Source organism: Streptomyces sp. B8-7 (assembly GCF_058833805.1).
On sequence record NZ_JBYRRL010000002.1, the window covers coordinates 802,923 to 860,593 of the forward strand.

A 57,671-nucleotide genomic window follows, 5' to 3' on the forward strand; every position below is an offset into this window, starting at 1 on the left:
CGGACGGTTCGGGTGGAGCGACCGTAGTACCGGTCACGGCCCTGTGCGCAGAGTGTGTGCGCAAGGTGTTCATTCCGTGACCGAGCCCCGAGTCCGCGAGCCCCGAGTCCGCGAGCCCCGAGTCCGCGAGCCCCGAGTCCCCGAGCCCCGAGTCCCCGAGCCCGGCCCGGGTTCTGGGCCCCGAGCCGTCCGCCGCGCCCCGCCCCCTCTGCGGCGGGGCGGCCGGCGTACGCTCGCCGCATGCCTCACGTTCTCGTCCTCGGCGGCACCACCGAGGCCCGGTGGCTGGCCGGCGAGTTGGCGGTGCGGCCCGGGGTGCGGGTCACCACCTCGCTCGCCGGGCGGGTGTCCCGGCCCGGCGCGTTGGCCGGGGAGGTGCGGTCCGGGGGGTTCGGGGGTGCGCGGGGGCTCGCCGACTGGCTGCGGCGGGAAGGCGTCGACACCCTGGTCGACGCCACGCACCCCTTCGCGGCGGCGATCACGGCGAACGCGGCCGAGGCCTCCGCCCTCACCGGTGTCCCGCTCGTGGTGCTCAGACGGCCCGGCTGGCAGGCCGGACCCGAAGACCGCTGGCACTGGGCCCGGTCCCTGGACGAGGCCGCCGGACTGCTGCCCGGCCTCGGGAGGCGGGTGCTGCTGACCACCGGACGCCTCGGCCTGGCCGCCTTCGCCGGACGGACCGGACTGGAGTTCGTCGTCCGGTCCGTGGAGCCGCCCGCGCCACCGGTCCCGGCGCACACCGAAGTACTGCTGGCCCGGGGGCCGTTCACCGAGGCGGCCGAGCGGGAACTGCTGGTCGGGCGCCGCATCGACGTCCTCGTCACCAAGGACAGCGGGGGAGCGGCGACCTCCGCCAAGCTCGCCGCCGCACGCGGACTCGGTCTGCCCGTCGTCGTCGTACGCCGTCCGGAGCTGCCCCGTGGCGTGGTCGCCATGTCCGACCCGGAGGCCGTGCTGCGCCGAGTGGGGTGTGTCTGACACCGGCTGAGGCCGCAGCACCGCAGGGCCGCAGCACCGCAGCACCGCAGGGCCGCAGCACCGCAGGGCCGCAGGGCCGCAGAACCGGCGACCGCTGGGCCGCCGGGTCCGCGCCCCGGGCATGCCGTTTCCGGTGAGGCGCCGTCCCCGGCGGTGGCGCGGGCCGTCCGTTGCCGGGCGGCGCCCGCCCGCCCCCGGACGGGTCGCTCACGCCCGGTCGCCGGTGCGGCTCACGTCCGCCCCGGCCTGCGGCGCAGCAGGTAGGTGTCCATGATCCAGCCCTTGCGCTCCCGGGCCCGCTCCCGCGCCCGCTCGATCCGGGGCGCCGCCTCGCCGATCGGCCCGGCGTCGAGAAGTTCGTCCGGAGTGCCGAGATACGCCCCCCAGTAGATGTCGATGTCCTGGTCGGCGTACTGCCGGAACACCTGCTGCGAGTCCAGCATCACCACCACGTCGTCGACGCCCTCGGGGAACCCCTCCGCCAGACGCCGCCCGGTGGTGATCTGCACCGGCCGGGCCACCCGGTTCAGCACCGTGCGATGCCGTGCCATCAGTGCGGACACACTGCTGATGCCCGGTACGACGTCGTGCTCGAAGACCACCGCGCCCCGCTCCAGCACCTCCTCCAGCACACCCAGGGTGCTGTCGTAGAGCGCCGGGTCGCCCCACACCAGGAACGCACCGGTCTCCCCTTCGCGCAGTTCGCCGGCGATCAGCCGCTCGTAGAGGGCGGCGCGTGCCGTGCGCCAGTCGCCGACGGCCGGTGCGTACGCCGTCCCGTCCGCCCGGCGGTCACGGTCCGGGTCGCGCGCCTGGACCACCCGGTACCCGCCCTCCGGCAGATGCGTCCGCAGCATCTCCCGGCGCAGATCCGTGAGATCCGCCTTGGCCTCGCCCTTGTCCAGGACGAAGAACACGTCCGTGTCCCGCATCGCCCGGACCGCCTGCAACGTCAGCTGGTCGGGATCGCCCGCGCCGATCCCGATGACATGAATCCTTCGCACCCCCCGAGTCTGCCGGACACCGGCACCACGCCCGCGACCGAGGTCGGGATCGGTGCCCGGCGCGACCCCGGGGCCCTCACCACCGGCTCCGCGGCCGTGCTCCGGGCCGGCTCGGTCGGCACCCCCGCCCGGCGCGCGACGGACGAGACCGCCCTGGTCCGGCGGGGAACTCACCGGGAGGCACCGGCCGGTCCTCCGGGGGCGCACGCCCTTTCACCGGCGCGAGTGGAGCGCGTCGGCCGTGCGGGCATGGCTGTGCCGCCGGCCGGTCCCGGACCGGACCGCGTCCACCAGGTGCGGGTGGTCGTCGGGCAGATCGCGGTGCTCGTGCTCGACCGGGCCCGGCTCCCGCTTCGGCCACAGCCGCACAGCCGCGACGACGGAGGCGGAGGCGACCACGCCCAGCACCACCGCGGCGGTCTGGAGGCCCGCTGCCGCGCCGAGCCGGCCGGCCAGCGGGTACGTCAGGAGCCAGCAGCCGTGCGACAGGGAGAACTGCGCCGCGAACAGGGCCGTACGTCCCTCGGGCGCCGCCGCCCGGCGCAGCAGCCTCCCGGTCGGTGTCAGCACCGTCGAACAGGCACCCCCGAGCACCGTCCACATCAGCAGCAGCGCCGGCCAGCGCCAGGTACCGCCGTCGGCTGCGGCCAGGCCGCCGAGCCCCGCGAGGACGAGCGGGAGCAGCATGGCTCCGCGCAGCATCACCGTGCGCTCCGGCACCCGGTCCAGTGCCCGGGGCAGCAGCAGGGCGACCGCCATCGACCCGCCGCCGTAGGCGCCGAGCGCGAGCGGCACGTCGGCCGCGCCGCGCTCCAGCGTGTCACGTACGTACACCACGGTGTTGACGGTGACCATGGCCCCCGCCGCGGCCACCGCGAGGTCGAGGGCGAGCAGGGCGCGCAGCTGCGGGAGGGCCAGGAAGCGGCGGACGCCGGCGGTGGCCCTGGCCCGGAGGCCGTCACCGCCACCGTCACCGTCTCCGCGTGGCCCGGGGGCGGAAGGCTTGGGCAGGACCGCCGAGACGACCAGCGCCCCGGAGGCCAGGAAGCCGGCCACCGTGCCCAGGAACAGCCAGCTGTAGGTCGTCACCGACAGCAGGGCGGCGGCGAGTGCCGGACTGAACAGGCTCTCCAGGTCGTAGGCGAGGCGGGACAGCGACAGCGCCCGCGTGTAGTCCCGCTCGGCGGGCAGCACCTCGGGCACGAGTGCCTGGAACGTCGGCGTGAACGCGGCCGACGCCGACTGGAGCAGGAGGATCAGGACGTACACCTGCCACACCTGGTCGACGAAGGGCAGCAGCAGCGCCACACCGGCGCGCACCAGGTCCGCGCCGACCATCAGAGCCCGGCGCGGCAGACGGTCGGCGACCGCGCCGATCACCGGAGCGATCGTCACGTACGCCAGCATCTTGACGGCCAGTGCAGTACCCAGCACCGAACCCGCCCGGGCGCCCGCGAGGTCGTAGGCCAGCAGGCCGAGCGCCACCGTGGCCAGGCCGGTGCCGAGCAGAGCGACGACCTGGGCGATGAAGAGGCGGCGGTAGGGGCCGTTGCGCAGGACGGAGAGCATGCGGCGATCCCTCCGGACGGCACGGAGGCGGACGTGGCTACCCTCCCACTGTATCCATGAGTGCGCATCTGTGCACATGTTGAGGCCGCCACTCCCTTGCGGCGGCGGGGGAGTGTGCCGGGTGCCGCGGCGGGGCGAACGCCGCACGCCGCCAGGCAGGCGGGACTTTCGCAACACGCCCTAGGCTGAGCACATGCCTGCTCGCGAGTCCCTGCCACCTGCGGCCGGTGCGCATCTGCGCCCTCCGGACAGCGCGCGTCTCGCCGAGGCGACCGAGGTCTTCGCGATGCTGTCCGACGCGACCCGGCTGCACCTGCTGTGGCTGATCGCGCAGGAGGAGTCGGACGTCGGCTCCCTCGCCGAGCGGTGCGCGGCGTCCCGGACGGCGGTCAGCCAGCACCTGGCGAAACTGCGTCTCGCGGGCCTGGTCGAGACCCGCCGCGAGGGCCGGCACATCTTCTACAGCCTGCGCGACGGGCACCTGCGCCGACTGGTGATGGAGGCCCTGAGCCACGCGGACCACCGCGTCAGCGGCCGGGCCCCGCACGACTGACGGGCCGACGCCCGGGCGGCCGTGGGGGCCGCATCCGTCGCCGGACGGGCGGGCGGGGTGCGGCGCAGCCTCGTTGCCGGGGGCCGGGGGCCGGGGCCGGGAGAGCGGGCGGAGCCCTCCTGAAGTCCCCCGGCGATCGGAGTTCGCAACGTGGCGGCGTGCGCGCCCCGGCCGCGTGGCGTGCGGCGGTGTCCGGGCGTCAGCAGGTCGCGCCCGGCTTCACCGGCCTGAGGTCGATGAGGTAGCCGTCCACGGCACGGTCCACGCAGCCGCTGCCCCGCCCGTACGCCGTGTGTCCGAGTCCCTCGAAGGTCAGCAGCATGCCCCCGGGCAGCTGGCGGGCCAGGCTCCGGGCCTCGTGGTACGGCGTGGACGGGTCGCCGGTGGTGCCCACCACGAGCACCGGAGGCAGCCCGTCCGCGCTCACCCGGTGCGGGCCGGGCCCGCTCTGCGGCCAGCCCCTGCAGCCGAGCGCGGCGACCACGCTCTCGGACCCGAAGTCGCCCTCGGCGCGGTGCGCCCGGTCGAGGGCCTTCCAGTACTCCCGGGGGTCCTCGGGGTGAGGGATGTCGACGCAGTCGACCGCGGTGATCGCCACATCCGCGTTGTCGGGGTGGCTCTCCTCCTCCTGTTCCTCCTGTTCCCCCTGTTCCCCCTGCTCCTCCTGGCTCCCTGGCTCCTGCTGTTCCGCCTGCTGCTCCTCCTCGCCGCCGGTGTCCTCGTCCTCCCCGGCGTCCTCCTCGCCGGCGGCGATCCCCGCGAGCCTCGTCCCGTCACCGTCGGCGGCCTCGCCCAGACCGCGGGACAGGGCCTCCCACTGCTCCTCCGGGGTGTACATCGACGTGACGACGGCGCTGTGCAGGGTCGCCGCGTCCAGGCCCCAGGCGGCGTCGTCGACCGGCAGCGGCTCCGCCTCGGTCCGCGCGTAGAGATCCGCGAGCAGCTCGCGGATGCCTTCGGGGGTGCCGGCGGGGCAGACGTCCCCCGCCACCTCGGCGCAGTACTCGGCGTAGTCGTCGACCGCCTCGCGGAATCCGGCGGCCTGGCTGACCGCCCGCTCGGCCCAGTCCAGCGACGGGTCGACGGCCCCGTCCAGCACCATCGCGCGCACCCGCCGGGGGAACAGCTCGCCGTAGCTGGTGCCCAGCGACGTCCCGTAGGACCATCCGAGGTAGCTCAGCCTGTCGTCGCCGAGCGCGGCGCGCAGCACGTCCATGTCGCGGGCCGCGTCGGCCGTGCCGACATGCGGCAGGATCGGGCCGCTGTGCCTCTTGCAGGCCGCGACCATGCTCTCGGCCTCGGCCAGGGCGGCGCGGCGCTGCTCCGCCGTCGCGGGGTGCAGCGGCTGCGGCGCGGCGTCGTCGGCCGCCGCGCCGGTCTCTGCGCCGGTCTCTGCGCCGGTCTCTGCATCGGTCTCTGCATCGGTCTCTGCGCCGGTCTCCGTGCCGGTCTCGTCCTCCGGTCCGCAGTCCACGGCGGGCTCGCTGCCCGCCACACCGCGCGGGTCGAACCCGACGATGTCGAAGCGGGTCCGTATGCGTTCGGTGAACGTCTCCGCCCCGCCGTCCGCGAGCAGGGCGACCCCGGACTCTCCGGGACCGCCCGGATTGAAGACCAGCGAACCGATGCGACGGGCCCTGTCGGTCGCGGTGACCCGTATGAGGGGGAGAGTGAAGGTCTTGCCGTTGCCGGGCGCCGAGTAGTCCATGGGGACCTTCAGCGTGGAGCACTCCTCCTCTCCGCAGGGCTTCCACCGCAGCTTCTGGCGGTAGAAGGTGCTCAGGTCGGCGCGGGCGGCGGGATCGTCGGCGGCGGCCGTGCCGGGGGTGTCCGGCGTACAGCCGCTCAGCGAACCCGCGGCGAGGGCCGCCGACACGGCCAGAACGACGGCGCGGCGGCGCCGCTGGGGATGAGTGAACAAGGGTGACTGCTCCGGAGTCCGAGGTGAGCATCGCCGCGGCAGGTCAGCGGCGTGGACATGGTACGAAGCGGAATCCCGCCCGGACATCGTCCTGAAGTAGAGACCGCTGCCCCTCTTCTCGACCGGAGGAATGACAACCCATCGCACCGCCGGACCGTCCGGGGGTGCCGCCGGCCCCTCCGGGCCGCGCGGCTTCGGGCGGTGAACTCATCGGCGCCACCGTCCCGCCGGACGAAGGGCCCCGCCTCCGCCCCGGACGGGAGCACCCGGCGCGAGGTCGTGCACGGGGACGCCCGCCCCGGTGCGAGGACCGGGGCGGGCGGGGTGTCGGAGCGGCCGCGGGTCAGCGGCCCAGCGCACGGGCTATGCGGGTGATGCCTTCCGTGAGGGTCGCCGCGTCGGGGCTGAGGCTGACGCGGAAACAGCGGGTGCGGTGGGGGGTGTCGTGGCCGCCGGGGAAGAAGTGGCGGCCCGGAACGATGAAGACCCTGTCCTGCTTGAGGCGTTCGTAGAGGACCGTGTCGTCGAAGCGCTCGTCGTCGATCCAGAACCAGCAGAACATCCCGCCGTCGCCGGAGTGCAGGCGCCAGGGCACCGATTCCGGCATGACCTCCTCGAAGAGCTTCTCCGCCAGGCGGCGCCGCTCCTGGTAGAAGGGGGAGACGGTGTCGCCGACGAGCCGGTCCAGGCGGCCGGAGGCGAGGGCGCGCGCGACGACCGACTGCTGCAACTGCGGTGCGTGCAGGACGGAGTTGGCCAGGAACGAGACCATCGGGGTGATCCAGCGCTCCGGCCCGACGGCGAAGGCGATGCGCTCGCCCGGCAGGCCCGCCTTGGACAGGGTGAAGCAGTTGACCACGTGTTCGTCCAGCGGCGGCGGAGTGAGGGTCGGCGCGATCCGGGGGAACGGCTCCCCGTAGGCGTGGTCGAGCAGCAGCGGCACGTCCCGCCGGCGGGCGAGGCCGGTCAGGGCGTCGAGTTCGGCGGCGCCGACCGCGCGCCCGGTGGGATTGCCGGGGCTCGACAGCAGCAGCATGCCGATGTCCCGCCGCTGCTCCAGCGCGTCGAAGTCGAGGGCGTAGCCGAACCGGTGGGTGCCCTCCGGGACCGGCGTGGCGGGGATGCCCACCACTCCGTCCGGGTGCAGGCACAGGCCCTGGTACCCGGTGTAGTCCGGGGCCATGGGCAGCACCACCTTCGTGCCCTCGGCGGGCCCGGTGCCTCCCCCGGGGCCCGCGAACAGGGCGGCGGCGGTGAAGCAGAGCATCTGGCTGCCCGGTCCGACCGCGACGTTGCGCGCGGTGAGCGACCAGCCGTACCGCGTGTTGAAGTAGCCGGTGATCGCCTCGATGAGGGCGGCCGACCCGCGCGACGGACCGTACTGGCAGCCGGCCGAGGCGAAGTCCTCGGCCAGCGCCTCCTCGGTCAGGCTCCGCCACTCGGCGATCGCCCCGGGGATCGCGGCCGGGTTGCCGATGCCCAGGTTGAGCCAGTTTGCGGGGCCGGACGCGGTGCTGACGGCGATGTCCTCCATGATGCTGCGGAGGCCCGAGAGCGTGGCCATCTTGCTGCCGATGAGGGACAGCGCCATGTGGTGTTCCCTTCTGGGGAGGGGGCGGAAGGCTCGGCCGGTCCGCTCAGGCGGTGGGCCCAGTGGCCGCGGGGCGGTCCGCGGCGGCACGGCCGGGGGCTGCCAGGGTGCGGCCGACCCAGACCCCGAGCAGTGCCTGGACCAGGGCGATCAGCAGGGCGATGGCCACGACGGCGCCGGCCAGCGGCGGGAGGCCGGCCAGGGCGGCCGTCGTCCGGGCGACCTCCCCCACCGGAGCCCCGCCCAGGGCCTGCACGGCCAGCGGCAGCGCCCAGCCGAGGACCGCCGCGAGGGACGCGGTGAGGTAGCCGCGGGAGGGGCGCGGGGCCCTGCGCGGGAACCGGCCGGCCGTGCCGGCCACGGCGCCGACGAGGAAGGGGATGAACCAGAGGCCGGCGAGGGTGCCCAGGGCGGTGGCGGCGGTCCCGCCGCCCACCGTCACCGCGGCGGCCACCGCCCGGCGCGGGGCCCGGGGGCCGGAGCCGGCCGTCGTGCCGGTGCGGGGGTCCGCACCGGGGCCGCCGTCCGCGTCCGTTGCCCCGTCCGTGTCCCCGGCCGAGGACGTCTCCGTGGTCCCGTCCGTCTTCCTGGCCGAGGACGTCTCCGTGGTCCCGTTCGTGTCCCCGGCCGAGGACGTCTCCGTGGTCCCGTTCGTGGCCCCGTTCCTGACCTTGGCCGAGGACGCGTCCGGGGTCCCGTCCGTGGCCGCAGCCGCAGCCGGGGTCGGTGCCGGGGTCGGTGCCGGGTCCGGGGTCGGGTCCCCGGTGGCGCCGCCGTCCGCACCGTTGGCCAGGTCCGGCTCGGGGCCCGGGGCCTGCGTACTCGTGTCCGTCGTCTTCGGCATGCGGGTCACCCTTCGCTTCGCAAGGTCCAGCGGATGTCGCCCTCGCCCTGCTCGTCGGCGGTGCGCAGCGGGCGGAGCGAGCCCTTCCACCAGTCCGGGGCCAGGTTCTTGTACCAGGGGGAGGCGGGGTTGTCGCTCTGGCCGCCGGGGTAGACCGCGCGGGCGTCCGCCGTGCCCGCCGGGCTCCAGCCGACGACCATCCGCAGACTGGGCCCGTAGTCGGAACGCAGGCCGTTCTCCGCCACGTTCACGGTCCAGGGGCTGCCGCCCGCCGGGTACGGGCCGTCACCCAGGGAGGGGGCGCCGGTCAGCGAGGGCACCACCCGCTCGTGGATGCGGCCCCACTCCCACTCGGCGGGCTTCCCGCCGAGCCGGCCGTCCAGGTACGCGACCGCTCCGGTGAAGGCGGCGCGCATCGCGTCGGGCGCGGTGCGCGACGGGCCGTCGGGGGCGGTGAACGCCGGGTTGTCCGGGTCGGTGAAGGTCCACTTCTCCAGGATCTGCATCAGCGGGACCGGGGTGCGCAGCAGGTCCAGGCCGGCCGGGTCGACGTCCACCGGCACCTCGGCCGAGTCCCACCAGGGCTTGAACACCTCCTCCACGTAGCCGCCGTAGAAGGCGAACCAGATGGCGGCGGCCGGGGATTCGGCGTCCATCGAGGCGTTCCAGCCGGCCAGCAGCGTGCGGGCGTCCTCCTGCTGCCGCGTCAGCTTCGCGCCCTCCAGGGCCTGGAGCAGCTTGGGCACCATGCGCTGGGCGAGCTCGTCGGTGACGTCGTTCTGCAGGTCCTGGAACCCTTCCACGGTGTGCTGCCGGCCGGGCCGGGACAGTTCGGCGAGGATGCGGTTGGTGCGGTAACCGGTGTCGAAGTTCGACGCCGGGCCGATGTAGTACGGGTAGTCCGGTCCGACCGGCCGCTGGTTGGCGGTGACCAGGAGCCCGGACGGCGGGTTGTACACCTGTGGCACCGCGTCGAACGGGATGGCGCCGACGACGTCCGACTCACCGGTGCCGGGGAGCGGTCCGCGTGCGTCGCCGGAGGCGATCTGCGGGTAGGAACCCGGGGCGATCACCCCGATGTTGCCCTTCCGGTCGGCGTAGGCGAAGTTCTGGGCCGGGGCCTGCCAGCTGCGCAGCGCGGCGCGGAAGCCGTCCCAGTCCTCGGCGGCGTTCAGGTCGAGCAGCGCGGTGAGGTTCTGCGAGGGACGGTTGCCCATCCACTCGACCGACGTGGTCCGGCCCTTCTTCGTCAGCAGCGGACCGTGCACGGTGAGCTCGACCTCGATCGGCACGGGGGCGCCGCCGCGGACCGGAACGGTGTACTTCACCTTCTGCACGGGATGCCAGGCGCCCTTCCAGAAGTAGGCGTCCGGGTGCCCGGGATCGGTCTTCTCCCGGTAGAAGAACGTGGACTGGTTCTGCACGGCCGTGATGGACCAGGAGATGTCGGCGTTGCGCCCGATGAGCACGGCCGGCATGCCGGGCAGGCTGGAGCCGGTGACGTCGTACCCGGGGGACTTGAGCGAGACCTGGTACCAGTACGAGGGGAGCGACAGCTTCAGGTGCGGGTCGCCGGCGAGGAGCGCGCCGCCGTCGGCCGCCTTGCCGTTCGCCACCCAGGCGTTGCTGTTGGGGTAGAGGTGGCGGGTGGTCTCGGGGAGCCTGGCCATGCTCCGCAGGATGGCGGTGGCCGCCTCCGCGGTCGCCCCGCTCTCTCCCCTCGCCCCGCTCGCCCCGGTCTCCGCGGTCGCTGCGGCCGGCGTCGCGGAACCCGGCCTGGCGGAGCCGGAGTCGGCCCGGTCCGAGGTCGCGGAGGCGGCCGGGCCGCGGCTCGCCGGGGAGCCGGGGGTGGCGGCGGGTGCCGGGGCGGCGGCGCCGTCGCCGGCGACGCCCGGGCGGCCCGCGACCGTGGCCGCGTTGGCGTTGGGGCTGTGCAGGGGAGCGACACCGAGGTTCCGGTAGGGGCCCGGGGCGTACGGGTGCTGCTCGTTGGCGGGCAGCACCGGGAACCACTGCGACGCCCGCTCGGCACCCAGCGAACCGCTCAGCAGCGCGTAGGTCAGCGGACGGGTGTCGAAGCTCAGCGTCTGGGTGAGCACGCCCTGGACGACCAGGCTGTCCACCGGGGTCCAGCGTTCCGGCCGTACGCCGGTCAGCCCGTAGACGGTCGGCCACCGGCCGTTGCGCTCCAGCTCGGCCAGCCGCGCGTTGACGCCCGCCGCATAGGCGGTGAGCGCCTTGGCGGCCCTGCCGTCGCGGGGGGTGGCCTTCCAGGTGGCCTCGGCGGTGCGGTGGATGCCCAGGGACAGCTCGAAGACGTCCGAGTCGATGCCGGAGGGGCCGTTGAGCTCCGCCAGCCTGCCCTTGCCCAGGCGACGCTGCACGTCCATCTGGACCAGGCGGAACCGGGCTGCGAGGTAGCCCTGGGCGGTGAACAGGTCCTCGTCCGAGGACGCCCGGACCGAGGCCACGCCGTCCGCCGTGAAGGACACGTCCACCGGGCGGTCCAGTCCGGGGATGCGGATCTGCTCGTCGTGGGGAAGGCGGGCGTCCTCGGCCGACGGCCACACCCCGCCGCCGGGCATCAGGGCCCTGCCGAGGGCGGGCACCGGGCCGAAGCCGGCGCCGAACACGAACATGGTCACGCCGGCGGTGCAGACGGCGCCCAGCACTCCCGCCGCCCGGCGGATCCTGGCTCTCATCACTCTCCTGTCGCCCATGGTCAGCGCCGTGCTCTGTTGCGGACCTTGATCCGCGTGTACTCGAGAAGCCCCCAGTGCCCGTACTCGACGCCCAGTCCGGAGGACCGGACCCCGCCGAAGGGCACGTCGTGCCGCAGGTCCCCGTGGGTGTTGATCCACACGGTGCCGCTGTCGAGGAGCGGGGCGAGTTCCTCGGCCGCGTCCGGCGGGCCCCAGAGCGAGGCGCCGAGGCCGTAGCGGGTGGCGTTGGCCCGGCGGACGGCCTCGGCCGGATCGTCGTAGGCGATCACCGGGATGACGGGACCGAACTGCTCCTCCACCTCCAGCTCGCAGCCCTCGGGCAGACCGGTCACCACGGTCGGGGCGTAGAAGTGGCCCGGGCCCGCCAGCGGGGCGCCGCCGGTCACGACCCGGGCGCCCCGGGCGACGGCGTCCTCGACCAGGCGGCCGACCCGCTCCAGCTGGCTCCGGCTGACGAGCGGCCCGAACTCGGCCTCCGGGTCGCTGCCGGGGCGCACGACGGCGGCCTCGGCCAGTGCGGCCAGCGCCCCGGTGAGCTCCTCGGCGCGGTCCCGCGGGACGTAGATCCGCTTGACCGCGGCACAGAACTGGCCGCTGTTGGCGAGGGCGGCGTGGAACAGCGCGGGGGCGAGCGCGGTGACGTCGGCACCCGGAAGCACGATCGCCGCGTCGTTGCCGCCCAGTTCGAGGACGACGGGCAGCAGCCGGTCGGCGGCCTGCCGGGCGATCGCCCGGCCGGTCTCCACCGAGCCGGTGAAGGAGATCATGTCCACCGAGGGGTGTTCGGTGAGGGCCCGGCCGAGCGCGTGGTCGCCGGAGACGACGTTGAACACGCCGGGCGGCAGGCAGCCGCGCAGCACCTCACCCATCCGCAGCGTGGACAGCGGGGTCTCCGGCGAGGGCTTGACCACCACCGTGTTGCCGGCGAGCAGCGCCGGGGCGAACTTGCAGACCGACAGGATGACGGGGAAGTTGGACGGGGCGATCGCCGCCACGACCCCGTGCGGGACCCGCTCCACCGTGATGCGGGCGCCGTCCCCGGCGGTCAGTTCCTCGGCCGCCGGCTCCAGCTCGGCCGTGTGGCCGAACCAGTCGGCCGACAGCCGTACTTCGGCCCGGGCGGCGGCGAGCGGCTTGCCCTGTTCCCGGCTGAGCAGCGCGGCCACCTCCTCCAGGTGCGCGCCGAGCGCCTCGCCGCAGGCGCGCAGCGCCGCGCGGCGGTCGTCGGCCGGAAGCCGGGCCCAGTCCGCGGCGGCGGCCGCGGCCGCGGCGACGGCGGCGTCGAGCTGCTCGGGGGAGCACGCGGGCGACCGGGCGAAGGCCTCGCCGGTGGCCGGGTCCTCCACCGGCAGCTCGAAGGCGCCGGGTACCGCCGCGCCGCCGATGGTCAGGGACGGCGTCATGCCCGGGCCTCGGCTTCCGGGGCCGGCCCGGCGAGCTGCGTGCGCAGGCTCAGCGGGCGCATGTCCGTCCAGACCTCCTCGACGTGGGCGAGGCAGGTCTCCTTGTCGCCCTGGACCCCCGCGTCCCGCCAGCCCGCCGGGACCTCCCGGTCCACGGGCCACACCGAATACTGCTCCTCGTGGTTCACCACGACCCGGAACTTCTCGGCCGGAGCCGGGATGTCATTCATTGCACTTGCCACTTGGATTCCCTTTTTCTTTTCCTGATGGAATTGCTAGAGTGTCGCCGGAATGCCGCACCAGCGGCATGTTCAATAACGCCTGGAAAAGGTTGCTCAGTGATGGATGAAATCCAGATTCCCAAGGTCCGGTGGCCGGAGCGGGTGCCGGCCGGCGACTGGCTGAAGGGCGCGTCCGCCGTGGTGGTCATCGGGGTCGACGTGGACGCCGAATCGCCCGTGCTGGCCCGCGGGGAGCACTACATCGACCACCTCACCACCATGTCCCACCAGGCCTACGGCCCGCGGGTCGGGGTGCCGCGGATCCTGGACCTGCTGGACCGGTACCAGCTGCCGGCGACCTTCTTCGTGCCCGGCGTGTCCGCCGAGCGGTGGCCTTCGGTGATGGAATCGGTGGCGGAAAGGGGGCATGAGACGGCGCTGCACGGATTTACCCACCGGCACCCCGTGCACCTTTCCGAGGAGGAGCAGCGCGAGGAGATCGAGCGCAGTCTGAAGACCTTTTCCCGATTCGGTGTGCAGCCCACCGGGTACCGGGCGCCGAACTGGGAGACGACCCGGTACACGCTCGATCTCCTGGGAGAATTCGGACTGCGTTACGACTCCTCGCTGATGGACGACGACCGCCCCTACGCGGTGCGCAGCGGCTCCGGCGCGACGATCGCGGAGCTGCCCGTGCAGTGGCTGCTGGACGACTGGGAGCAGTACGCCTTCCTGCCCGAGCCGAACATCGGCCAGCTGATCGAGGCACCGTCCAAGGTGGTGGACCTGTGGACCGCCGAGCTGGAGGCCATGCGCGGCTTCGGCTCGCTGTGCATGCTGACCGTGCACCCCTTCCTCACCGGACGCCCGTCGCGGCTGCACGCCCTGGAGCAGTTCATCCGGTTCGCGCTCTCCCGGGGCGACGTGCGGTTCGCCCGCGCGGACGAGGTGGCCGAGCTGGTCCTCGCCGGGCCGACCGGTCAGGCGTAGCCGCAGCCGCCGTGGCGGGCGGGTCAACTCCTCGTCCCGGCAAGGCTGGTGGCGGTCCGCGGGGCGAGGAGTTCGGCCACGCAGGCCGTCACCAGCGCGGCGAGGCTGGAGACCGAGCGCTCCTCGGGCAGCCCGGCGGCCTCGTAGGCGAGAGGGAGTTCGGTGCACGCGGTGAGCACCGGGAGGTCGTGCCGCTGCCACAGTCCGCGCACCGCGGAGGCCAGCACGGCGGCGCCCTCGTCCAGGCGGTTGGCCTTCACCAGGACGCCGGACCGGTGGATCTCGGCCTGCAGCGGCTCGTCCGGGACCAGCAGCCGGTAGCCCAGTTCGGCGGCCCGCCGCTGGTAGATGCCGCTGTGCACGGTTCCGGTGGTGGCCGCCAGCCAGCCGCCCGCCGGGCTGGTGCGCATGGCGGCCCGCAGCGTGGCGTCGGCGATGTGGACGACCGGCACGGGCAGCAGGCCGCCCGGGAGCCGGTCGATGAAGGCGTGCGCGGTGTTGCACGGGACCACGAGCAAGTCGGCTCCCCAGGCGGCGAGTTGCTCCAGACCGGCGCGGATCGGCGGCAGCGGCTCGTCCGAGCCGGTGAGGATGGCCCCGGTGCGCTCCGGAATCCCGGGCTCCGACAGCATGACGATGCGCGGGTGTTCCTGGTCCGATCGCGCGGGGACCGCGAGGGAGAGCAGCCGGAGGAACTCCGCGGTGGCCGCCGGCCCCATGCCGCCGAGTACTCCCAGTGTCCGTGCGGACACGCTGGCCGCCGTGCCGTTGGCCGGTTTCCGGTCGACTCGTATCACGCTTCTGCCCCCTGCAGATCCCGGCGCGGGCACAGGGATCACGTTGTCCAGCCGAATGTGATTTGCCGGGGCGAATGCCTGTGGCGGCCCCCGGTCGGGAAAGGTGACGGGGCAGTCCGCGAGGGCCATGCGGTCGTCATGGCACCGATTGGGGACGCGCCCGAGAAGGTGGAGAAAATGCCCGGCCTGAAAGCCGGGTGGTCCCGTCGCTGCGGCTCACCGTACCACAGGCGATCACGCACGCAAGTTGACCTGCCTGTCCTCGCCGTTCTCGCATCGGTGCAGGCCAGGGGCCGTGCCGATCAAAGGAATCAATCCCTTGCGGAGAAGATCAACGGCGTGCTTGGATGCGAACGCCTGCTCCACGGATTGGACCTCAACTCGCGCCGGCAGGGTTTGGCTGACCCCCAACCCGCCCGTGGCAAAAACAAGTTGACACTAGTTCACCGAGTTCTCTATGGGGGGGAACAGCAAGTGATTCAGGACGACAGCAGCACCCTCGCCAACCCGGCCGGGGAGGCTGTGGAGTTGCCGACGGCAACCCTTGCCGTCATCGACATCTGGTCCGACGTGCTCGAAGTGGCACCGGACACCATCGACCCCGAGACGTCTGATTTCTTCGCTCTCGGTGGCTACTCTCTGCTCGCACTCCAGGCCATCGGGCGCCTGCTCGCCGCCCACGGCATCGACCAGGACACGGCCCTGGAGCTGGAGGGCCTGCTGCTCAACGAGCTCTTCGAGCAGCCCACCGCCGCCGCCCAGGCGGCCTGCCTCGTCGCGAACTTCCCGCGGTGACACGTCTCCCGGTGCGTCCGGGAGTCCTCGTCGCCGTGCCTTCTTGCTGATCACCACGTAACGGCCGGTCGTCCGGCCTGCTCTGCGCCCGCGGTTCCCCGACGCTGCCGCCGGCGTGTCCATGCGCGCGTGTGCGCCCTGCCCCGCCCGGGCCCGGGTGCCGCACGCCCTCGATCCGAGTGCCTCGCCGAGTCGACGCCGAAGCCTGCCCGGCCCCGTGCCCCAGGCCGCGGCGGCGTTCCCCCGGGAGGCCGATGCAGGGAAGGTTCACTCGTCCATGACGACGCCCGACGCGAGCACTGCGTCACCGAAGGACCTGTTCCGGCGGGCCAAGGTCACCGCCGCCGACGAACGCGTCTTCATCGCCAAACTCCTTGTCGCGTACGGTCTGTGGGCCGCAGGCGTGGCACTCGTCCTCCTCGTGGAGGCCTGGCCGGTCCGGCTGCTCGGCGTGGTGCTGCTCGGCGCCATGTACTCCCACTGGCTGGAACTCCAGCACCAGTGCCTGCACCACTCGGCCTTCCGCAGGTCGCGTCTGCACCGGCTGGCCGGAGTCCCGCTGGGCGTGCCCATGCTGGTGTCGTACAGCCACTACCGGGTGCGTCACCTGCAGCACCACCGCTACCTGGGCACGGACCAGGACTCGGAGTTCTTCGGGTTCGACTCGCGGCAGCCGGTCACCTGGTCGGCGCTCCTGCGGGAGGCGCTCGCCTTCGGCCGGCTGGCCGCCACGGTGGCCGACATCGGCCGGTGCTGGGCCGGCACCTGGTCCTACGACATGGGCCAGATATCCCGGGACCGCGAGCGCGAAATCGTCGCCGAGTACCGGATGTTCACCGTGCCGATCCTCGGCGCCGCGGCCCTGGCCGCCTTCGGGTACGGCGAGTTCGTCCTGTGGGTCTGGCTGCTCCCGCTGCTGGTCGCGGTGCCGCTGCACTTCGTCGTCGAACTGCCCGAGCACATCCTGTGCGACAACTCCTCCACCGACGTACTGCGCAACACCCGCTCGATCACCGGCAGTTGGTTCAGCACCTGGTACACCAACGGCAACAACCTGCACATCGAGCACCACGCCGCGATGGTCGTGCCGATCAACCGGCTGCGCGGCCGGCACGAGCTCGCGCTGGCGCACGCCGAGCACACCTCGCCCAGCTACCCCCGGTTCTACCGGGCCATCCTGCAGGAGGCCCGGGCCAACGCACGGGCGGCCCGCACCGGCCGGGAGCAGTCGTGACGGCCGCCCCCGCCGCCTGCGGCGAACGCCATCCGCTCACGCCGGGCCAGCTGGGCATGTGGTTCCTGGAACGCATGTCGGGCTCGGCCGTCTACACCGACCCGATGACGTTCCACCTCACCGGCCCGCTCGACGTCCCCGCACTCCGGCGGGCCCTGGAACGGCTGCGGAGCCGGCACGCGGCGCTGCGCACCACCTTCCCGCTGGTCGACGGCAGCCCGGTGCAGGAGGTCTCCGCGCAGTGCGGCGTCGAACTGCCCGTGTCGGACCTGCGCGGGCTGCCCGCGGCGGAGCGCGACAGCCACCTCGCGTCGCTGCTGGCCGCCGACCAGGCCGCCCCCTTCGACCTGGCCCGCGGGCCCGTGCTGCGGGCCCTCGTGGTCGCGCTCGGTCCCGAGGAGCACGTCCTGCGCCTCACCCTGCACCACCTGGTGTCGGACGCCTGGTCCTGGTGGAACGTCCTGCTGCCCGAGCTCGCGGTGCTGTACGGGGCCGAACGCGACGGCGTCCCGGCGGACCTGGGGGAGCCCGCGGCCCAGTTCCCGGACTTCGTGCGCTGGCAGCGCGAGTGGAGCCGCGGCCCCGGCCACCGCCGCCAGCTGGCGTACTGGACGGAGCGGCTGTCCGGTCTGGGACCGGTACCGCTGCCCGGCCCGGAGACCGGCCCGCAGTCCGCCCCCGCCGGCGTGCGGGCCCGCTCCGCCGCGACGGCCGCGGACGCCGTGGCCACCCGGTGGGCCACGGTGCCGCGCACCGTGCACGACCGTCTGAGGGACGTCTGCCAGGACGAGCGGGTGACCCCGTTCATGCTGCTGCTGGCGGCCTTCGCGGTGGTGCTGCACCGCCGGTCGGGGGCCACCGACATCGCGGTCGGCACCCGCGCGGCCGTACGCAGCCGCCCCGAGTTCGCCTCCGCGGTCGGCTTCTTCGTCAACCTGCTGGTCATCCGCACCGAGGTGGACCCCGGCGCGGCCTTCCGGGGCCTGCTCCGCGACGTCCGCCGGGGCGCGCTCGGCGCCTACGCGCACCGCGAACTGCCCTTCGAGCACGTGGTCGAGCAGCTCGGGCCGCGCCGTGGCGGGGGCTTCCGCTCCCCGGTCAACGTGCTGTTCTCGCACCAGAGCACCCCCGAGGTGCCGCCGGCCTTCCCCGGGCTGACCGCCCGGATCCTCAACCACGATCCCGGCACCCTCTACGACGTCGACCTCGTCTTCTACGAGGAGGACGGCGACCTGCGGGCGCTGCTCAGCCACCGTCGCGCCCGCTGCTCCGACGAGGACGCCACGTCGCTGCTGGCGGAGCTCACCGCCGTCCTCGCCGCCGTCGCGCAGGACCCCGGGATCCCGCTGGCCACACTCATGGCGACCACAGGGGTGCACCGTGCCGCATAGTCCCACACCCGCCGGGAACCGCCCGGACACCGCCCACGAGAGCGCGGACGGGCTCGCCCCGCTGTCGGTCACCCAGGAGCAGCTGTGGCTGCTCGACCGGCTCGACCCGGGCAACGCCGCCTACAACTCCACCATGCTGTGGCAGCTGGACGGCCCCCTGGACGTCGACGCGCTGCGCCGGGCCCTGGCCGCCGTCGTCCGCCGCCAGCAGATGCTGCGGGCCTGCGTCGTCGCCGTCGACGGCGTCCCCCACCAGCGGGTGGCCGACGAGGCCGAGGTGCCGCTCACCGTCACCGACCTCACCGGGCTGCCCGAGCCGGACCGCCGCGCCGCCGCCGACCGGACGGTCACCGAGGCCGCGCACCGCCCCTTCGACCTGGGACGGCCGCCGCTGTTCCGGCTGGAGCTGGTACGCACCGGGGCCGAGCGGCACGTGATGGCGCTCGTCATCCACCACATCGTCTCCGACGGCTGGTCGGTGCAGGTGCTGCTCCAGGAGGTCGCGGACCTGTACGCGGGCGAGGTCACCGGCGTGGAGGTGCCGCTGCCCGAACTGTCCGCCCAGTTCACCGACTACGCCCGCGAGCAGCGCGAACGGCTCGCCGGCCCGCGCGGCCGGGCACTGCTGGACTACTGGACCCGGCAGCTGGCCGGCGCCCCCGCCGCCCTGGACCTGCCCACCGACCGCCCCCGCTGTGACGGCGCGGACTTCAGCGGCGACCGGTACGTCTTCCCGGTGCCCGACGGGCTGCGCGCCGCCCTGGGCGAGCTCGCCCGCTCCTCCCGGGCCAGCATGTTCATGGTCACGCTGGCCGGGTTCACGGCGCTGCTGTCCCGGCTGTCCGGGCAGCAGGACCTGCTGGTGGGCACCCCGGTGGGCAACCGGGACAAGCCCCAGTGGGGGCCGCTGGTCGGCTACTTCGCCGACACCCTGGTCATGCGCGGCGACGTCGGGGGCGACCCCACCTTCCGCGAACTGCTGAGCCGCACCCGCACCACCGCCCTGAAGGGCTTCGTCCACCGGGACCTGCCGTTCCGGTCCCTGGTGGAGGCGGTGCGCCCGGAGCGGGCGGTGAACCGCAATCCGCTGTTCCAGGTGATGTTCATCCTGCAGAACATCCCGCCGCGCCGCCGCCGGGCCGAGCTGCCGGGCGTGGTGATGACCCGGCTGGACGACGTGCGCACCACCTCGATCTTCGACCTGCGCTTCGACCTGTTCGAGTTCGAGGACGAGATGCGCGGCCAACTGGAGTACAGCACGCGCCTGTTCGACCGGTCCACCGTCGAGCGGACCGCACGCCAGTACCTGGCGCTGCTCGCCGACGCGTGCGCCGACCCCGACCGCCCGGTCTCCGCGCTCGACCTGGGCCCCGCGGAGGCGGACCGCGCCGGCGCCGCCGCGGCCGCCGGCTTCAACGACGACCTCGGGGGGTTCTGAGATGTGCGGCGTCACCGGATACGCGGACCTGGCGGGCACCGGCCTCACCGAGGACGGTGAGGTGCTCGACCGGATGACCGCGACCCTGCTGCACCGCGGCCCCGACTCCGGCGGCCGGCTGGTGCGCGACGGGGTGGCCCTGGGCTTCCGCAGGCTCAGCATCGTCGGCCTGGAGGACGGGGACCAGCCGATCACCAACGAGGACGGCTCCGTCGCGATGGTGTGCAACGGCGAGATCTTCAACCACCGCGAACTGCGCGCGGAACTGGAGGCCAGGGGCCACCGGTTCCGCACCCGCACCGACGTGGAGGTGATCGTCCACCTCTACGAGGAGTACGGCACGGGCCTGCTGGAGCGGCTCAACGGCCAGTTCGCGTTCGCCGTCCACGACACCCGGCGCCGCCGGCTCCTCCTGGCCCGCGACCACATGGGCATCCTGCCCCTGTACTACGCGGTGGCGGGCGGCCGGCTCGTCTTCGGGTCCGAGATCAAGGCCGTGCTGGCGCACCCGGCGGTGCCCCGGCGGGCCGACCTGACCGGTCTCGACCAGGTGCTGACCTTCCCCGGCACCGTCGGCGCGCGCACCCTGTTCCAGGGGGTCAGCAGCCTGGAGAACGGCCACTTCCTGACGGTGGAGGACGGGGCGGTCCGCACGGAGAAGTACTGGGACCTGGACTACCCCGTGGACGTGCCCGGAGAGCCGGCCGAGCACCCCGACCGGTACTACGTGGACACCGTCCGCGAACTGCTGGAGCAGTCGGTGCGCCGGCGGCTCCAGGCGGACGTGCCCGTCGGCTACTACCTCAGCGGCGGACTGGACTCCTCCCTCATCGGTGCGCTGGTGCACCGCAACACCGCAGGGACGGTGCCCCGCTCGTTCTCCGTCACCTTCCCCGACCGGGACATCGACGAGTCCCGCCACCAGCGCCTGATGGCCCGGCACCTGGGATCGCTGCACACCGAGACCGAGTTCCGCCCCGGCGACATCGCGGCCGGGCTGCGCCGGATGGTCGGCCACGCCGAGTGCGCGGTGAAGGAGACGTACAACACCTGCTCCATGGCGCTGTCGGCGGCGGTGCGGGACTCCGGCACCCGGGTGATCCTCACCGGGGAGGGCGCCGACGAGCTCTTCGCCGGATACCTCGGCTACCGCTTCGACCTCGGCGGCCGCCGCACCGCCGGCGCCGACCCCTTCGAGGAGGACCTGCGCCGCACCATCTGGGGGGATCCGCACGTCTTCTACGAGCGCGACTACCACGCCTGGCGCGAGTCCAAACTCGACCTGTACGCCCCGGACCTGCGGGACGCCCACGCCGAGTTCGACTGCCTCGCCGGTCCCGTCGTCGACCCGGAGATGCTGCGCGGCCGCCACCCGGTGCACCAGCGCTCGTACCTCGACTTCAAGCTCCGGCTCTGCGACCACCTGCTCTCCGACCACGGGGACCGGATGGCGCTGGCCAACTCGGTGGAGGCCCGGTACCCGTTCCTCGACCCCGACCTGGTCCGCTTCGCGACGACCGTCCCGCCCCGCCTGAAGGTGACGGAGAGCACCGAGAAGTACGTGCTCAAGGAGGCCGCCCGGGGGCTGGTGCCCGAGGAGATCGTCCACCGGGAGAAGTTCGGGTTCCGGGCCCAGGGCAGCCCCGCGCTGCTGCGGGCGCGGACCGAGTGGGTGGAGGACCTGCTCTCGTACGACCGGATCAAGCGGCAGGGCTACTTCGACCCCGACGTGGTCGAGCACCTCAAGGAGCAGTACCGGCAGCCCGGTCACGAGGTCCATCCGCACCTCGGCGACGACCTGCTGCTGATCGTCCTCACCTTCGGCGTGCTGCTCGACACCTTTTCCCTTCCCGACGCCTGAACCACTGGGGCGGCCGCCGGCCCCCCGTCTGATGGAGGAAGCTCGCATGGCCTTCCAAGCAGTCCACGGCCTCGTACAGCAGGCCGCCCAGCGCTACGCCGACCACGTCGCGGTCGAGTGCCCGCAGGGCCGGCTGACCTACGCGGAGCTCGCCGCCCGCTCGGACGAACTCGCCGTCGCCATACGGTCCTCCGGCGCGGGCGCCGGCTGCGTGGTGCCGATCCTGGCCGAGGACCGGCGCGAGCTCGTCGTGTCGGTCCTGGCCGTCCTGAAGGCGGGCGGTGTGTTCGTGCCCGTGGACCTGACGGCCCCGCCGCTGCGGCTGCGCGCCATGCTGACGGCCACCGCCCCGGAGTGGGTGATCGTCGGAGCCTCGGCCGCCGGACGCGCGGAGGAGATCCTGGAGTCGGCCCTGCCGCTCGCCCGGCGGGTCCCGCTGGACCTGGCCGCCGAGCCCACCGGCGCGGCCCCGCAGCGGATCCACCAGCCGGACCCGGACGACGCCGCGTACATCTTCTTCACCTCCGGCTCCACCGGACAGCCCAAGGCGATCGTCGGCCGGATGCAGGGCATCGACCACTTCGTCCGCTGGGAGACCGAACTGCTGGGCGTCGGCCCCGGCGCCCGGGTCGGCCAGCTGGCCTCCCCGGGCTTCGACGCGATCCTGCGCGACCTGTTCGTGCCGCTGACCACCGGCGGTACCGTCTGCGTCCCGCCCGCCGGACTCACCCTGGACGGGCCGGCCCTGGCCCGGTGGATCGACGAGGAGCGGATCAACCTCGTGCACACCGTGCCCACCGTGTGGCGCGCGATGCTGCCCTCGCTCACTGCGGGCGGCCCGGAACTCGCCGGGCTGCGCTGCGTCGCGCTGGCCGGGGAGCCGGTGGCGCCGAGCGACGCCGCCGCGTGGTTCGACCGGTACGGGGAGCGGATCGCCCTGCTCAACCTGTACGGCCCCAGCGAGACCACCATGACGAAGATGTTCCACTTCATCACCCCGGCGGACACCGAGCGGTCCACCGTGCCGATCGGCAAGGCCATGCCCGGGGCCCGGGTGGTGCTGCTCGACGGCCGCAACCAGCCGTGCCCGCCCGGCGCCGTGGGCGAGATCCACATCCGCACTCCGTACATGTCACTCGGCTACTTCCACCAGCCCGACGCCACCCGCGCCGCCTTCGTGCCCAACCCGCTCGGCGACGACCCGGAGGACTTCGTCTACCGCACCGGCGACTACGCGCGCGCCCTGCCGGACGGCAGCCTGGAGTACGTCGGCCGCCGGGACCAGCAGATCAAGCTGGGCGGCGTCCGCGTCGAGCTCGGCGAGATCGAGCACGCGCTGCGCGCCTACCACGCGGTGCGGGACGCCGCGGTCACCGCGGTCCCCGACGACGAGGGCAACCCGGCGTACCTGTGCGCCTTCGTGGAGTGCGTCCAGCCCGTCGAGGCGGCGGACCTGCGCACGCACCTCGCGCCGCGGGTGCCCGACGCCCACCTGCCGCGGGTGTTCGTCCCGATGGAGCGGCTGCCGCGCACCCTCAGCGGCAAGGTCGACCGCCGGGCCCTGCCGGTACCGCTGCCGCCGCGGCAGCAGGCGGAGCAGGACTACGTCGCCCCGCGCACCGCCACCGAGGAGACCCTCGCCGGGATCTGGGCGAAGCTGCTGCCGGTGGACAGGCCGGGCGTCACCCACGACTTCTTCCACATCGGCGGCCACTCGCTGCTGGTCATGCGGCTGATCGCCGCGGTCACCACCGAGTTCGGGGTGGACGTCCACCTCCAGAAGTTCCTGGCCGCACCGACCATCGAGGGCCTGGCGGCCCAGATCGAGGAGGCGCTCCTCGCGGCCGGCTCCGACCTGGACGACCTGCTCGCGGACCTCGACGGCCTCGACGAGGCCGAGGCCGAGCGCCTGCTGGCCCAGAACGGCGGCAACTGACGTGACCACCACCACTCCCGACGCGACCTCCGCCCCCGAACCGGCCGACTCCCTGGACCGCGACGGCATCCGGGTCCTGGAACGGCAGATCGAGGACGCCCTGCTCGCCGACGACCGGATCGCCGACTGCGCCGTCGTCTTCCAGGGCGTCGCCGTCGACTCCGTCCCCGCCGAGCGGTGCGTGCGCTGCGGCATGGACGTGGCCTACCCCGGCACCCGGCTGGACCGCGACGGCGTCTGCGACCTGTGCCTGATGTACGCCGAGCACGGCCCGGAGATCCTGTCCTACTTCGGCGAGATGGACGAGTTCACCCGGATCCTGCGCGAACGGGCGGAGGCGGCCGGCTCCGACTACGACGCCCTGCTGCTGTTCAGCGGCGGCAAGGACAGCACCTACGTGCTGCACCAGCTGGTCCGCATGGGCCTGCGGGTGATGACCTTCACCTTCGACAACGGCTTCATCTCCCGGACCGCCCTGGAGAACGTGGAGACGATCACCAAGGCCCTGGGCATCGAGCACCTCACGATGACCCGGGCCGACCAGAACCGGGTCTTCCTGCGCAGCCTGGAACAGCACAAGAGCGTCTGCAACGGCTGCTTCCGCTCGCTGCTCGACCTCAGCCACCGGCTCGCCCACGAGCGGGGCATCCCGAGCATCGTCACCGGACTGTCCCGCGGGCAGATCATCGACGAGCGCCTGCTGTGGTTCTACCGCAACGGGGAGTTCGACCCGGCCCGCATCGAGCAGCAGCTGGAGGTCGGCCGCAAGGTCTACCACCAGGTCGGCTCCGACCTCGCCGACGGGGTGCTGGACCGCGTCGAGGTGGTCGACTACTACCGGTACTCCGACGTCACCAAGGACGGCATCCGGGCCTTCCTGGCGGAGACCGAGACCCTCTGGGCGGCGCCGAAGGACACCGGCTTCTGCAGCTCCAACTGCATGATCAACGACGTCGGCGTGTACGTGCACCGGCTGGAGCGCGGCTACCACAACTACGAGTCGCCGACCCGCTGGGAGGTCCGGCTGGGCCACCTGGCCCGGGCCGAGGCCGACACCGAACTGCGCACCCCGGTCAACACCGGACGCGTCCGCTCCATGCTGGCGACGATCGGCTACACCGACCCCGGCGACCGCAGCCGCCTCGGCCGGCGCATGGCCGCGTACTACGTGCCCCGCACCGGTCTGACACCGGACCGGGCGCGGGCCGCGGTGGCCGCCCGGCTGCCGGAGATCCTGCTGCCCGAACACTGGGTGGAGCTCGCCAAGGTGCCGCGCACCGCCGACGGCGCGGTCGACCGGCGGGCCCTGCCCGACCCGGCCCCCGAGACCGGCAGGCGGCTCGCCCCGGACCCCGGCGAGGCGCAGGCGGCCGCCGGCGTGCCCGACGAGGGCCGGCCCACCCCCGCCCAGCGGCTGCTGCTGGAGCAGGACGGCAACGGTCCCGACGGCCGGGCCCGCGCCCTGCTGCTCGACCTGCCGGAGGGCACCACCGGCGAGTCGGTCCGCAAGGCCGTGCTCGCCCTGGTGCAGCGGCACGAGGCGCTGCGCACCCGGTTCCGCCGTACGGACGACGGCTGGCGGCGCGAGGTGGCCGGGCTGACCGGCGGGGCACCGGTGGCCGCCCTCGACCTGACCCGGTACGAGCCGGCGCAGGTCCCCGGCGCGCTGCGGGTGGCCGCCGAGCGGCTGCGGACCCGGCTGGACGTGGCCCGGGGCCCGCTGTTCGCGGCCGCCCTCGCCGAACGCCGCGAGGGCGCCCCCCAGCTGCTGCTGATCGCCCACGAACTCGCCGCCGGCACCGACGGCTGGCGCCGGATCCTCGACGACCTGGGCACCGCCCTCGGCCGGGTCGCGGCCGGCGGGCCGGCCGGGCTGCCCGCCGCCCCCGCCCCGCGGACCGCGGCGGAGCCCGCCCCCGTCCCGGTCGACGGCGAACTGTGGAGCCCGCCCGCGCCCGAGCAGGACGGCACGCCCGAACCGGTCCGCCGCACCGTGCTCGACGCGGACCGGACCGCGGCGCTCGCCGCCACCGGCACCCCGGTCGCCGCCCTGGTGGCCGCCGCCGTCACCCACGCGCTCACCGAGACCTGCGGGGCGCCGGGCGTCCTGCTCGCCCTCACCGACCACACGGCCGCGCTCGGGCACCCGGCGGGCCTGTTCGCGGTGACCGGCACCGCCGGCACCGAGGGCGGCGACGGAGCCGCCCGGACGCTGCAGCGGGTCCGCGGCGCACTCGGCACCCCGGTCACCGCCCCCGCCGGAGCGGTCCCGGTCGGCATCGCCCACCTGGGCGACCTCGACGGCCTGCCCGCCGCCGGGGGACCGCTGCGGCACGCCGGCTCCGCCGACCACGACCTGGCCGCCCCGTTCGGACCGCGCCCGGGGACGCCGTACGTCGTCAGCCACCTGCGCGACGGCCGCCTCCACCTCACCTGGACCGGCACCCCGGCCCCCGCCGCGGCCGCCGACGCCGCCGCGGCGGCACTCGCACAGCTCGCCGAGACGGCCGAGGAGAGCACCGCATGACCGACACACAGGAGAAGCTGCGGCAGCTGCGCGAGCAGTCGCCCGCCAAGTACGCCCTCCTCATGAGCCGGCTGCGCAGCCGCGCCGCGGCGGCCCCCACCGGGATCGGCCGCCGCCCCGCCGACGCCGGGGCGCCGCTCTCCTTCGCCCAGCAGCGGCTGTGGTTCCTCGACCAGCTCAACCCGGGCGACACCGCGTACAACATGCCGTACGCGCTGCGCCTCGACGGCCCGGTGGACCTCGACCTGGCGACGGCCGCCTTCCGGGCCCTGGTGCGCCGCCACGAGACGCTGCGGACCACCTTCCGCCCGGTCGACGGCGAACCGGCGCAGGTCGTCACGCCCGCGGACGAGGTCCGGTGGCAGCCCGAGACCGTCGACCTGCGCGGCACGCAGGACGCCGAGGCGGAGGTGCGGCGGCTCGCCGCCGCGCACGCGGCCGCCCCGTTCGACCTCGGCAGCGGCCCGCTGTTCCGGGTGACGCTGGTGCGGCTGGCCGACCGGGAGACCGTCGCGCTGATCAACCTGCACCACATCGTCACCGACGACTGGTCGATGGGGGTGCTGACCCGGGAGTTCGCCACCCTCTACGCGGCGCTCCGCGACGGCGGCACCGACCCCCTTCCGCCGCTGGAGGTCCAGTACGCCGACTACGCCCACTGGCAGCGCGGGCTCAGCGCCGAGAGCCGGGCCGCGGGCCTGGCCCACTGGCGGGAACGGTTCCGCGGCGAACTCCCCACCCTCGGCGTGCCCACCGACCGGGCCCGCCCGCCGGTGCAGACCTACGCCGGCCGCACCCGCTCCTTCCACCTGCCCGCCGACGTCACCCGCGGGCTGCGGGAACTGGCCGCCGACACCGGCGCCACCCTCTTCATGACCCTGCTGGCCGGCTACACCGCCCTGCTCCACCGCTACTCCGGCCAGGACGACATCGTGGTCGGCACCTCGGTGGCCGGGCGCGGCCGGCCCGAGACCGAGCCGCTGATCGGGTTCCTCGTCAACACCCTGGCGCTGCGGGCCGACCTGTCCGGCGACCCCGCCTTCGGCGAACTGCTGGCCCGCACCAGGCAGGCCTGCCTCGCCGACCTCGCCCACCAGGACGTGCCGTTCGAGCAGGTGGTGGAGGAGGTCCAGCCGGACCGCGACCTCAGCCGCGCGCCGCTGTTCCAGACCATGCTCTCGCTGCACAACGTGCCGCGCGCCGCGCTCGACCTGGCCGGCCTGCACATCACCCCGTTCACCGGGGAGGGCCGGCGCACCGCCATGTACGACCTGAGCCTCGACGTGGTCGACGAGGGCGAACGGCTGCGCTGCGACTGGGAGTACAACACCGACCTGTACACCGACGCGACGATCGGGCGGATGGCGGGCCACTTCGAGCGCCTGCTCGGCGGGGCCGTGGCCGACCCGGAGCTGCGCCTGTCGGACCTGCCGCTGCTGTCGGAGGCCGAGCGCACCGACGCGCTGACCCGGGACAACACGGTCTCGGTGCGGGTCGGCCCCGGCGAATGCGTCCACCAGCTGTTCGAGGAACACGTCCGGGCCACCCCCGACGCCGTGGCCGTGGTGGACGGCGAGGACCGGGTCAGCTACCGCGAGCTGGACCGCCGGGCCCAGATCGTCGCCGCCCGGCTGCGCACCCTCGGCGTGGGACCGGAGGTCCGGGTCGGCCTGTGCGCGCCGCGCTGCGCGGACTCCGTGGCCGCGGTGCTCGGCGTCCTCAAGGCCGGCGGCGCCTACGTGCCGCTCGACCCGGCGAACCCGGTGGACCGGCTCCGGTTCATCCTCACCGACGCCTCGGTCAGACTGCTGCTCACCCGGCACGACATCGCCGGCACCGTGCCGGGGCTCACCGACCGGATGACCGTCGGCTGGTTCGACGACTGGCTCGCCGAGGCGGACGCCGGGAACGGGACCGGCTCCGCGGCCGGGGCGGCGGACCCGGCGCAGGCCCCGCAGCCGGTCGCGGACAACCTCGCGTTCCTGGTGTACACCTCCGGCTCCACCGGCCGGGCCAAGGGCGCGATGCTCACCCACGGGGCGCTGATGAGCGCCTACCGCTCGTGGGAGCGGGTCTACGAACTGGGCACCGTGGTCCACCGCCACCTCCAGGCCGCCAACATCGCCTTCGACGTGTTCACCGGCGACATGGTCCGCGCCCTGTGCTCGGGCGGCACCCTGGTGCTCTGCCACCGCGAGACGCTGCTGGACCCGGCCCGGCTGTACGAGCTGCTGCAGCGCGAACGCGTGGACTTCGCCGACCTCGTCCCCGTGGTGATCCGCCTGCTCAGCGCCCACGTGGCCGAACAGGGAAAGCTGCTGGACAACTTCAAGGTGCTCGCGGTCGGCGCGGACATCTGGTTCATGCGGGACTACTGGAACCTCAAGAGGCTCTGCCCGCCCGGCACCCGGCTGGTCAACTCCTACGGCATCACCGAATCCACCGTCGACAGCGGCCTGTTCGAGACCCCCATGCCGGAGCGGTCCGAGGAGGAGCCGGTCCCCATCGGCCGGCCGCTGCCCAACACCGAGTTCTACGTGCTCGACGACCGGCTCCAGCCCGTACCCGTCGGTGTCAACGGCACCCTCCACATCGGCGGCCTGGCCCTGGCCCGGGGCTACGTGGGCCGGCCGGCGCTGACCGCCGAGCGGTTCCTGCCGCACCCCTTCAGCGACCGGCCGGGCGCCCGCCTGTACAACACCGGCGACCTGGCCCGGGTGCTGCCCACCGGCGACGTGGAGGTCCTCGGCCGGGTGGACCGCCAGGTGAAGATCCGCGGCTTCCGCATCGAACTGGAGGAGGTCGAGTCGGTCCTCGGCCAGCACCCCGCCGTCCAGGCCGCCGCCGTCGTCGTCCACACGGACGCCAAGGGCGAACGCCGGCTCGCCGGGTACGTCGAGCCGCGGGCCGGCCACACCCCCGACCCGGTGGAGCTCCAGGACCACCTGCGCACCCAGCTGCCGTACTACATGGTGCCGTCGACCGTCACCCTGCTCGACCGGATGCCGCTGAACGCCAACGGCAAGCACGACCGCAAGGCGCTGCCCGCGCCCGCCGAGGAGCCCGACGAGCGGCGGCCCGCCGCCGTGTTCGCCACCCCCACCGAGGAGCAGGTCGCCGCCGTCTGGCGGGAGGTCCTGGGAGCCGAGGAGGTGACCGCCGAGGACGACTTCTTCCAACTCGGCGGACACAGCCTGCTGGTGCCCCGGGTCCTGTTCGAACTGCGCCGGGCCCACGGGGTGGAGCTGCCGCTGATCGCCCTGTTCGAGGCGACCACGGTGGCCGGGCTGGCCCAGCGGGTGGACGCCGCCCGCACCGCGCCCGCCCGAGCCGCCGCGGACGGCGGACCGGACGGGGAGCCGACCGCGCTGCCGGAGCTGGACCCGGAGATCACGGTGGCACCCGGATCCCGCCGGACCCGGGACGCGGAGCCGCGGGCCGTACTGCTCACCGGTGCCACCGGCTTCCTCGGCGCGCACCTGCTGGACGGCCTGCTGCGCACCACCGGCGCCACCGTCCACTGCCTGCTGCGCGCCGAGGACCCGGACGAGGGCATGCGGCGGCTGCTGAAGACCCTCGCCGGGTACGGGCTGCCGGCCCCCGCCGCCGGCCGGGTGGTGGTGGAACCCGGAGACCTGGCGCAGCCGCTGCTCGGCCTCGGGCCCGCCCGCTTCGAGGAACTCGCCGGGCGGCTGGACGCCATCCACCACAGCGGTGCCTGGGTGAGCTTCACCCTGCCGTACGCCGCGCTGCGGGCCGCGAACGTGGACGGCACCCAGGAGGTCCTGAGGCTGGCCGCGCGCGGCGGCGGCATCCCGGTCCAGCACGTCTCCACCGCGTCCGTCCCCGAGCCCGGCAGCGCCCCCGCCGCGCCCGTCACCGGCGGCTACAACCAGAGCAAGTGGGCCGCCGAGCACCTGGCGGTCGCCGCCCGCGAGCGGGGCGTTCCGGTCGACGTGCACCGCCCCGACTACGTCGGCGGGCACAGCGCGACCGGAATCGGCAACCCGAAGGACTTGATCTGGGCGATCATCAAGGGCAGTGTTCAGCTCGGGTGCTACCCCGACCTGGACCTTCCGGTGCAGCTGGTGCCGGTGGACCGGGTCGCCGGGGCCCTGCTGGCGCTCGCCTCCCGCCCGGGAGCCGAGTCCGCCTCCTTCGACCTGGCCCACCCCGAACCCGTCGGCCTGGGCACGGTCTTCGACTGGGTCACCGGCTACGGCTACCGGCTCCGCCGGGTCTCCTACGCCGACTGGCTGGCCGCCCTCCAGGAGTCCGCCGCACGCTCCTGGGACAACGCCCTCTTCCCGTTCCTCGCACTGTTCACCGCCCCCGGGCAGGGCGGCCCCGGCGCGGGCCCGGCCGGCCTCGGGGCCGCGCCGCCCGGTCCGGCCCGGCCGGCCTACCGGGAGTCCGGCACCGACTGCCCGCCGATCGATCGACGGCTGCTGCACACGTACCTGACCGAACTGGTCCGCAGCGGCTACCTCCAGGCCCCCGGCCCGGACCTGGACGACACCCCACTGGAGAACGCATGACCACCGCGACCACCGCGAAGCAGCGGCGCGCGGCCCCGCCACCGCGACCCGGCGAACGGGTCGGCCCGTTCCTGCGGTCGCACCTGGCCCGGTCCAAGGGCTGGATCGCGGCCCATCTCACCGGCTCGCTGGTGTGGCACCTGCTGGCCGCGGCGGTCCCGGTCGTCATCGGCACCGCCTTCGACGCCCTGCTGGGCGGCACCCCGGACCGGGACCGGTTCGACACCATCGTGCTGGTGCTGCTCGCCCTGGTCGCGGTGCGCGGGATCGCCGGCTTCGTCGCCACGTACTCGCTGGAGGCGTACGCCTGCGGTCTGGAGCGCGACGTGCGCGCCACCCTGTTCTCCGCGCTGCTGCGGAAGGGCCAGCAGTTCTTCAACCGGCGCCCGGTCGGCGACCTGTCGGCCCGGGTCACCGGTGACGCACAGGCCGTCAACCTGATGCTCTCGCCCGGCCTGGACCTCACCTTCGACATGCTGCTCGGCCTCGTCGTGCCGATCGTGTTCATCGGCCTGGTCGACGCCCGGCTGCTGCTGGTGCCGCTGGTGTTCCTGGTGCTGTTCGCCCTCGCGCTGGCCGAGTACGGCCGCCGGCTCGACCCGGCCGCCGGGGCCACCCGGGCCCGCTTCGGCGAACTGAGCGCCCAGGTCTCGCAGACCATCGCGGGCATGGAGACCGTCGAGGCCACCGGACGCCGGGCCGCCGAGCAGCGCCGGTTCATGGAGCGGGCGACCGCCTACCGGGACGCCTCGGTGCGCCAGGCCAAGGCGCAGGCGCTGTACCTGCCCACCCTGCTTCTGGTGGCCGCGCTGGCGGCCGGCCTGCTGCACGGCGCCCACCTGGTGTCCACCGGCTCGCTGACGGTCGGTCAGCTCGTCGCGTTCCTCGGGCTGATGAGCGCCCTGCGGGCGCCCACCCAGCTGGCCTCGTTCAGCATCGGCCTGGTCTTCCTGGGGATCGCCGGCGCCCGGCGGATCCTGGAGGTCATCACCGACCGGGCCGGCTCCGAGGACACCGACACCGGTCACCGGGCGGAGATCGAGGGGACGGTGGTCTTCGACCGGGTCAGCTTCGGGCACGGGGACAAGCCCGTCCTGGACGACGTCTCCTTCACCGTGGAACCGGGCATGACCGTCGCCCTGGTCGGGCCGACCGGCAGCGGCAAGTCCACCCTGCTCCAGCTGCTGAACCGCACCTACACGCCGGACTCCGGCGAGGTGCGGGTGGACGGGGTGGCCACCACCGGCTGGCACGCCCAGACGCTGCGCTCGCAGATCTCGGTGATCGAGCAGGACGTGGTGCTGTTCTCCCGCTCCATCGCGGACAACCTGGCCTTCGGCGCGGACCGCGAACCCACCCGGGAGGAGCTGGAGGAAGCCGCACGGGCCGCGCACGCCCACGAGTTCATCACCGGCACCGAGCACGGCTACGACACCCTGGTCGGCGAACGCGGCGCCAGCCTGTCCGGCGGCCAGCGGCAGCGCATCGCCATCGCCCGCGCCCTGCTGGCCGACCCGCGGATCCTGGTGCTGGACGACTCCACCAGCGCGGTGGACAGCGCCACCGAGCAGAAGATCCAGCAGGCCGTCCGGCGGGCCGCCGCGGGCCGCACCACCTTCATGGTCACCCCCCGGCTGTCCCGGATCCGCAGCGCCGACCTGGTCCTGGTGCTGGACCGGGGCCGGATCGTGGGCCGGGGCACGCACGAGGAACTGCTGCAGAGCTGCGAGCTGTACCACCGGATCTTCGCGCCGCACCTGCGGGAGACGGCCGGCCGGTCCGGAGAGGAAGTCCACTGATGGCGCACATACTCGACGGGATCTCCGCGGACAGCTACGACCGGGCCTACGGGGACCGGGAACTGCTGCGCCGGATCCGGCCCCTGTTCGCGGCCAAGGGCACGACCGTCGCGCTGATCGCGCTGGCCGTGGTCGGCGCGGCGGTGGCCGGCGCCGCGTTCCCGCTGCTGGTAGCCGACATCGTGGACAACGCCGGGCGCGAGAACCTCGGCGAGGCGGTGCTGCCGCTGACCGCGGCCGCGCTCGGCACCGGCCTCGCCGCCTGGCTGCTGACCTTCTTCCAGCAGCGGGCCGTGGGCGTCCTGGTCGGCGACGTGGTGCTGGAGATGCGGCGGCGCGCCTTCGAGGCCGTGCTCCGGCAGGACATGTCCTTCCACGACGCCCACGCGTCCGGTTCGGTGGCCAGCCGGATCACCGCCGACACCCAGGCGTTCGCCACCCTGGCCACCCTCACCCTCGGGCTGGCCGGCCAGGTCCTGATGATCGGCCTGCTGCTGCTGGCCATGTTCGTCATCAACGTCCCGCTGGCCCTGGTCACCGCGGCCACGGCCGCCCTGATCGTCCTGGTCAGCCTCGGGTTCCGGTGGGTGTCCCGGCGGGCCTCGCGGCAGCAGCAGCGCTCCCTCGCACAGATCAACGCGTACGTGCAGGAGACCCTCCGCGGCATCGCGGTGGCCCGCAACTTCCAGCGGGAGGAGTCCACCCACGCCGGGCTGGTCGAGGTCAACCAGCGCTGGTTCCGGGCCACCGTCCGGCTGAACCGGCTGTTCAGCGGGATCTTCCCGCTGCTGCTGACCCTGACCGGACTGGGCACCGTCGGCGTCGTCGTGCTCGGCGGGGACCTGCTCGCCGAGGGCGCCGTCACGGCGGGGGAGTGGTCCCTGTTCCTGGAGGCCCTGATGCTGTTCTGGTTCCCGCTGACCAGCATCGCCTCCTTCTGGAACCAGTTCCAGCAGGGCCTGGCCGCCTCCGAGCGGATCTTCGCCCTGGTGGACCTGGAACCGGCCGTGCGGCAGAGCGACGCCCTCCCGGTGCCCCGGCTGTCGGGCACCGTCGAGTTCCGCGGGGTCGACTTCGGCTACCGGGCCGGCCGGCCCGTCCTGACCGGGCTCGACCTCAGGATCGAGAGCGGTGAGACGGTCGCCCTGGTCGGGCACACCGGCGCCGGCAAGTCCAGCATCATCCGGCTGATCACCCGGGCCTACGAGTTCGGCGCGGGCGAACTGCTGATCGACGGGCGGGACATCCGCACCCTGGACCCCGACGCGTACAAGAGCCACCTCGGCATCGTCCCGCAGGCGCCGTTCCTCTTCTCCGGCACCGTCGGGGAGAACATCGGCTTCGGCCGGCCCGGCGCCACCGACGGGGAGATCCTGGCCGCCGCCCGCTCGGTGGCCGGCGGCGACTGGCTCGACGTCCTGCCGGACGGCCTCGACACACCGGTCGGCGAGGGCGGCGGCAGCCTCTCCGCCGGCCAGCGTCAACTGATCGTGCTGGCCCGGGTGATGCTCGGCAACCCGTCCCTGCTGATCCTGGACGAGGCCACCGCCAGCGTGGACCCGCTCACCGAGGCCCAGGTGCAGGAAGGCCTGGACGCGGCCTCCGCGGGCCGCACGACCGTCGTGGTCGCACACCGGCTGCCCACGGTCCGCAAGGCCGACCGGATCCTCGTGGTCGACGGCGGACGGATCACCGAACAGGGCACGCACGACGCCCTGCTGGCGGCCGGCGGCCGGTACGCCGAGCTGTACGACCACTACTTCCGCCACCAGACGCTCGACTTCGAGGCCGCCGGGGAGGACGCCGATGCAGTCCTCCGCTGACACGCCCCGCACCCTGGGCGGCCTGCTGGCCGCCGCCGCGGACCGCTGGCCCGGCCGCCCCGCCGTCGAACAGGACGGGCTCCGCCTGGACTTCGCGGACCTGCACCGGCAGACCGGGCGGGCGGCCGCCCGGCTCGCCGCGGCCGGGGCCGGCCCCGGCGGCACCGCCGTCCTGCTCTTCGACAACACCCCGGACTGCGTGGTCGCCTTCCTGGCGGCCGCCCGGACCGGCGCCAGGCTGGTACCCGCCGAACCCGGCGCCACCCTGGCCCAGCTCACCGGCCTGGCCGCCGGGGCGGACGGCCCGGTGCTGATCGGCCGCGCCGAGCGGCTGGCCGCCCTGGACGCGGCCGGCGGCTGGCCGGGCCCGGTCGTGGAGACCGACCCGTTGCCGCAGGCCGGGCCGGCCGGCCGGCCGGCGCCCGCGGAGCCGGACGGCGACGCCCCGTTCCTGCACCAGTTCAGCTCGGGCTCCACCGGAGCGCCCAAGGCGGCCGTGCACACCCAGCACAACCTGGTGCAGGGCTCCCTGATCTACCGGACCACGTTCGGCTACGGCCCCGGGGACACCGTGGTGGCGGCCGTGCCGCTGCTGCACTCCTTCGGGATGGTCGCGGGCCTGGTCACCTCGCTGCTGACCGGCGCCCGCCTGGTGCTGCTCGGCCGGTTCACCCCCGGCCGGCTCCTCGGCGAACTCCACCGCACCGGCGCCACCGTGCTCGTCGCCACCCCGCTCGCCTGCGACCTGCTCGCCCGCTCCGCGGGCGCGGCGGCCGCGACCGGCCCCCTCGCGCTGCGGCTGTGCCTGTCCTCCGGGGCGGCCCTGCACCCGGCGACCGCCGAGCGGTTCGCCGAGCGGTTCGGCGTACGCGTCAGCGAGGTCTACGGCTGCACCGAGGCCGGGATCATCGCGAGCCGGCAGCCGGAGCCCGACGCCGGACCCGACGCCGGAACCGACGCCGGACCCGACGCCGGGCCGGACCCGGACGGGGCACCGGCCCCGGCCGGCGGCGTCGGCCGGCCGGTGCCGGGCGTCGAGGTGCGGCTGGTCGACGAGACCGGCGCGGACGTCGCCCCCGGCGCGGAAGGCCTGCTGCTGGTGCGCACCCCCGCCATGTTCCTGGGCTACCTGGACCGCCCCGGGACCACCGCCGAGGTCCTGCGCGACGGCTGGTACCGGACCGGGGACCTGGCGCGCCTCGACGGCGCCGGGCGGCTGCACCTGATCGGCCGCAAGGACACCTTCGTCAACGTGGGCGGCAAGAAGGTCAACCCGGTGGAGGTCGAGCAGGTCCTGCTGGGGCACCCGCTGCTGGCCGAGGCCGTGGTGTGGGGGGAGGACCTCCCGGACGGCGGCCAGCGGGTCCGGGCCACCGTGGTGGCCACCGGCCCGCTGACCGCCGCCGACCTCGGCACCTGGTGCCGGCAGCGGCTCCAGCCGCACCAGGTGCCCGGCGGCGTGGAGTTCGCCGCCGCCCTTCCGAAGTCCTCGTCCGGAAAGATCCGGCGCGCCGAGGTGGCCGCGGCCGCCGGCGACCGGAGCCGGACATCCGACCATGGGGGAACACGCTCATGACCTCGACCCTCGTCGAGCTGCTGCGCGGCCGGGCCGAAGCGGCCCCGGACCGCACCGCCTACCGCTTCCTGGGCGACGGCGACACCGCGGAGACCGTCAGCTACGGCGAACTGGACCGCGACGCCCGGACGGTGGCCGGACTCCTGCGCGAGCAGGGCGCCGCCGCCACCGACCGCGCGCTGCTGCTGTACCCGCCCGGCCTGGACTACATCAGGGCCTTCTTCGGCGCTCTGTACGCCGGTGTGGTCCCGGTCCCGGTCTATCCGCCGCGCTCCCTGCGCAACGCCTCCCGGCTCGGCTCGATCGCCGCCGACGCACGGGCCGGGTTCGCCCTCACCGTCTCCCCGGTGCTCGACCTGCTCGGCCGCGACGGTGCCGGTCTCGGCCTGGACGGACTGCGCACCGCGGCCACCGACGGCCTGGACGCCGCACTCGCCGCCCGGTGGACCGGCCGGCTGCCGGACGCCGGGAACCCGGCCTTCCTGCAGTACACCTCGGGATCGACCGCGGCACCCAAGGGCGTGGTGCTCAGCCACGGCAACCTGCTGCACAACCTCGCCCTGATCGGCGACGCGTTCGGCTGCGACGAGGACACCAGCGCGGTCGTCTGGCTGCCGCCCTACCACGACATGGGCCTGATCGGCGGCATCCTCACCCCCCTGTACGCCGGGTTCCCGGTCACCCTCATGTCCCCCATGAGCTTCCTGCGCCGCCCCCTGCAGTGGCTGCGGGCCGTCTCCGCCGAGGGCGCCCAGCTCAGCGGCGGCCCCAACTTCGCCTACGAGATGTGCGCCCGGCTCGCCACCGACGCCGACCGCGCGGAACTCGACCTGAGCTCCTGGCGGGTCGCGTTCAACGGGGCCGAGCCCGTCCGCGCCTCGACCCTGGACGCCTTCGAGGCGGCCTTCGGGGACTGCGGCTTCCGCCGCAGCAGCTTCCTGCCCTGCTACGGCATGGCGGAGGCCACCCTGTTCGTCACCGGCACCCCGGCGGCCGCCGAGCCGACCGTGCTGGCGGTGGACGCCGCCGGCCTGGAGGCCGGCCGGGCCGACGAGCCCGGCACGGACCGCCCGGCCCGGCTGCTGGTCGGCACCGGCCGGCCCGCCGCCGGCCAGGACGTGCTGATCGTCGAGCCCGGCTCCCGGGAACCGCTGCCCGAACGCCGGGTCGGCGAGATCTGGGTGCACGGACCGAGCGTCGCCCAGGGCTACTGGGACAACCCGGACACCACCCGGGAGGTGTTCGCCGCCCGGCCCGCCGGACCCGGCGACGCGGACGGGCGCACCTGGCTGCGCACCGGCGACCTAGGCTTCCTGGCGGACGGCGAGCTGTACGTGACGGGCCGCCACAAGGACCTGATCATCGTCCGCGGCCGCAACTTCTACCCCACGGACATCGAGCTGGCGGCCGAGTCCGCCCACCCCGCCTTCCGCTCCGGATGCGGCGCCGCCGTGGCCGCCGAGCACGACGGCGAGCAGGTGCTGGTGGTCCTCCAGGAGGTCGAGGGCCGGGCCCTGGCCACCATCGACGTGGCCGAGGCCACGGCCGCGGTGCGCGCCGCGGTGACGGACCGGTGCGACGTCGCCGTCCACGAGGTGCTGCTGCTCAGGCCCGGCACCATCCCCAAGACCACCAGCGGCAAGATCCAGCGCTCACTCACCCGGCAGCGCCACGCGGCCGGGGAGTTCGCACCGCTCGGCGGCGGACCCGTCAGGGACGCCGCCCCCACCGGGCCCGGCCCGGCCGAGGTGGCCGCCCTGCCGCCGGCCGAGCGCACGGCGCTCCTGCGGCAGGTGCTGCGGCAGCGGGTCGCCGACGCCCTCGGCGGCACCGCGGAGCAGGTCCCCGCCACCGGGACGCCGCTGACCGGCCTGGGCGTCGACTCGCTGGCCGCGGTCCTGCTGGCCAACCGGATCCGCGAGGACCTGGGCGTGGAGCTGCCGCTGAGCCGGATGCTCGGCGGCGCCGACCTCGACGCCCTGGCCGCCGAGGCGACCCTCGTGACGGACCCGGCGACCGGTGCGGGCAGCGGCTCCGCCACATCGGGCACGGCCGACGCGGAAACGGACACCGACGAGCCGGGGATGACCCTCGGGCAGCGCTCGATCTGGCACGTGCAGCAGCAGGACCCGGGCGCCACCGCCTACCACATCCCGGTCGCCCTGGAGCTGACCGGACCGCTGGACACCGGCGCGCTCCGCACCGCCCTGCGGCAGGCCGGCGACCGGCACGAGATGCTGCGCACCCGCTACCGGGTGACCGGCGGCGAGACCGTGCCCTTCCGCACCGACGACCCGGTCGAGCTGCACGTGACCGACGCCCGGGCGGACGGGGCGCAGCAGCTCGCCGAGCGGGTCTACGCCCTCGCCCACCGCCCGTTCGACCTGGAGCGCGACCCGGTGTTCCGGGCCGACCTGCTGGTCCGGGCCGAGGACCGGCACGTGCTGCTGCTGACGGTCCACCACATCGCCGCCGACCTGTGGTCGATGGTCAACCTGACCGCCGAACTCGGCCGCGGCTACGCCGCCCTGGCCGCGGGCACCACCCCGGCGCCGGCCGCTCCGGCCGGCCGCTACGCCGACCAGGTCCGCCGCGAGCGGAGGCTGCTGGCCGGCCCCGCCGGCCGGGCACTGCAGGAGTACTGGCGCGCGGAGCTCGCCGGCCCGCTGCCGCTGCTCGACGTGCCGCTGGACGCCCCGCACCCGGCGGTCCCCAGCTACCGCGGTGCCCGCGTCCCGTTCCGCGTCGACGCCGGGCGGACCGCGCGCGTCCGCGCCTTCGCCCGGGAGAGCGGGACCACGCTCTCCACCGTGCTGCTGGCCGCCTTCCAGATCGCCCTGCACCACGCGAGCGGCAGCCCGGAGCTGGTGATCGGCACCGCCGCCGCCAACCGCGGCGCCAAGGACGCCGAGGACGTGGTCGGCTACTTCACCAACATGGTGGCCGTCCGCGGCCGGTTCGAGCAGGGCGTGACACCCCGCGCCTTCACCGGACGGCTGCACCGCACGGTGCTGTCCGCCCTGGACCACCAGGCGTACCCGCTGCCCCTGGTCCTGGAGACGGTCCAGCCCCCGCGCCGGCCCGGCCGCAACCCGCTGTTCCAGGCCGTCTTCGTGCTCCAGCGGCCGCACGCCCACGCCGAGACGGCCGGCTTCGTCCTGGGCACCGACACCGGGGCCGCCGCCTCCTGGGGCGGGCTGCGGCTGACCCCGTACCCGCTGCCGCACCGCACGGCCCAGTACGAGCTGATGCTCACCGTCGTGGACGCCGGGCCCGAACTGCACGCGGCCCTGGAGTACAGCACCGACATTTTCACCGCGGCCACCGCCGAGCGGCTGGCCGCGCACTACCGGACCGTCCTGGACGACCTCCTGGACCGGCCCGACACCCCCGTCGCCGAGCTCTGCCCGGCCGAACTGCTGGCACGGCGCGCGGCACGCGACGCCGGAACCGAGGAGGACGCCCTGACCGGCTACGTGGCACCCCGCACCGACACCGAGCGGGTACTGGCGAAGATCTGGTCCGAGGTGCTCGGGGTCGAACCCGTCGGCGTCGAGGACGACTTCTACGACCTGGGCGGCCACTCCCTGCTCGCGGTCCGGCTCATCTCCGGCGTCCGCGACGCCCTCGGCGTGGACGTCCCCGTCCGCAGCGTGATGCAGACCCGCACCGTCGCCCAGGGCGCCGCGATCATCGACGCGCTGCTGTGGGCCAGGGAAGGCGCCCTCGCCGACACCGCCCGAGAGGACGGCGAACTGTGACCGACCTCGCCGGCCACCTGGTGCCCCTGCCGTCCGGCGACTGGCGGATCTGGCGGACCATGGGCCTGCGCGGCACCGGCTTCCCGGCCGGCCAGGTGCTCGACCTGGCCGCGCCGGCCGCGGCCGGCGCGGCCGACCGGCTGCTTGAGGCCCGCACCGGGGCGGCGGCCGCCCGGGCGGCGGCACTGGACGCGCTGCGCACGGAACTCGACGCCCTGCGCGCCGCCGGCGCCTGGGACGACACCGCCCGCCGGCGCCCGCTGCTGCGGGCCGTCAGCCGCCTGAACAAGGGCGGCCTGCCGGCCCCCGAGTTCGCCGGCCTGCCCGCGGTGGCCGCGCTCGCCGCGGCCGACGAACGGCTCGCCCGGGCGGAGCACGACCTGGCCAAGGTCTTCACCGAGGACCTCGCCCAGCTGTCCGCCGTCCTCGACCGCACCGCCGCCGACCCCCGCTTCCGCGAGGCCGTCATCTGGCAGAACCGCAAGGCCTACGCCGACGGCGTGCGCAGGATCGGCGGGGACGGACGGCGCAACTCCCGCCGCCGGGAGCACGAGGCCCTGGTCGCCGGATACCTCCAGCGCTACACCGTCAAGAACGACTCCATCGGGTTCTTCGGACCGGTCGGCTGGGCGGAGGCCGTCCCCGAGGGGGCCCCGCTCACCGTCACCCCCGGCGCCTCGCTGGTGGCCCGGCGCGAGGTGTACTTCGAACAGTGGTGCCTGGACGCCCTGGTGCGCTCCCTGGGCACCGGCCCCGAACTGCGGCGATGGTTCCCGCCGCGCCGCCTGCCGACCGCCGCCCTGGAGGGCACCGCCCTCCGCCTGCCGGGCCGCACCGTCGCGCTGCCCGCCGCGAAGGCCGCGGTGCTCCGCTCCGTCCTCGCACTGTGCGACGGCAGCCGCACCGGCGTGGAGGTCGCCGCCGAACTGGGGCTCGGCGAGACCGACGGGCTGGCCCTGCTGGAATCGCTGCGGACCACCGGCCTCATCGCCTGGGACCTCGAACTGCCCGTGCAGCCCCGCCCGGAGGTGCGCCTGCGCGAACAGCTGGAGCGGATCGGCGACCCCGCACTGCGCGCCGACGCCCTGGCCCGGCTCGGCCGGCTCACCGCAGCCCGCGACCGGGTGGCGGCCGCGGCCGGCCGGCCCGACGAACTGGACCGGGCCCTGGCCGACCTGGAGACCGTCTTCACGGAGCTGACCGGCACCGCGGCCACCCGCGCGCACGGGGAGACCTACGGCGCCCGCACCCTGGTGTACGAGGACTGCCGGCGCGACGGCCGGGTCGAGGTGGGCCCGGACCTCCTCGCCGAACTGGGACGCCCGCTGTCCCTGATGCTGGACTCCGCCCGCTGGCTGACCGCCCGGGTCGCCGAGGCCTACCGCGAGGAGTTCCGGCAGGCGTACGACCGGCTGCTGGCCGAGCGCCCCGGCACCGAGCCCCGGCTCACCGACATCTGGACCCGCCTGCAGTCCGTCGTGCTCGGCCCCGACCAGCGGATCGTCGACCGTGCCGTGGCCGAGCTCCAGGAGCGCTGGAGCAGCGTGTTCGGCCCGCTGGAGGGCCGCCGCGTCACCTTCACCTCCGAGCGGCTGCGTCCGCTCGTCGACCGGGCGTTCGCCGCCGCGGCCCCGGGCTGGACGGGCGCCCGCTACCAGGCACCGGACGTGATGATCGCCGCCACCGGGCCGGAGGCGGTCGCCGCCGGCGACTACCAGCTGGTCCTGGGCGAGCTGCACGTCGGCGTCAACACCCTGCGCAACCTGCTCTTCGTCGACCAGCACCCCGACCCCGAGGCGCTGGAGCGGGCCACCCTGGCCGACATGCCGGTGCCCCGGGTGCGGCCGCTCCTGCCCAAGGAGTGGCTGTACTCCGCCCGCACCACCACCCGGCTGTTCACCGACCGGGACCACCACCTGCTCCTCAGCGACGAGGGATCCTGGCTGACCGGCCACCCGCGCGCGCTGAACGCCGCGGAGATCCGCATCGGCCTGCGCGACGGCCGGGTGGTGGCCCGGACCGGCGCGGACGGCCCGGAGTTCGACCTGGTCGAACTCCTCGCGGAGGCGATCGGCTTCAAGGTGGTCGGCCGCTTCCAGCCGATGCCGGCCCGCCGGCACACCCCCCGGGTCACCGTCGACAAGCTGGTGGTGTGCCGCGAGTCCTGGCGGTTCCGCCCGGCCGAACTCGCCTTCGCCCGGGAGAAGGACGAGGCGGCCCGGTTCACGGCCGCCCGCGCCTGGGCCCGCGAACACGGCATCCCCCGCTTCGTGTTCGTCAAGGCCGCCCACGAGACCAAGCCGTTCTACGTCGACCTCGACAGCCCGCTGTTCGTCAACGCGTTCGCCCACGCCGTCCGCGGCGCCCCCGAGCCGCCGGACGGCAGCCTGACCATCTCGGTCGGCGAAATGCTCCCGACCACCGAGCAGACCTGGCTGAAGGACCGTCAGGGACAGAGTTACACCAGCGAGTTCCGCGTCATCGCGGTGGACAAGTAAGGAGTGCGGCACACCATGTCGCTGATCGATCTGCTGGCCCGCCTGCGCGAGCAGGACATCCGCCTGCGGGTGGAGGACGGAAGACTGCGCTACAGCGCCCCCGCCCAGGGACTGCCCGAAGCGCTGCGCGCCCGGATCACCGCGCACAGGGCCGAGCTGATCGCCTTCCTGACCGCGGGTACGACCGCCGACGGCCCGCGGCCCGTGCCGCGCGCCGCGGACGGCACCCTCCCGGCCTCCCCGGTCCAGGAGCGGCTGTGGCTGCTCGACCGGATGGAACCGGGCAACCCCTCCTACCACATGCCCGCCGCCGTCCGGCTGACCGGAACCCTCGACCCCGGGCTGCTGGAGCGGGCCGTCAACCGGATCACGGCCCGGCACGAGGTGCTGCGCACCTCCTTCGAGGACGCCGGCGGCCGCCCCCGCCAGCGCGTCCACGCCGCGCGGCACGTGCCGCTGGTCCGGCACGACCTGCGCGACCTGCCCGAGCCGGAGCGCACCGCCGAGGTCGAGCGGCGCTCCGAGGCGGAGGCGGCCGCCCCGTTCGACCTCGCCCGGGATGCGCTGCTGCGCACCACCCTGCTGCGCACCGGCGACGACGAGCACGTCCTGCTGCTCACCCTGCACCACATCGTCGCCGACGGCTGGTCGGTGTCCGTCCTCGCGAACGAACTCGCCGCCCACTACCGGGCGCTGACCGAGGACCGCCCGGTGGACCTGCCGGCCCTGCCCGTCCAGTACGGGGACTACGCCGACTGGCACGCCCGGTGGCTGGACGGCGAGGAGTGCGCCGCCCAGCTCGGCCGCTGGCGCGAACGGCTCGGCGGCGGACTGCCGGACCTCGCCCTGCCGCTGGACGTGCCCCGCCCCGCCGTCCGCACCTTCCGCGCGGGCCGCGCCGAGCGCACCGTCCCGGCGGAGACCGCCGAGGGGCTGCGGCGGATCGCGCAGGAGTCCGGGGCCACCCTGTTCACCGTCATGCTGGCCGCCTTCAAGGTGCTGCTGCACCGCCTCAGCGGCCAGGACGACCTCATCGTCGGCATCCCCGAGGCGGGCCGCAACCGGTCCGAGACCGAGCCGCTCGTCGGCTTCTTCGTCAACACCCTGGCGCTGCGCAGCGACCTTGCCGGCGACCCCGCCTTCCGCGACCTGCTCGGGCAGGTGCGGGACACCGCCTACGACGCCTACGCCGACCGCGACCTGCCGTTCGAACGCATCCTGATCGACCTCCAGCCCAAGCGGCGGCTCGACCGCACCCCGGTCTTCCAGGTCTTCTTCAACATGGTGCCGTTCGCCGAACAGCGCCTGGACCTGCCCGGCCTGACCGCCCGGTTCCTGCACGTCCCGGACGCCGGCGCCAAGTTCGACCTCACCCTCTACGCGGGGCTCGACGGCCGCGCGCTCACCCTGGTGCACAACGCCGACCTGTTCACCGAGGAGCGGGCGGAGCAACTGCTCGACGCCTACGTCGCCCTGGCCACGCAGATCGCGGCCGACCCCGGCCGCCCGCTCTCCTCGTACAGCCTGGTCACCGGACGGGCCCGCGCGGTGCTGCCGGACCCGGCCCGGCCACTGGCGGCCACCTGGAAGGGCAGCCTCGCCGAGGCCTTCGCCGAGCGGGCGCGCACCGCGCCGGACCGCGTCGCCGTCGAGGAACCGGACGGCCGCTGGACCTACGGGCAGCTCGCCGGGCACGCCCACCGGCTGGCGCACCGGCTGCGAGCCGACGGGATCGCACCGGGCGACGTGGTGGCCCTGTACGGGCCGCGCGGCGCCGAACTGGCCTGCGCCATGCTGGGCACCCTCGCCGCCGGGGCCGCCTTCCTGGTCCTGGACACCGCCGAGCCCGCCGCCCGCGTGGCCGAGCAGGCGGCCCTCGCCGCCCCGCGCGGCCTGGTGTGCACCGGCGGGGCCGAGGCCCCGGCCGAACTGCTGGACGCCGTGCGGACCACCGTCGTCTCCCGGCCCGCGAGCCCCGGGCGGGACGAGCCCGGCCCGGACGGGAGCGGCCGGCCGCCCGCCGGACCGCCGGACACCGCGCTCGGCCCCGACTCGCCCGCCTACCTGGCCTTCACCTCGGGCTCCACCGGCCGCCCCAAGGCGGTGCTCGGCACCCACGGACCGCTCGCGCACTTCACCGACTGGTTCCAGGACGCCTACCGGATCACCGCCGAGGACCGCTTCGCCCTGCTCTCGGCGCCCGGCCACGACCCGATGCTGCGCGACGTCCTGGTGCCGCTGGCCCTCGGCGCCACCGTCTGCGTCCCCGACCACGCCTCGCTGCCCGGCCGGTTCGCCGAGTGGGCCGAGGACCGGGGGATCACCCTGGCCAACGTCACCCCGGCCACCCTGGAGTACCTGCTGGGCGGCCGGGCCGCCGCACACACCGCCCCCGCCCTGCGGTACCTCTTCTTCGGCGGCGACCGGCTGCGCGGTCACCACGTCACCCTGGCCCGGTCGCTCAACCCCGGCGTGCGCTGCGTCAACTTCTACGGCGCGACCGAGACCCCCCAGGTGATGAGCGCCCACGAGGTGCCCGCCGGCGAGCCGGCCGCCGAGATCCCGCTCGGCCAGGGCACCCCCGGCTCCCAGCTGGTCCTGCTCAACGCGGCCGGCGAACAGGCCGGCGTGGGCGAGCTCGCCGAGATCCACGTCCGCTCCCCGCACCTGTCCGCCGGCTACCCGGCGGACCCCGGGCTGACCGCCGCCCGCTTCCTCACCAGCCCGGTCACCGGGGACCCGGCGGACCGCTGGTTCCGCACCGGGGACCTGGGCCGCTACCAGCCCGACGGCACCGTCCGGTTCTGTGGCCGGGCCGACCGCCAGATCCAGATCCGCGGCTTCCGGGTGGAACCCGCCGAGGCGGAGGCCCGGCTGCGCGAGCACCCCGGGGTCGCCGACTGTGTCGTCCGGGCCGAAGCCGTGGACGGCGGCGCCGCCGGCGAGGGCGCGGAGCTCCGCCTGGTCGCCCACTGGACCCCGGCCGACGGCCCCGCACCGGCCGCCCGCGCGCTGCGCGAGCACATGGGCGCGGTGCTCCCCGACCACCTGGTGCCCGCGGCCTTCGTCCGGCTCGACGCCCTCCCGCTGCTGCCCAACGGCAAGACCGACCTCGCGGCGATTTGCTGGGCCCCGCCGGCCGAGCGCGACGCGGACGAGGCGTACGCGGCCCCGGTCACCGAGGTGGAGAAGACCCTCGCCGCGATCTGGGAGGACGTCCTCGGCGTCGACCGGGTCGGGCTGAACGACGACTTCTTCGCCCTGGGCGGCCACTCCCTGCTGGCCACGGTGGTCACCCACCGGGTCCGCGAGGCGCTCGGCACCGAGATCGCCGTCCGCGCGCTGTTCGAGGACCGGACCGTCGCGGGCCTGGCCAAGCTGGTCGAGCAGCAGGGCGACGCGGTGACGGCCGGCGCCCCGGGCCCGATCCGGTCGGTGGCCCGCACCGAGGCCGGCCTGGACGACCTGCTGGCGCGGCTCGGCGCCCTGACGGACGGGGAGGGCTGACCGGATGCGCTGGACCGAGAAGCTCGCCGCCCTCGCCCCCGCGGACCGCAACCGGCTGGGCCGCCTGGTGGAGCAGGAGGGGAGCGTCATGAACCTCTTCCCGCTCTCCTACACCCAGGAGTGGGTGTGGTGGAACAGCCGGCTGCAGCCCGCCTCGCCGATGTACAACGTCTCCGCCACGCTCAGGCTCGACGGCCCCCTCGACGTCGCCCTGCTGGACCGGGTGCTCCGCGAGATCGTCACCCGGCACGAGATCCTGCGGACCGGCTTCCACGTCCTCGGCCGCACCGCCGTCCAGGCCGCCGAGGAACCCCCGGCCGGCCCGCTGGTCACCGAGCACGACCTGCGGTCGGTGCCGGCGGACCGGCAGGAGGAGGAACTCGCCGCACTGGTGCGGCAGGAGCAGGCGCAGCCGTTCGTCCTCGCCGAGGGCCGGCTGCTGCGGGCCCTGCTGCTGCGGACCGGTCAGGACAGCGCCGTGCTGGCCCTGACGACCCACCAGATAGCCTTCGACGACTGGTCGATCCGCGTCCTGGTGCACGAGGTGGGCGAGCTCTACGCGGCCTTCCGGGCCGGCCGGCCCTCCCCGCTCGCCCCGCTGCCGGTGCAGTACTCCGACTTCTCGCTGTGGCAGCGGCGGTGGATGGACGAGGCCAGGATGGAGGCCGAGTTCGGCTACTGGGAGTCGCGGCTGAGCGGTCTGCCGGCCCTGCTGGACCTGCCGGCCGACCTGCCCCGCCCCGCCGTCCGCTCCTTCCGGGGCCGGGTCCTCGAACTCCGCCTCGACACCGCGGTCACCGGGCGGCTGCGCGCCCTGTGCCAGGAGTCGGGGGTGACCACGTACATGGCCCTGACGGCCGTGTTCCACCTGCTGCTCGCCCGGGCCACCGGACAGCCCGCGTTCGCCACCAGCACGCTCACCGCCTACCGGACCCGTCCGGAGGTGGAGCACGTGATCGGGGACTTCGGCAACATGATCGCGGTGGTGGCCGCCCCGAACCCCCCGGGGACCACCTTCCGGGACCTGCTGGCCGCCACCCGCGCCGCCGTGCTGGAGGCGCAGGAGCACGCCGACATGCCCGCGCACCGCGTCACGGGCCGGCTGCGGCCGCGGCGCGAGGAGAGCCACAACCCGGTCACCCAGGCGATGTTCCTGAGCGTGCATGCGATGAACGCCGTCGCCGGCGCCGACCTCGGGGAGCTGCGCGTGGGCTTCACCCGGATCGGCGACCCCCCGTCGTCCAGCCCCTTCGACGTCGAGGTCCGTCTGGTGGAGCGGCCGGACACGCTCACCGTGCAGTTCGTGCTCGCCGAGGACCTGTTCACCGAGGCCGGTGCCGCCCGCCTGGTGGACCGGTACGAGGAGCTCCTCACCGCCGCCCTGGAGCAGCCCGGGGCCGCGACCGCCGACCTGGCCGTCCCCGCCCCGGTGCCGCCCGCACCCCCGGCCGGGACGGCGGCCGGGGCCGGGGCCGCCGCCGAGGACGCCGCCGAGGACGCCGCCGGGGACGCCGACCGGGACGTGGCCGCGGCGGTGCGCCGCACGGCCGGGCTGCGCCCCGCGGACACCGCCCTGGAGACCCCCGGCGGGCCGGTCACCTACCGGGAGCTGTGGCAGCTCGTCGACGAGGTGCCCCGGCAGTCCCCGGCCCGCGGCCCGCTGCCGCTCGACGCCGTCGCGCCCACCACCGGCTCCGCCGTGCGCGTGCTCGCCGCGCTCCGCGACGGCCGGGGCGTCGGCACCGGGACCGGGCCGGTGCTGGAGCCGGCCGTACTGGCCGCGCTGGCCCCGCTCTGGGCCGGCCGCTGCCAGGCCGGTCCGGGCGTCCGCTGCCTGGCCGCCGCCCCGCCCGGCACCGTGACCGCCCTGCTCCAGCTGCTGGTTCCGCTGTCCGCCGGGGCGACCGCGGTCCTCCACGACGGCCCGGCGGGCACCTGGCCGGCCGGCGGGGCGGACGTGGCGGTCCTGCCGGCCGACGCGCTGCACCGGATCGCCCCGGCGGACGCGGCCCGCCTGCGCACCCTCGTCGTGACCGGTGAGCACGGCAGGCTCCCGGCGGCCCTGACCGCCCCCGGGTCCCCGGCGGTGCTGCGCGCGGTCGGCCCGGCCGGCCTCCCCCTGTGGCCGGTCCCGGCCGGTGCCGACCGCGGCCGCGGCCCGGCGCTGGACACCGGCCCGCAGGACCCGGCGGGCGCCGCCGGCCCGGCCGGGCCCGCCCTGTGGCCCGCCGACGCCGACGGGCGCCGGGTGCTGCCGGGCGCCGTCGGCGAGCTGCACGCCGCGGGACCGGCGGTCCCCGGCGGCGTGTGCGCCACCGGACTGCTCGCCCGCGAGGCGGCGGACGGCGGCCTGGAACTCCTCGGCGACCGGGCCGGCCAGCGGGTCGACGCGGCCGGGTACACCGTCCGCCCCGCCGAGATCCGCTGGGCCCTGACCTCCCTGCCGGAAGTGGCCGACGCCCGCGTCGGTTTCGACGCGGACGGCGCGCCGACCGCCCGGATCACCCCCCGCCCCGCGGACGACGGCGGCACGGCCGCCGTGGACGCGACGGCGCTGACCCGGCGCCTGCGCACCCTGCTCCCCGGATACCTGCGCCCCGCCCGGCTGGTGATGGACCCGCCGGCCGACGGGACGCACCCGCACCACTGAACGACGTCCAGGAAGAACTGGTGAGTGTATTGAGCAAGGCCGACCACGGCGGCGGCACCCGCCCCGCCGCACACGATCCGCGCGACTGGATCGTGCTCCGCGGCGTACGGGAGCACAACCTGCGGATCGAGGAGCTGGCCGTGCCGCGGCACGGGGTGACGGTGTTCACCGGCGTCTCGGGCAGCGGCAAGTCCTCGCTGGCCTTCGACACGATCTACGCCGAGGGCCACCGGCAGTACCTGGACAGCCTGTCCGCGTACGTGCGCCGCAAGCTGCCCAAGGTTCCCCGGCCCGCGGTGGAGTGGATCAGCGGCCTGAGCCCCACCGTGGCCATCGAACAGCGCACCATCAGCCGCAACCCGCGGTCCAACGTGGGCACCATCACCGAGATCTCGGACCGGCTGCGGCTGCTGTACGCCCGGGCCGGCCGGCACGAGTGCCGCGGCTGCGGGCAGGACGTCCACCCGCGCGACGTCGGCGAGCACCTGCGGGCCCTGGCGGCGGCCGCCGCGACCGGCCCGCTGGAACTGGTGCGGCCCGCCGCGGACGGGCCCGGCGGACCGGCGGCCGAACGCGTCCTGCTGCTGGCGGCCCGCCCGGACGACGAGGAGCTGGCCCGCGCCCGGCAGGCCGTCGAGGCGGCCCACCGCGACGGGAGCCCGCTGGTCGCCCTCCGGGACGGCAGCCCGGTCCGCCATCTGACGGCCGGCTGGACCTGCCCCGGCTGCGGGACGCAAGCCCGGGCCACCTCCTCCCACTGGTTCACCCCGAACTCCCCGGCCGGGATGTGCGAGGACTGCCAGGGGCTGGGCTTCACCTACCGCGTGGACCCGGCCCTGCTGGTCGGCGACCCCGAGGCCTCGGTGCGCTCCGGTGCGCTGACCTTCTTCGGGGACCGCACCCGCAGCAAGAAGACCTGGTGGCCGCTGCGCGAGCTGCCCGCCGTGCTGGAACTCGCCGGTGCCGGCCTGGACACGCCCTGGCGCCTGCTCCCCGAGGGCGTGCGGGAGCTGGTCCTCACCGGCGCCACCGGGCACGCCCTGCCGGAGCCGCTCGCCCGCGAGCTGGCGGCCAAGCCCTTCGACGGCCTGGCCCAGCACCTGGAGAGGCTGTTCCGGGAGGCCGACTCGCCCGAACGCAAGTCCTTCTACCAGGTGTTCATGGCGGCCCGCGGCTGCACCGGCTGCGGCGGCACCCGCCACCACCCCGAGGCGCTCGCCGTGCGCCTCGCGGGCCTGAACATCGCCGAGGTGAACGCGCTGCCGGTGGCGCGGCTGGGCGACTGGCTGGACGCGGTCCGCGCCGAACTCGCCCCGACCTTCCTCGCCGAGCCGGCCCAGGAGCTGCTGGCCCAGATCGGCACCCGGCTGACCTTCATGCTCGACGTGGGTCTGGGCTATCTCTCGCTCGACCGCTCCGCGCCCACCCTGTCCGCGGGCGAGGGCCAGCGGCTCCGGCTGGCCCGGCAGCTCGGCTGCGGACTCGTCGGCGTCACCTACGTGCTGGACGAGCCGTCCATCGGACTGCACGCCCGGGACAACGCGCGGCTGATCGCCCTGCTGCGGCAACTGGCCGACGCGGGCAACACCGTGCTGGTCGTCGAGCACGACCGGGAGACCATGGAGACCGCCGACCACCTGGTCGACCTGGGACCGGGCGCGGGCACCCGGGGCGGCACGGTGATCGCGGCCGGGCCCACCGCCGAGGTGGTCGCCCACCCCCGCTCCCGGACCGCCGCCTACCTGCGCGGGGAGCGGGTCGTGCGCTCTCCCCGCACGGCCCGGCGGCGCCCCGGCGACGCCTGGCTGACCGTCCGGGGGGCCCACCTGCACAACCTGCGCGGGGTGGACGCGGCCCTGCCGGTCGGCCTGCTGACCTGCGTGACCGGGGTGAGCGGCAGCGGCAAGAGCTCCCTGATCACCCGTACCCTGCAGCCCGCCCTGGAGCGGGCGCTGAGCCGCCGGCACGCCCCCACCGGGCCGTTCGCCGAGCTGACCGGCTGGGAGTGCTTCAGCCGGGTGGTCACGGTCACCCAGGAGTCCATCGGAGCCTCCTCCCGGTCCACGCCGGCCACCTACACGGGCGTCTTCGACGAGATCCGCAAGCTCTTCGCGAAGACCGAGGAGGCCGTGCGGCGCCGCTGGTCCACCGCCGTGTTCAGCTTCAACACCGACAAGGGCGGCCGCTGCGACCGGTGCGCGGGCAAGGGCACCGTCCGCATCGAGATGCTCTTCCTCGCCGACTTCTCGGTGCGCTGCCCCTCCTGCGACGGACGCCGCTACCACCCGCGGGTCCTGGAGGTCACCTGCCGGGGACGGGACATCGCCGAGACGCTGGACCTGGAGGTCGCCGAGGCGCTGGAGGTGTTCGCGGACGTCCCCGCGATCGCCCACCCGCTGCGGATGCTGTGCCAGGTGGGCCTCGGCTACCTCCGGCTCGGCCAGGACACCACCACCCTCAGCGGCGGCGAGGCCCAGCGGCTGAAGCTCTCCCGGGAGCTGATGCGCCGGGACGACGGCCGGACGCTGTACCTGATCGACGAGCCCACCACCGGACTGCACTTCTCGGACGTGGAGGTGCTGCTGGGCGTCGTCCACGACCTGGTGGACCTGGGCAACACCGCCGTGGTGATCGAGCACAGCGTCGAGTTCGCCGCGGCCTGCGACTGGATCGTCGACCTGGGCCCGGGCGGCGGCGAGGACGGCGGCGAACTGGTCGCCGCCGGCCCGCCGGAGGAGGTCGCCGCCCACGCCAAGAGCGCACTGGCGCCCCATCTGGACCGCCAGCTTCATGTCATGCCGAGCAGAGGAGGACACCGTGCCGGGACCGAGCGCTGAACCGGTCGCCGAACCGGTCGCCGAACCGGTCGCCGAACCGGTCGCCGAACCGGTCGCCGAACCGGTCGTCGAACCGGTCGCTGAACCGGTCGTCGACGTCGTCACCGCCTTCGGGCGATGGGTGGACCGCGAGCCGGGACGGCCCGCGGTCACCGGCGAGGGCCGCAGCTGGACGTACGGGGAACTGGGGGCGGCCGCCGACCGCATCGCCGGGCACCTGCGGGCGCTGGGCGTCGGCGCGGAGAGCCGGGTCGCCGTGCTCGCCGGACGCACGCCCGAGATGCTCGCCGCCCTGCTGGGCGTCCTGAAGGCGGGCGCCGCCTACGTCCCGCTGGACCCGGCCTATCCGCGCGAGCGCATCGGCTACATGCTCGGCGACTCCGGCGCGGCGGCCGTGCTGGCCGAGCGGCGGCACGCCGGCACCCTGGACTACGACGGTCCGGAACTGGTCCTGGAGGAACTGGTGGCGGGGCCGGACGGCCCGCAGGGCCGGCCGGGGGAGCCGGCCGCGCCGGTGTCCGGCGGACAGCTCGCCTACGTGATCTACACCTCGGGGTCCACCGGCCGGCCCAAGGGGGTGCTGGTGCCCCGGGCGGCGATGAGCGAGTTCGTCGCCGCGGCGGTGGCCCTGCTGGGACCGGTCGCCGCCGCCACCATGGTGGCCACCTGTCCCACCTCGTTCGACTTCTCGGTGTGCGACGTCTTCGCCCCGCTCTGCGCGGGCGGTCACGTGATGCTCGCCCAGGACGTGTTCTCGCTGGTCGAGCCGGACGGCTGGGTCACCGGGGACGCCGTCTGCGCGGTCCCCTCGGCGCTCGCGCAGATGGTGGCCCTGGGCGGACCTCCGCCACGGACCAGGGCCGTGCTCACCGGCGGCGAGGCGATGCCCAAGGCGCTGCTGGCCGAGCTGCGGGCGCGCGGGGTGACCCGGGTGTTCAACATCTACGGGCCGACCGAGACCACCGTCTCGGCGGCCGCCGGCCTGCTCGACTGGGACGACGAACTCGTCTCCATCGGGACGCCGTTGCCGGCGGTCCGGGCGTACGTGCTGGACGAGGAGCTGCGCGAGGTGCCGGACGGCACCCCGGGCGAACTGTTCGTCGGCGGGGCCCAGGTCGCCCGCGGCTACCAGGGGCGCCCCGGGCTGACCGCCGAGCGGTTCCTGCCGGACCCGTTCTCCGGCGAGCCGGGCGCCCGGATGTACCGCACCGGGGACCGTGTGTGCCGGCGTCCGGGGTCCGGTCTGCTGGACTACTTCGGGCGGCTGGACGCGCAGGTCAAGGTGCGCGGGTTCCGGGTCGAACTCGGCGAGGTGGAAGAGGCGTTGACATCCTGCCCGGGTGTCGTACACGCTGCGGTGGTACTCCGTGACGATCTTCCCGGCGGTCCCCGCCTGGTGGCGTACACGGCTCCGGCCGGCCCCTCGGCACCGACCGGGGAGCAGCTGCGGGACCACCTCAGGCGCAGCCTGCCGGAGCACATGGTGCCGAGCCAGTTCGTCCAGCTGGACGCCCTGCCGCTCACGCCCATCGGCAAGCTCGACCGCAAGGCACTGCCCGCGCCGGCCCTGCGCCGCTCCCGGGCCGAGGTGCTGCCCGGCCGGTGACCGCGGCGAAAATTCCCGCGGACCGCGGGAATCCATTTCTTATCTTTGTCGATCGAGCGGAACACGATATGCTCGCGGCATACGGACCACGGCTCAAGGTAATTGCTCCAGGGGCCTGTTGGAGGTTGAATACCGGTGCGCCTTCTCGCGATCGAACGAGACCAGTTCGAGGACCGGCTCAGAAGCATATTCGGACCGCGGATCACCCCGGTCGAGGAATCCTTCGACGTCATTCAGAAATTCAAGGACGGATCGTTCGCCATGGGGCACATCGGCCTCATGCTCTATGCGAACGGATACAATCTGCGGGGCGCCAGCAGCAAGTACCCCAACGGGCTCGTCTACCACGACGGGACCAACATCTTCGGGGTGGGGTACTTCAGCAAGGAGGGGCACGTCGCCAAGCACCTCCACATCGTCGCCCCGAAGGGTCCGACCCGGATCGAGGCGGTGCGGGAGTTCATCGCCGCGGTCCGCGCGGCGGGCCTGGCCAAGGAGTCGGTGTACATCCGGCACCTGTCCGCGGAGGACCGTGACGCCTTCCTGGCGGCCGGGTTCACGGGGATCGAGACCGACCCGTGGCACCTGGGCGCCCCGGAGGAGGACGAGACCTACCCCAACCGCGTCTACTACCTGGAGGAGCTGTTCGAGCAGGACGCGGACGGCACCCTGCAGGTGGCCAAGCTGGCCGGCGAGGAGCGGCGGAAGTACAAGAACAAGAACAAGCTGGCCTACCGGCGGTTCCAGAACTTCCTGGAGCGCAATCCCCACCTCTCCTTCGAGATCGAGCCGTACCACTACTCCGGGCCCGAGAAGGAGAGCGCCCGCAGCGTGGTCGAGAGCTACTTCCAGGCCCGCCGCGAACAGGGCACCGTGGTCGGCTCCACCCCCGAGGACTATTTTGCCATCGTCCGCGAGAAGCCGGGCGGCGACAACGAGCGCGACTATTTCTCCTACCTCGGGAACATCGTCACCGGGGACGGCGAGAAGTTCCCCGCGATGTTCTTCGCCGGAGAGCGGATCGGGGAGCGCCGGGCCGCCCTGTACTGCACGATGACCATGCGGTTCCGGGACCGGCTGACCGGACTCTTCAAGGACAGCACCGGATTCACCGCGATTCCCCAGTACGTCTGGCTCAACGTGTTCCGGCTCATGTGGGAGCAGGGAATCCGCGAGGTGGACGCCGGCGGTTCCGAGGTCAAGGGCCTCGACGACCAGAAGCGCCAGCTGGGCGGAAAGCCGGAGAAGACCTTCTGGGTCGTCGGGGCCGCCGCCGGCGACTCGTCGGCCGCCTGATGTGACCCGTGTCGAAGTCGAGGGGGAAATGATGGAGTCAAGCATGTCCAATGCGGACCACGACGTCTGCGTCGTGGGACTGGGGTACGTCGGCGTCACGCTCACCGCGGCCCTGCTGAAGACCGGCAAGAGCGTCCTGGGGTACGAGCACAACAAGGCCGTCGCCGAGGACCTCGACGCCGGCGTGCTCCAACTCGCCGAGCCCGGCGTCGAGGAGGTCGTCCGCGCGTCCGTCGGAAGCCGGCTGCGGGTCACCTCCGAGCTCGGGGCCGGCCCGCTCCCGCCGGTGGTCATCATCTGCGTCGGCACCCCGATCGAGGCCGGCGGCACCGACCCCGACCTGCGGCACCTCCAGGCGGCGGTGGAGACCATCGCCGAGGGGATCGACGAGCAGACCCTGGTGATCGTCCGCAGCACGGTGCCGGTCGGCACCACCCGCAACCTGGTCCTCCCCCTGCTGCGCCGCAGAGTCGCCCGGCCGCTGGTCGCCTTCTGCCCCGAACGGACCATCCAGGGCAAGGCGCTGGACGAGCTGCTCTCCCTGCCGCAGATCGTCGGCGGCATCGACGACGAATCGGTGCGCCGGGCCACCGAGCTGTTCGCCTCGCAGACGCCCACCGTGGTGCCGGTCTCCTCGGTCGAGGCCGCCGAGATGATCAAGCTGATCTGCAACTGCCACACCGACCTGATCTACGGGTTCGGCAACGAGGTGGCACTGATGGCCGAGAAGCTCGGCCTGGACGCGGTGGAGCTGATCCGGAGCGCCAACTCCGGCTACCCGCGGCCCGACCTCAGCCTCCCCGGGTTCGTCGGCGGCAGCTGCCTCACCAAGGACCCGTACCTGCTGATGCACGCGCTCAAGCCGCACGACCACACGCCCGGCATGATCGCCGCGGCCCGGCAGCTCAACGAGTCGCTGCCGCGCCGGATCGGCGAGCGCGTGCTGGCCGCGCTGTGGGAGCAGGGCTGCGACCCGGCCGGCGCCCGCGTGCTGGTGTCCGGCTTCGCCTACAAGGGCCAGCCCGAGACCGACGACCTGCGCGGCGCCGCCTACGAGGGACTGCTGGAACTGCTGCGCGGCCGGGTCGGCGAGATCGTCGGCCACGACTTCGCGGTACCGCGCGAGCGCATCGCCGCGCTCGGCGTACGCCCCGTGGACCTGGCCGAGGGCTTCGCGGGCGCCCACGCCGCCGTGGTCCTCAACAACCACCTCTCCTACCGCGACCAGGACCTGGACGCGCTGACGGCCACCATGCGGCCGCCGGCGGTGGTCTACGACACCTGGCGCATCCTTCCCGCCACGTCGAACGTAATGAGGCTCGGCCATGCGTAAGAAGATCCTGATCACGGGCGGCGCCGGATTCATCGGCATGCACCTGGCCCGCCGGCTGGCCGACGAGCACGACGTCACCGTCGTCGACGACTTCAGCCGCGGCCGCCGCGACACCGAGCTCGACGAACTCCGCTCCAGGGTCACCGTGGTGACCCACGACCTGACCCTGCCGCTGCCCGCCGGCCTGCCGCGCGACTTCGACGAGGTCTACCACCTCGCCGCCGTCGTCGGCGTCGTCTACTCCAACGAGGAACCGCAGCGGGTGCTGCGCACCAACCTGCTGTCCACCATCCACGTCCTGGACTGGTTCAAGGAGCTCGACGGGGCCACCCTCTGCTTCGCCTCCTCCAGCGAGGCCTACTCCGGCAGCGTCACCGCGGGCGTGGCGCCGGTCCCGACGCCCGAGGACGTGCAGCTGGTCGTCTCCGACCCGGCCGTGGCCCGCTCCTCGTACGGCTTCAGCAAGATCGCCGGCGAGCTGCTGTGCCGCAACTACGCCCAGGCGTACGGCTTCCCGCTGCGCATGGTCCGCTTCCACAACGTCTACGGGCCCCGCATGGGCTACGAGCACGTCATCCCGCAGTTCATCGAACGGCTGCTGGACGGCGCCGACCCGTTCCAGATCCACGGCGCCGACCAGTTCCGGGCGTTCTGCTACGTCGACGACGCCGTCGAGGCCATCGCCGCGCTGACCGCGCTGCCGGCCAAGGAGACCCTCCTGGTCAACGTCGGCAACGACCGCGAGGAGATCCGCATCGACGACCTCGCCCGCGTGGTCTTCGACGTGGCCGGCCGCCACCCGGAGCTCGACGTCCACCCGGCGCCGCCGCTCTCCCCGGAGCGCCGCGTCCCGGACATCTCCCTGCTGCGCTCCCTGACCGGCTACGAACCGCGCACCGGCCTCAGCGAGGGCGTCCGCCGCACCCACGCGTGGTACGCCGCCGCCCGGGAGCAGCGGGCATGACGTCGGTGCGGGTGGTCCACCGCGGCTACTTCCCGGCCCGCGCCGGCGCCGAGGTGATGGCCCAGTACCTCGCCGAGTCGCTGCGCCGGCGCGGCCACCGGGTCGCGCTCTACTGCAGCGGCATGGACGAGGAGTCCGCCCGCTGGATGGCCTCGGCGGGGGTCGAGGTCGGCGTGCTGCCGGCCGCCGCCCCGCCCGGGGACCGGCCCGACCTGGTCCACGCCCTCGACTGCGTGTGGCCGGACTACCCGCAGGCCGCGCTCCGGCTCGCCCGGGCGTGGCGGGTGCCCTTCGCGTTCACCCCGGCCTCCGCCCCCGGCGTGTGGCAGGACCGGCAGGCCGTCCTGGACGTCGCCCGGGCGGCGGACGCCGTCTTCGTGCTCACCGAGGCGGAACGCCGGGTGTTCGCCGGCGCCGGCGTCGCCCCGTCGGCCCTGCACCTCATCGGGCAGGGCCCGCACCTGGGCAGCACCGCACCCGACGGCGCGGCCTTCCGGGCCCGGCACGGCATCGACGGGCCGATGGTCCTCTTCCTGGGCCGGAAGATGCGCACCAAGGGCTACGAACTGCTGCTGCGGGCCGCCCGCACCGTGTGGGCGGACCACCCCGGCGCCCGGTTCGTGTTCGCCGGGCCCGACTGGGACGACGACTGCGCCGAGGTGTTCGCCGCCCACCGGGACCCGCGGATCCTCGACCTCGGCCTGGTCGACGAGGCCGAGAAGGCGGACGCCCTCGCCGCCTGCGACCTGTTCTGCCTGCCGTCCACCGTGGACGTCTTCCCACTGGTCTTCGTCGAGGCGTGGGCCAGCGGGAAACCGGTGGTCTCGGCCGCCTTCGAGGGCGGCGAGGAGGTCGTCCGGCACGGCGTGGACGGTCTGCTGTGCGACCCACGCCCGGACGCCGTCGCGGCGGCCGTCGGCCGGCTGCTCGGCGACCCGGCCGCGGCCCGGGCCATGGGCGCGGCCGGACGCGCCCGCACCGAGCGGGAACTGGGCTGGGAGGCGGTGACCGACCGGGTCGAGGCCGTCTACGCCCGGCTCACCGCGCACCCGGCCGGCTCCGCCGGCACCCCTTAGGCCGCTCTCAGGCCGTGCCCCAGCGGTCCCGCCCGGCCGGCGGGACCCCGGGGGCGCCCCGCGCCCGCCGCCCGGCACTCCCGCCGCCGGCGCCGGGCGCACCGTGCCCGATGCACACGCACGCGGCACCCGATCGAACACCGCGCACCACCGGCGCGCGGGGGGATGGTGGAAAGATGTCCGACTGGAAGGTGAACCTCTACCGGCCGCGGCTCGGCCCGGCCGAGGCCGATGCCGTGGCGGCCGTGCTGCGCTCGGGCTGGCTGTCCAACGGGCCGGTGACCCGGGAGTTCGAGGAGGCCTTCGCCCGGTTCGCGGGCACCGACGACGCCGTCGCGGTCAGCAGCGGCACGGCCGCCCTGCACCTGGCCTTCCTCGCCCTCGGCCTCGGCCCCGGCGACGAGGTGGTGCTCCCGTCGCTGAGCTTCGTCTCCGCGGCGGCCGTGGTCACCCTCTGCGGAGCCACCCCGGTCTTCGCCGACATCACCGGCCCGGACGACCTGTGCGTGGCACCCGGCGACGTCGCCGCCCGCATCACCCCCCGGACCAAGGCCGTCGTCGCCATGCACTACGGCGGGGAGGCGGCCGACCTGCCCGCGCTCGCCGCCCTCGCCCGCGAGCACGGCGTGGC

The 57,671-nt window shown here is 74.5% G+C and carries 34 protein-coding genes (1 of these 34 only partly in view); 25 read left to right on the forward strand and 9 right to left on the reverse strand.

Annotated elements, in window-relative coordinates; all coding sequences use genetic code 11:
* Window positions 1-240 precede the first annotated feature (240 nt).
* Entirely contained in the window at window positions 241-978 is a 738-nt protein-coding gene (locus AC5K6T_RS12200; RefSeq protein WP_493208361.1) for a cobalt-precorrin-6A reductase, read from the forward strand.
* A 230-nt stretch (window positions 979-1,208) separates the two neighbouring features.
* Here AC5K6T_RS12200 and cobF read toward each other — a convergent pair whose 3' ends face one another.
* A complete protein-coding gene (gene cobF / locus AC5K6T_RS12205; RefSeq protein WP_493208362.1) occupies window positions 1,209-1,982 on the reverse strand; it encodes a precorrin-6A synthase (deacetylating) in 774 nt (257 codons plus the stop codon).
* A gap of 213 nt (window positions 1,983-2,195) precedes the next feature.
* Window positions 2,196-3,551, reverse strand: a complete 1,356-nt coding sequence (locus AC5K6T_RS12210; RefSeq protein WP_493208364.1) for an MFS transporter — start codon at window positions 3,549-3,551, stop codon at window positions 2,196-2,198.
* A 193-nt stretch (window positions 3,552-3,744) separates the two neighbouring features.
* On the opposite strand from AC5K6T_RS12210, the gene AC5K6T_RS12215 reads away from it, so the two are divergent.
* Window positions 3,745-4,104, forward strand: coding sequence for an ArsR/SmtB family transcription factor (locus tag AC5K6T_RS12215; RefSeq protein ID WP_493208365.1), 360 nt, complete (start codon window positions 3,745-3,747; stop codon window positions 4,102-4,104).
* A gap of 199 nt (window positions 4,105-4,303) precedes the next feature.
* Here AC5K6T_RS12215 and AC5K6T_RS12220 read toward each other — a convergent pair whose 3' ends face one another.
* The 6 genes from AC5K6T_RS12220 to AC5K6T_RS12245 all read right to left on the reverse strand — a co-directional run bounded on the left by AC5K6T_RS12220 (window position 4,304) and on the right by AC5K6T_RS12245 (window position 12,816).
* Window positions 4,304-6,025 (reverse strand): alpha/beta hydrolase, encoded by a 1,722-nt coding sequence (locus AC5K6T_RS12220; RefSeq protein ID WP_493208367.1) that lies wholly within the window; start codon window positions 6,023-6,025, stop codon window positions 4,304-4,306.
* A gap of 343 nt (window positions 6,026-6,368) precedes the next feature.
* The gene (locus AC5K6T_RS12225; RefSeq protein ID WP_493208369.1) at window positions 6,369-7,616 is read right to left on the reverse strand and encodes a valine--pyruvate transaminase; all 1,248 of its coding nucleotides are present in this window, start codon (window positions 7,614-7,616) and stop codon (window positions 6,369-6,371) included.
* A gap of 46 nt (window positions 7,617-7,662) precedes the next feature.
* Window positions 7,663-8,460: a hypothetical protein gene (locus AC5K6T_RS12230; protein WP_493208370.1), complete on the reverse strand. Its 798-nt coding sequence runs from the start codon at window positions 8,458-8,460 to the stop codon at window positions 7,663-7,665.
* Between the two features lie 5 nt (window positions 8,461-8,465).
* Window positions 8,466-11,162 carry a penicillin acylase family protein gene (locus AC5K6T_RS12235; RefSeq protein WP_493208371.1) on the reverse strand — a complete coding sequence of 899 codons (2,697 nt, stop codon included), beginning with the start codon at window positions 11,160-11,162 and terminating at the stop codon, window positions 8,466-8,468.
* Window positions 11,163-11,182: 20 nt separating this feature from the next.
* Window positions 11,183-12,586, reverse strand: a complete 1,404-nt coding sequence (locus AC5K6T_RS12240; protein ID WP_493208373.1) for an aldehyde dehydrogenase family protein — start codon at window positions 12,584-12,586, stop codon at window positions 11,183-11,185.
* Window positions 12,583-12,816 (reverse strand): MbtH family protein, encoded by a 234-nt coding sequence (locus AC5K6T_RS12245; protein WP_493209322.1) that lies wholly within the window; start codon window positions 12,814-12,816, stop codon window positions 12,583-12,585. Before AC5K6T_RS12245 ends, AC5K6T_RS12240 begins: the two co-directional genes overlap by 4 nt.
* Before the next feature lie 111 nt (window positions 12,817-12,927).
* Here AC5K6T_RS12245 and AC5K6T_RS12250 point away from each other — a divergent pair, with 111 nt between their 5' ends.
* Window positions 12,928-13,797 (forward strand): polysaccharide deacetylase family protein, encoded by an 870-nt coding sequence (locus AC5K6T_RS12250; protein WP_493208374.1) that lies wholly within the window; start codon window positions 12,928-12,930, stop codon window positions 13,795-13,797.
* Between the two features lie 23 nt (window positions 13,798-13,820).
* Here the strand turns inward: AC5K6T_RS12250 and AC5K6T_RS12255 are convergent, their stop codons facing one another.
* A complete protein-coding gene (locus tag AC5K6T_RS12255) occupies window positions 13,821-14,594 on the reverse strand; it encodes an aspartate/glutamate racemase family protein (protein WP_493208376.1) in 774 nt (257 codons plus the stop codon).
* Window positions 14,595-15,068: 474 nt separating this feature from the next.
* Here AC5K6T_RS12255 and AC5K6T_RS12260 point away from each other — a divergent pair, with 474 nt between their 5' ends.
* The 22 genes from AC5K6T_RS12260 to AC5K6T_RS12365 form a co-directional block, all read left to right on the forward strand.
* Window positions 15,069-15,389 (forward strand): phosphopantetheine-binding protein, encoded by a 321-nt coding sequence (locus tag AC5K6T_RS12260; RefSeq protein ID WP_493208377.1) that lies wholly within the window; start codon window positions 15,069-15,071, stop codon window positions 15,387-15,389.
* A 277-nt stretch (window positions 15,390-15,666) separates the two neighbouring features.
* A complete protein-coding gene (locus AC5K6T_RS12265) occupies window positions 15,667-16,623 on the forward strand; it encodes a fatty acid desaturase family protein (protein ID WP_493208379.1) in 957 nt (318 codons plus the stop codon).
* Window positions 16,620-18,014, forward strand: a complete 1,395-nt coding sequence (locus AC5K6T_RS12270) for a condensation domain-containing protein (protein ID WP_493208380.1) — start codon at window positions 16,620-16,622, stop codon at window positions 18,012-18,014. The genes AC5K6T_RS12265 and AC5K6T_RS12270 overlap by 4 nt, the downstream gene beginning before the upstream one ends.
* Window positions 18,004-19,452: a condensation domain-containing protein gene (locus AC5K6T_RS12275; RefSeq protein WP_493208381.1), complete on the forward strand. Its 1,449-nt coding sequence runs from the start codon at window positions 18,004-18,006 to the stop codon at window positions 19,450-19,452. The genes AC5K6T_RS12270 and AC5K6T_RS12275 overlap by 11 nt, the downstream gene beginning before the upstream one ends.
* Window position 19,453: 1 nt before the next feature.
* Window positions 19,454-21,313 (forward strand): asparagine synthase (glutamine-hydrolyzing), encoded by a 1,860-nt coding sequence (gene asnB, locus AC5K6T_RS12280; RefSeq protein ID WP_493208383.1) that lies wholly within the window; start codon window positions 19,454-19,456, stop codon window positions 21,311-21,313.
* A gap of 46 nt (window positions 21,314-21,359) precedes the next feature.
* Window positions 21,360-23,249, forward strand: coding sequence for a non-ribosomal peptide synthetase (locus AC5K6T_RS12285; protein WP_493208385.1), 1,890 nt, complete (start codon window positions 21,360-21,362; stop codon window positions 23,247-23,249).
* A 1-nt stretch (window position 23,250) separates the two neighbouring features.
* Window positions 23,251-25,776, forward strand: a complete 2,526-nt coding sequence (locus AC5K6T_RS12290; protein WP_493208386.1) for a 7-cyano-7-deazaguanine synthase — start codon at window positions 23,251-23,253, stop codon at window positions 25,774-25,776.
* Window positions 25,773-30,314, forward strand: coding sequence for a non-ribosomal peptide synthetase (locus AC5K6T_RS12295; RefSeq protein WP_493208388.1), 4,542 nt, complete (start codon window positions 25,773-25,775; stop codon window positions 30,312-30,314). Before AC5K6T_RS12290 ends, AC5K6T_RS12295 begins: the two co-directional genes overlap by 4 nt.
* Window positions 30,311-32,113 carry an ABC transporter ATP-binding protein gene (locus AC5K6T_RS12300; RefSeq protein ID WP_493208389.1) on the forward strand — a complete coding sequence of 601 codons (1,803 nt, stop codon included), beginning with the start codon at window positions 30,311-30,313 and terminating at the stop codon, window positions 32,111-32,113. The genes AC5K6T_RS12295 and AC5K6T_RS12300 overlap by 4 nt, the downstream gene beginning before the upstream one ends.
* Window positions 32,113-33,936: an ABC transporter ATP-binding protein gene (locus AC5K6T_RS12305; RefSeq protein ID WP_493208391.1), complete on the forward strand. Its 1,824-nt coding sequence runs from the start codon at window positions 32,113-32,115 to the stop codon at window positions 33,934-33,936. Before AC5K6T_RS12300 ends, AC5K6T_RS12305 begins: the two co-directional genes overlap by 1 nt.
* On the forward strand, window positions 33,920-35,512 hold the full coding sequence (locus AC5K6T_RS12310) for a class I adenylate-forming enzyme family protein (RefSeq protein WP_493208393.1): 1,593 nt from the start codon (window positions 33,920-33,922) through the stop codon (window positions 35,510-35,512). Before AC5K6T_RS12305 ends, AC5K6T_RS12310 begins: the two co-directional genes overlap by 17 nt.
* Complete coding sequence (locus AC5K6T_RS12315) at window positions 35,509-39,273, forward strand: condensation domain-containing protein (RefSeq protein WP_493208395.1); 3,765 nt, start codon at window positions 35,509-35,511, stop codon at window positions 39,271-39,273. Before AC5K6T_RS12310 ends, AC5K6T_RS12315 begins: the two co-directional genes overlap by 4 nt.
* The gene (locus AC5K6T_RS12320; protein WP_493208397.1) at window positions 39,270-41,771 is read left to right on the forward strand and encodes a lantibiotic dehydratase; all 2,502 of its coding nucleotides are present in this window, start codon (window positions 39,270-39,272) and stop codon (window positions 41,769-41,771) included. The genes AC5K6T_RS12315 and AC5K6T_RS12320 overlap by 4 nt, the downstream gene beginning before the upstream one ends.
* A 15-nt stretch (window positions 41,772-41,786) precedes the next feature.
* Window positions 41,787-45,278, forward strand: coding sequence for an amino acid adenylation domain-containing protein (locus AC5K6T_RS12325; RefSeq protein WP_493208399.1), 3,492 nt, complete (start codon window positions 41,787-41,789; stop codon window positions 45,276-45,278).
* Between the two features lie 4 nt (window positions 45,279-45,282).
* Window positions 45,283-47,928, forward strand: coding sequence for a condensation domain-containing protein (locus AC5K6T_RS12330; RefSeq protein ID WP_493208401.1), 2,646 nt, complete (start codon window positions 45,283-45,285; stop codon window positions 47,926-47,928).
* 20 nt (window positions 47,929-47,948) lie between these two features.
* Complete coding sequence (uvrA, locus tag AC5K6T_RS12335) at window positions 47,949-50,765, forward strand: excinuclease ABC subunit UvrA (protein ID WP_493208403.1); 2,817 nt, start codon at window positions 47,949-47,951, stop codon at window positions 50,763-50,765.
* Window positions 50,746-52,371: an amino acid adenylation domain-containing protein gene (locus AC5K6T_RS12340; protein ID WP_493208405.1), complete on the forward strand. Its 1,626-nt coding sequence runs from the start codon at window positions 50,746-50,748 to the stop codon at window positions 52,369-52,371. Before uvrA ends, AC5K6T_RS12340 begins: the two co-directional genes overlap by 20 nt.
* A 135-nt stretch (window positions 52,372-52,506) precedes the next feature.
* Window positions 52,507-53,667 carry a hypothetical protein gene (locus tag AC5K6T_RS12345; protein ID WP_493208407.1) on the forward strand — a complete coding sequence of 387 codons (1,161 nt, stop codon included), beginning with the start codon at window positions 52,507-52,509 and terminating at the stop codon, window positions 53,665-53,667.
* A 43-nt stretch (window positions 53,668-53,710) separates the two neighbouring features.
* Window positions 53,711-55,000, forward strand: a complete 1,290-nt coding sequence (locus AC5K6T_RS12350; protein ID WP_493208409.1) for a nucleotide sugar dehydrogenase — start codon at window positions 53,711-53,713, stop codon at window positions 54,998-55,000.
* Window positions 54,993-55,964 (forward strand): NAD-dependent epimerase/dehydratase family protein, encoded by a 972-nt coding sequence (locus AC5K6T_RS12355; RefSeq protein WP_493208411.1) that lies wholly within the window; start codon window positions 54,993-54,995, stop codon window positions 55,962-55,964. Before AC5K6T_RS12350 ends, AC5K6T_RS12355 begins: the two co-directional genes overlap by 8 nt.
* Entirely contained in the window at window positions 55,961-57,040 is a 1,080-nt protein-coding gene (locus AC5K6T_RS12360) for a glycosyltransferase family 4 protein (RefSeq protein WP_493208413.1), read from the forward strand. Before AC5K6T_RS12355 ends, AC5K6T_RS12360 begins: the two co-directional genes overlap by 4 nt.
* A gap of 176 nt (window positions 57,041-57,216) precedes the next feature.
* Window positions 57,217-57,671: the 5' end (the start) of a DegT/DnrJ/EryC1/StrS family aminotransferase gene (locus AC5K6T_RS12365; protein WP_493208415.1), read on the forward strand. It continues 706 nt past the right edge of the window; 455 of the gene's 1,161 nt are visible here — the first part of the coding sequence; the start codon lies at window positions 57,217-57,219; the stop codon falls past the right edge of the window.

Excerpts from the sequence above, each read along its gene's own strand:
- AC5K6T_RS12200 (WP_493208361.1), top strand. The coding sequence starts at position 241 with ATGCCTCACGTTCTCGTCCTCGGCGGCACCACCGAGGCCCGGTGGCTG.
- AC5K6T_RS12210 (WP_493208364.1), bottom strand. The coding sequence starts at position 3,551 with ATGCTCTCCGTCCTGCGCAACGGCCCCTACCGCCGCCTCTTCATCGCC.
- AC5K6T_RS12215 (WP_493208365.1), top strand. The coding sequence starts at position 3,745 with ATGCCTGCTCGCGAGTCCCTGCCACCTGCGGCCGGTGCGCATCTGCGC.
- AC5K6T_RS12225 (WP_493208369.1), bottom strand. The coding sequence starts at position 7,616 with ATGGCGCTGTCCCTCATCGGCAGCAAGATGGCCACGCTCTCGGGCCTC.
- AC5K6T_RS12230 (WP_493208370.1), bottom strand. The coding sequence starts at position 8,460 with ATGCCGAAGACGACGGACACGAGTACGCAGGCCCCGGGCCCCGAGCCG.
- AC5K6T_RS12235 (WP_493208371.1), bottom strand. The coding sequence starts at position 11,162 with ATGAGAGCCAGGATCCGCCGGGCGGCGGGAGTGCTGGGCGCCGTCTGC.
- AC5K6T_RS12240 (WP_493208373.1), bottom strand. The coding sequence starts at position 12,586 with ATGACGCCGTCCCTGACCATCGGCGGCGCGGCGGTACCCGGCGCCTTC.
- AC5K6T_RS12245 (WP_493209322.1), bottom strand. The coding sequence starts at position 12,816 with ATGAATGACATCCCGGCTCCGGCCGAGAAGTTCCGGGTCGTGGTGAAC.
- AC5K6T_RS12250 (WP_493208374.1), top strand. The coding sequence starts at position 12,928 with ATGGATGAAATCCAGATTCCCAAGGTCCGGTGGCCGGAGCGGGTGCCG.
- AC5K6T_RS12265 (WP_493208379.1), top strand. The coding sequence starts at position 15,667 with ATGACGACGCCCGACGCGAGCACTGCGTCACCGAAGGACCTGTTCCGG.
- asnB (WP_493208383.1), top strand. The coding sequence starts at position 19,454 with ATGTGCGGCGTCACCGGATACGCGGACCTGGCGGGCACCGGCCTCACC.
- AC5K6T_RS12285 (WP_493208385.1), top strand. The coding sequence starts at position 21,360 with ATGGCCTTCCAAGCAGTCCACGGCCTCGTACAGCAGGCCGCCCAGCGC.
- AC5K6T_RS12295 (WP_493208388.1), top strand. The coding sequence starts at position 25,773 with ATGACCGACACACAGGAGAAGCTGCGGCAGCTGCGCGAGCAGTCGCCC.
- AC5K6T_RS12300 (WP_493208389.1), top strand. The coding sequence starts at position 30,311 with ATGACCACCGCGACCACCGCGAAGCAGCGGCGCGCGGCCCCGCCACCG.
- AC5K6T_RS12305 (WP_493208391.1), top strand. The coding sequence starts at position 32,113 with ATGGCGCACATACTCGACGGGATCTCCGCGGACAGCTACGACCGGGCC.
- AC5K6T_RS12310 (WP_493208393.1), top strand. The coding sequence starts at position 33,920 with ATGCAGTCCTCCGCTGACACGCCCCGCACCCTGGGCGGCCTGCTGGCC.
- AC5K6T_RS12315 (WP_493208395.1), top strand. The coding sequence starts at position 35,509 with ATGACCTCGACCCTCGTCGAGCTGCTGCGCGGCCGGGCCGAAGCGGCC.
- AC5K6T_RS12325 (WP_493208399.1), top strand. The coding sequence starts at position 41,787 with ATGTCGCTGATCGATCTGCTGGCCCGCCTGCGCGAGCAGGACATCCGC.
- AC5K6T_RS12330 (WP_493208401.1), top strand. The coding sequence starts at position 45,283 with ATGCGCTGGACCGAGAAGCTCGCCGCCCTCGCCCCCGCGGACCGCAAC.
- AC5K6T_RS12350 (WP_493208409.1), top strand. The coding sequence starts at position 53,711 with ATGTCCAATGCGGACCACGACGTCTGCGTCGTGGGACTGGGGTACGTC.
- AC5K6T_RS12355 (WP_493208411.1), top strand. The coding sequence starts at position 54,993 with ATGCGTAAGAAGATCCTGATCACGGGCGGCGCCGGATTCATCGGCATG.
- AC5K6T_RS12360 (WP_493208413.1), top strand. The coding sequence starts at position 55,961 with ATGACGTCGGTGCGGGTGGTCCACCGCGGCTACTTCCCGGCCCGCGCC.